The organism is Brachybacterium sp. ACRRE, from assembly GCF_022346485.1.
GTDB classification, from domain to species: Bacteria; Actinomycetota; Actinomycetes; order Actinomycetales; family Dermabacteraceae; genus Brachybacterium; species Brachybacterium halotolerans.
In genome coordinates, this window is the sequence record NZ_JAKRMO010000030.1 from 1 (window position 1) to 47,963 (window position 47,963).

At 72.2% G+C, this 47,963-nt stretch carries 48 protein-coding genes; 19 read left to right on the plus strand and 29 right to left on the minus strand.

The window, feature by feature from the left end:
- Positions 1-84: 84 nt before the first annotated feature.
- Positions 85-831, minus strand: coding sequence for an SDR family oxidoreductase (locus MHY49_RS10160; protein WP_239203877.1), 747 nt, complete (start codon positions 829-831; stop codon positions 85-87).
- A 247-nt stretch (positions 832-1,078) separates the two neighbouring features.
- Between MHY49_RS10160 and sigJ the strand changes: the two genes are divergently transcribed.
- A complete protein-coding gene (sigJ, locus tag MHY49_RS10165; RefSeq protein WP_255719843.1) occupies positions 1,079-2,101 on the plus strand; it encodes an RNA polymerase sigma factor SigJ in 1,023 nt (340 codons plus the stop codon).
- A 134-nt stretch (positions 2,102-2,235) separates the two neighbouring features.
- Here sigJ and MHY49_RS10170 read toward each other — a convergent pair whose 3' ends face one another.
- Entirely contained in the window at positions 2,236-3,096 is an 861-nt protein-coding gene (locus MHY49_RS10170; protein ID WP_239203878.1) for an NAD(P)H-binding protein, read from the minus strand.
- A 156-nt stretch (positions 3,097-3,252) separates the two neighbouring features.
- Between MHY49_RS10170 and MHY49_RS10175 the strand changes: the two genes are divergently transcribed.
- The gene (locus MHY49_RS10175) at positions 3,253-3,912 is read left to right on the plus strand and encodes a TetR/AcrR family transcriptional regulator (protein WP_239203879.1); all 660 of its coding nucleotides are present in this window, start codon (positions 3,253-3,255) and stop codon (positions 3,910-3,912) included.
- A gap of 37 nt (positions 3,913-3,949) precedes the next feature.
- On the opposite strand, the gene MHY49_RS10180 is transcribed toward MHY49_RS10175, so the two are convergent.
- Positions 3,950-4,882, minus strand: a complete 933-nt coding sequence (locus tag MHY49_RS10180; protein ID WP_239203880.1) for an NAD-dependent epimerase/dehydratase family protein — start codon at positions 4,880-4,882, stop codon at positions 3,950-3,952.
- A 126-nt stretch (positions 4,883-5,008) separates the two neighbouring features.
- Here MHY49_RS10180 and MHY49_RS10185 point away from each other — a divergent pair, with 126 nt between their 5' ends.
- Together MHY49_RS10185 and MHY49_RS10190 are read left to right on the plus strand one after the other, a co-directional pair.
- Complete coding sequence (locus tag MHY49_RS10185) at positions 5,009-5,791, plus strand: TetR/AcrR family transcriptional regulator (protein WP_239203881.1); 783 nt, start codon at positions 5,009-5,011, stop codon at positions 5,789-5,791.
- Positions 5,792-5,828: 37 nt separating this feature from the next.
- A complete protein-coding gene (locus tag MHY49_RS10190; protein ID WP_239203882.1) occupies positions 5,829-7,037 on the plus strand; it encodes an alpha/beta fold hydrolase in 1,209 nt (402 codons plus the stop codon).
- Here MHY49_RS10190 and MHY49_RS10195 read toward each other — a convergent pair.
- Positions 7,034-7,477: a hypothetical protein gene (locus MHY49_RS10195; RefSeq protein ID WP_239203883.1), complete on the minus strand. Its 444-nt coding sequence runs from the start codon at positions 7,475-7,477 to the stop codon at positions 7,034-7,036. The genes MHY49_RS10190 and MHY49_RS10195 overlap by 4 nt on opposite strands.
- A gap of 70 nt (positions 7,478-7,547) precedes the next feature.
- Positions 7,548-7,790 (minus strand): PspC domain-containing protein, encoded by a 243-nt coding sequence (locus MHY49_RS10200; RefSeq protein WP_239203884.1) that lies wholly within the window; start codon positions 7,788-7,790, stop codon positions 7,548-7,550.
- A gap of 153 nt (positions 7,791-7,943) precedes the next feature.
- Between MHY49_RS10200 and MHY49_RS10205 the strand changes: the two genes are divergently transcribed.
- Entirely contained in the window at positions 7,944-8,588 is a 645-nt protein-coding gene (locus MHY49_RS10205) for a dihydrofolate reductase family protein (protein WP_239203885.1), read from the plus strand.
- Here MHY49_RS10205 and MHY49_RS10210 read toward each other — a convergent pair.
- The 3 genes from MHY49_RS10210 to MHY49_RS10220 form a co-directional block, all read right to left on the minus strand.
- Positions 8,585-9,223, minus strand: coding sequence for a cyclopropane-fatty-acyl-phospholipid synthase family protein (locus MHY49_RS10210; RefSeq protein WP_239203886.1), 639 nt, complete (start codon positions 9,221-9,223; stop codon positions 8,585-8,587). The genes MHY49_RS10205 and MHY49_RS10210 overlap by 4 nt on opposite strands.
- An 80-nt stretch (positions 9,224-9,303) precedes the next feature.
- Positions 9,304-9,744 (minus strand): alternative ribosome rescue aminoacyl-tRNA hydrolase ArfB, encoded by a 441-nt coding sequence (gene arfB, locus MHY49_RS10215; RefSeq protein ID WP_239203887.1) that lies wholly within the window; start codon positions 9,742-9,744, stop codon positions 9,304-9,306.
- Positions 9,737-10,333 carry a 1-acyl-sn-glycerol-3-phosphate acyltransferase gene (locus MHY49_RS10220; RefSeq protein WP_239203888.1) on the minus strand — a complete coding sequence of 199 codons (597 nt, stop codon included), beginning with the start codon at positions 10,331-10,333 and terminating at the stop codon, positions 9,737-9,739. Before MHY49_RS10220 ends, arfB begins: the two co-directional genes overlap by 8 nt.
- A gap of 103 nt (positions 10,334-10,436) precedes the next feature.
- Here MHY49_RS10220 and MHY49_RS10225 point away from each other — a divergent pair, with 103 nt between their 5' ends.
- From MHY49_RS10225 to MHY49_RS10235, 3 genes are all read left to right on the plus strand, one after another.
- Positions 10,437-11,228 carry a phosphatase PAP2 family protein gene (locus MHY49_RS10225; protein WP_239203889.1) on the plus strand — a complete coding sequence of 264 codons (792 nt, stop codon included), beginning with the start codon at positions 10,437-10,439 and terminating at the stop codon, positions 11,226-11,228.
- Between the two features lie 116 nt (positions 11,229-11,344).
- Complete coding sequence (locus tag MHY49_RS10230) at positions 11,345-11,977, plus strand: dihydrofolate reductase family protein (protein WP_239203890.1); 633 nt, start codon at positions 11,345-11,347, stop codon at positions 11,975-11,977.
- A gap of 206 nt (positions 11,978-12,183) precedes the next feature.
- Complete coding sequence (locus MHY49_RS10235) at positions 12,184-12,969, plus strand: DUF899 family protein (RefSeq protein ID WP_239203891.1); 786 nt, start codon at positions 12,184-12,186, stop codon at positions 12,967-12,969.
- 13 nt (positions 12,970-12,982) lie between these two features.
- On the opposite strand, the gene MHY49_RS10240 is transcribed toward MHY49_RS10235, so the two are convergent.
- Positions 12,983-13,303 (minus strand): putative quinol monooxygenase, encoded by a 321-nt coding sequence (locus MHY49_RS10240; protein ID WP_152351887.1) that lies wholly within the window; start codon positions 13,301-13,303, stop codon positions 12,983-12,985.
- Between the two features lie 201 nt (positions 13,304-13,504).
- On the opposite strand from MHY49_RS10240, the gene MHY49_RS10245 reads away from it, so the two are divergent.
- From MHY49_RS10245 to MHY49_RS10255, 3 genes are all read left to right on the plus strand, one after another.
- A complete protein-coding gene (locus MHY49_RS10245; RefSeq protein ID WP_239203892.1) occupies positions 13,505-14,371 on the plus strand; it encodes an IclR family transcriptional regulator in 867 nt (288 codons plus the stop codon).
- A gap of 169 nt (positions 14,372-14,540) precedes the next feature.
- Positions 14,541-15,128 (plus strand): hypothetical protein, encoded by a 588-nt coding sequence (locus MHY49_RS10250; RefSeq protein ID WP_152351889.1) that lies wholly within the window; start codon positions 14,541-14,543, stop codon positions 15,126-15,128.
- Positions 15,128-16,693, plus strand: coding sequence for a GMC family oxidoreductase (locus MHY49_RS10255; protein WP_239203893.1), 1,566 nt, complete (start codon positions 15,128-15,130; stop codon positions 16,691-16,693). The genes MHY49_RS10250 and MHY49_RS10255 overlap by 1 nt, the downstream gene beginning before the upstream one ends.
- A 190-nt stretch (positions 16,694-16,883) precedes the next feature.
- On the opposite strand, the gene MHY49_RS10260 is transcribed toward MHY49_RS10255, so the two are convergent.
- From MHY49_RS10260 to MHY49_RS10270, 3 genes are all read right to left on the minus strand, one after another.
- The gene (locus MHY49_RS10260) at positions 16,884-17,513 is read right to left on the minus strand and encodes a stage II sporulation protein M (RefSeq protein WP_239203894.1); all 630 of its coding nucleotides are present in this window, start codon (positions 17,511-17,513) and stop codon (positions 16,884-16,886) included.
- A 110-nt stretch (positions 17,514-17,623) separates the two neighbouring features.
- Complete coding sequence (locus MHY49_RS10265; protein WP_239203895.1) at positions 17,624-18,463, minus strand: SDR family oxidoreductase; 840 nt, start codon at positions 18,461-18,463, stop codon at positions 17,624-17,626.
- 339 nt (positions 18,464-18,802) lie between these two features.
- A complete protein-coding gene (locus MHY49_RS10270; RefSeq protein WP_239203896.1) occupies positions 18,803-19,753 on the minus strand; it encodes a LysR family transcriptional regulator in 951 nt (316 codons plus the stop codon).
- 87 nt (positions 19,754-19,840) lie between these two features.
- Between MHY49_RS10270 and MHY49_RS10275 the strand changes: the two genes are divergently transcribed.
- Entirely contained in the window at positions 19,841-21,631 is a 1,791-nt protein-coding gene (locus tag MHY49_RS10275; RefSeq protein WP_239203897.1) for an L-aspartate oxidase, read from the plus strand.
- A gap of 43 nt (positions 21,632-21,674) precedes the next feature.
- On the opposite strand, the gene MHY49_RS10280 is transcribed toward MHY49_RS10275, so the two are convergent.
- Positions 21,675-22,337 (minus strand): TetR/AcrR family transcriptional regulator, encoded by a 663-nt coding sequence (locus tag MHY49_RS10280; RefSeq protein ID WP_239203898.1) that lies wholly within the window; start codon positions 22,335-22,337, stop codon positions 21,675-21,677.
- A 55-nt stretch (positions 22,338-22,392) separates the two neighbouring features.
- Between MHY49_RS10280 and MHY49_RS10285 the strand changes: the two genes are divergently transcribed.
- Entirely contained in the window at positions 22,393-22,833 is a 441-nt protein-coding gene (locus MHY49_RS10285; RefSeq protein ID WP_239203899.1) for an anthrone oxygenase family protein, read from the plus strand.
- Between the two features lie 30 nt (positions 22,834-22,863).
- Here MHY49_RS10285 and MHY49_RS10290 read toward each other — a convergent pair whose 3' ends face one another.
- The gene (locus tag MHY49_RS10290) at positions 22,864-24,441 is read right to left on the minus strand and encodes an AMP-binding protein (protein WP_239203900.1); all 1,578 of its coding nucleotides are present in this window, start codon (positions 24,439-24,441) and stop codon (positions 22,864-22,866) included.
- A gap of 93 nt (positions 24,442-24,534) precedes the next feature.
- Positions 24,535-25,944 carry a xylulokinase gene (xylB, locus tag MHY49_RS10295; RefSeq protein ID WP_239203901.1) on the minus strand — a complete coding sequence of 470 codons (1,410 nt, stop codon included), beginning with the start codon at positions 25,942-25,944 and terminating at the stop codon, positions 24,535-24,537.
- A gap of 219 nt (positions 25,945-26,163) precedes the next feature.
- Between xylB and htpX the strand changes: the two genes are divergently transcribed.
- Positions 26,164-27,030 (plus strand): zinc metalloprotease HtpX, encoded by an 867-nt coding sequence (htpX, locus tag MHY49_RS10300; RefSeq protein WP_370646098.1) that lies wholly within the window; start codon positions 26,164-26,166, stop codon positions 27,028-27,030.
- Between the two features lie 32 nt (positions 27,031-27,062).
- Here htpX and MHY49_RS10305 read toward each other — a convergent pair whose 3' ends face one another.
- A complete protein-coding gene (locus tag MHY49_RS10305; protein WP_239203902.1) occupies positions 27,063-27,860 on the minus strand; it encodes a VOC family protein in 798 nt (265 codons plus the stop codon).
- A gap of 145 nt (positions 27,861-28,005) precedes the next feature.
- Here MHY49_RS10305 and MHY49_RS10310 point away from each other — a divergent pair, with 145 nt between their 5' ends.
- Positions 28,006-28,689, plus strand: a complete 684-nt coding sequence (locus MHY49_RS10310) for a tetratricopeptide repeat protein (RefSeq protein ID WP_239203903.1) — start codon at positions 28,006-28,008, stop codon at positions 28,687-28,689.
- Positions 28,690-28,701: 12 nt separating this feature from the next.
- Here the strand turns inward: MHY49_RS10310 and MHY49_RS10315 are convergent, their stop codons facing one another.
- The 6 genes from MHY49_RS10315 to MHY49_RS19195 all read right to left on the minus strand — a co-directional run bounded on the left by MHY49_RS10315 (position 28,702) and on the right by MHY49_RS19195 (position 35,748).
- Entirely contained in the window at positions 28,702-29,526 is an 825-nt protein-coding gene (locus MHY49_RS10315) for a helix-turn-helix transcriptional regulator (protein ID WP_239203904.1), read from the minus strand.
- Between the two features lie 72 nt (positions 29,527-29,598).
- Positions 29,599-30,447: a sugar phosphate isomerase/epimerase gene (locus MHY49_RS10320; RefSeq protein ID WP_239203905.1), complete on the minus strand. Its 849-nt coding sequence runs from the start codon at positions 30,445-30,447 to the stop codon at positions 29,599-29,601.
- A 107-nt stretch (positions 30,448-30,554) separates the two neighbouring features.
- A complete protein-coding gene (locus MHY49_RS10325; RefSeq protein ID WP_239203906.1) occupies positions 30,555-31,727 on the minus strand; it encodes a Gfo/Idh/MocA family protein in 1,173 nt (390 codons plus the stop codon).
- A 143-nt stretch (positions 31,728-31,870) separates the two neighbouring features.
- Positions 31,871-33,310, minus strand: coding sequence for an MFS transporter (locus MHY49_RS10330; protein ID WP_239203907.1), 1,440 nt, complete (start codon positions 33,308-33,310; stop codon positions 31,871-31,873).
- A gap of 319 nt (positions 33,311-33,629) precedes the next feature.
- Positions 33,630-34,475, minus strand: a complete 846-nt coding sequence (locus MHY49_RS10335; RefSeq protein ID WP_239203908.1) for a SurA N-terminal domain-containing protein — start codon at positions 34,473-34,475, stop codon at positions 33,630-33,632.
- Between the two features lie 274 nt (positions 34,476-34,749).
- Positions 34,750-35,748 carry a transglycosylase family protein gene (locus MHY49_RS19195; protein WP_304502674.1) on the minus strand — a complete coding sequence of 333 codons (999 nt, stop codon included), beginning with the start codon at positions 35,746-35,748 and terminating at the stop codon, positions 34,750-34,752.
- 553 nt (positions 35,749-36,301) lie between these two features.
- Between MHY49_RS19195 and MHY49_RS10345 the strand changes: the two genes are divergently transcribed.
- The 4 genes from MHY49_RS10345 to MHY49_RS10360 all read left to right on the plus strand — a co-directional run bounded on the left by MHY49_RS10345 (position 36,302) and on the right by MHY49_RS10360 (position 40,543).
- On the plus strand, positions 36,302-37,345 hold the full coding sequence (locus MHY49_RS10345) for a tripartite tricarboxylate transporter substrate binding protein (protein ID WP_239203909.1): 1,044 nt from the start codon (positions 36,302-36,304) through the stop codon (positions 37,343-37,345).
- Entirely contained in the window at positions 37,342-37,944 is a 603-nt protein-coding gene (locus MHY49_RS10350; protein ID WP_239203910.1) for a tripartite tricarboxylate transporter TctB family protein, read from the plus strand. Before MHY49_RS10345 ends, MHY49_RS10350 begins: the two co-directional genes overlap by 4 nt.
- Before the next feature lies 1 nt (position 37,945).
- Positions 37,946-39,484, plus strand: a complete 1,539-nt coding sequence (locus MHY49_RS10355; RefSeq protein WP_239203911.1) for a tripartite tricarboxylate transporter permease — start codon at positions 37,946-37,948, stop codon at positions 39,482-39,484.
- Between the two features lie 108 nt (positions 39,485-39,592).
- Positions 39,593-40,543 (plus strand): helix-turn-helix transcriptional regulator, encoded by a 951-nt coding sequence (locus MHY49_RS10360; RefSeq protein ID WP_239203912.1) that lies wholly within the window; start codon positions 39,593-39,595, stop codon positions 40,541-40,543.
- 61 nt (positions 40,544-40,604) lie between these two features.
- Here the strand turns inward: MHY49_RS10360 and MHY49_RS10365 are convergent, their stop codons facing one another.
- From MHY49_RS10365 to MHY49_RS10395, 7 genes are all read right to left on the minus strand, one after another.
- Positions 40,605-40,922: a hypothetical protein gene (locus tag MHY49_RS10365; RefSeq protein ID WP_239203913.1), complete on the minus strand. Its 318-nt coding sequence runs from the start codon at positions 40,920-40,922 to the stop codon at positions 40,605-40,607.
- A gap of 46 nt (positions 40,923-40,968) precedes the next feature.
- Entirely contained in the window at positions 40,969-41,649 is a 681-nt protein-coding gene (locus tag MHY49_RS10370) for an N-acetylmannosamine-6-phosphate 2-epimerase (RefSeq protein WP_239203914.1), read from the minus strand.
- Positions 41,650-41,794: 145 nt separating this feature from the next.
- Positions 41,795-42,877, minus strand: coding sequence for an ROK family protein (locus MHY49_RS10375; protein WP_239203915.1), 1,083 nt, complete (start codon positions 42,875-42,877; stop codon positions 41,795-41,797).
- On the minus strand, positions 42,864-43,823 hold the full coding sequence (locus MHY49_RS10380; RefSeq protein WP_239203916.1) for a dihydrodipicolinate synthase family protein: 960 nt from the start codon (positions 43,821-43,823) through the stop codon (positions 42,864-42,866). The genes MHY49_RS10375 and MHY49_RS10380 overlap by 14 nt, the downstream gene beginning before the upstream one ends.
- Before the next feature lie 47 nt (positions 43,824-43,870).
- Positions 43,871-44,704, minus strand: a complete 834-nt coding sequence (locus tag MHY49_RS10385; RefSeq protein WP_239203917.1) for an ABC transporter ATP-binding protein — start codon at positions 44,702-44,704, stop codon at positions 43,871-43,873.
- Positions 44,701-46,938 (minus strand): dipeptide/oligopeptide/nickel ABC transporter permease/ATP-binding protein, encoded by a 2,238-nt coding sequence (locus tag MHY49_RS10390; protein WP_255719845.1) that lies wholly within the window; start codon positions 46,936-46,938, stop codon positions 44,701-44,703. Before MHY49_RS10390 ends, MHY49_RS10385 begins: the two co-directional genes overlap by 4 nt.
- A 1-nt stretch (position 46,939) precedes the next feature.
- Positions 46,940-47,905, minus strand: coding sequence for an ABC transporter permease (locus MHY49_RS10395; RefSeq protein ID WP_239203918.1), 966 nt, complete (start codon positions 47,903-47,905; stop codon positions 46,940-46,942).
- Between the last annotated feature and the right edge of the window lie 58 nt (positions 47,906-47,963).

Below are 47,963 nucleotides of genomic sequence, written 5' to 3' on the forward strand. Positions count from 1 at the left end.
CGCCCCGCCCGGCCTGGCCCCGCCCGGCCTGGCCCGGACCGGCCCGCGCCGGAGCTCACCGGATGTCATGCGGGGCGGAGGCGATCAGGTCCGCCGACGGGCGAGCCATTGCGCGAAGGTCATCTCGCCGCGCCGGGTCCCCGGGGCGGGGAGCAGCGACCCGTCGCGCATGCCGCGACCCCACGCGCCGGGCAGCGGGATCTGGATCACGGGGCGTCTGTGCCCCTCGGATGCGAGCAGCTGCCGCACCAGGTCGGCCATGTTCTCCTCCGCCGGCCCCGCGAGATCCGGCACGACTCCCTGCGGCGCCCCGGTCGCGATCCTCACCAGTTCGGCGGCGACCTCGCTCGTGGCGATCGGCTGCGAGCGCATTGTGGGGACCACCTGCAGGGGGCCCACCGCGCCGTGGCCGATCAGCTGCTGGGCGAAGTCGTGGAACTGGGTGGTGCGCAGCAGCGACCATCCGCCGTCGCGGCCCTGGAGCAGATCCTCCTGGGCCGCTTTGCCCGCGTAGTAGTTCGCGCGCACCCGCGCGGCTCCGATGATCGAGATCGCGACGTGGTGCGGCACGCCAGCGGTGCGCTCGGCCGTCAGCAGGTGGTCGGTGACCGTGGTGAAGAAGTCGACGGAGGCAGAGGTCGAGGTGCTGCTGGTGGCCGATGCGTCGATGACGGCCGAGGCGCCGTGCAGGGCCTCGACGAGGCCCTCGCCCGTGACGAGGTCGGTGCCCGTGCTGCGGCTCAGGGGAACGGGCTCGCAGCCCGCATCCCACACTGCGGCGACGACATGGCGACCCAGCGTGCCGGTCGCTCCGGCGACGACGATCTTCATCGGACGTCGGCCTTGGTGGTGCCGATGATCGTGCACGGGGTCCCGGTGAGCGGGGTGTCGTGGTCCTGTCGGCGGGATCGTGCCTGCGGTGTGCTGAGTAGTCTTCGCGTCATACCCCTGTGACCGGATGCGAGGCGGCGATGTGAGGCGGCGCCGTGCCGACGACGGCGGAGTGCGGTCCTCGATTCCTCGTTGCGGCTCACACCTCGACCCGCTGCCCGGTCCTGTGGGGTGAAGGGAGCACGCCATGACACCGCTCGAGGACGATCACCAGCCCACGCCGCCGGGACCGCACGGTCACGACCCCGATACCGCGGGCGCGGATGCCCCGGGCCCGGAATCCCGGGACCCGGATACCCAGGGCCCGGATGCCCAGGGCCCGGATGCCCAGGGCCCTGACGCCGAGGCGCTGGGGGAGAGGCGCCACCTCCTGTCCCTCGCCTTCCGCATGCTCGGCACGGTCGCCGAGGCCGAGGATGCCGTGCAGGAGACCTACATCCGCTGGTACCGGCTGTCCGAGGAGGAGCGCGCGGCCATCCGAGTGCCGAGGGCGTGGCTGACGCGCGCCGCCAGCCGGATCTGCCTGAACGTCCTGGGGTCCGCTCGCCGCCGCCACGAGAGCTACGTGGGTCCCTGGCTGCCCGAGCCCGTGCCCGCCCTCGCGTTCCCGACCGGGACGGTGACCGAGGACCCGGCGGACCGGGTGACCCTCGACGACTCGGTGAGCACCGCTCTGCTCGTGGTCCTGGAGTCGATGACGCCCGCCGAACGGGTCGCGTTCGTGCTGCACGACGTGTTCGCCGTCCCCTTCGCCGAGGTCGCGGAGACCGTGGGGCGCACCCCGGCCGCGTGCCGTCAGCTGGCCACCTCGGCCCGGCGAAGGGTCCAGGCGGACCGTGGTCGGCGCGCGGACCGCAGCGAGCACGACGACGTCGTCCGGGCATTCGCCGCTGCCGCGCGCAGCGGCGACCTCGCGGGGCTGGTCGCCGTTCTGGACCCCGACGTCGTGCTGCGCTCCGACGGCGGCGGCCGCGTGACGGCTGCGCGCAGACCCGTCCTCGGTCCGGACCGGGTCGCACGGTTCCTCTTCGGAGCACTCACCAAGAATCCGAGGGCGACCGTCCTCGAGCAGGACACGCCCGACGGCCTCGGCTTCGCGCTCTGGGACGAGGCGCGGATCTTCGGCGTGGTCACGCTGGAGGTCGTCGACGGCGCCGTGAGCGAGGTCCGACTGATGATGAACCCCGAGAAGCTCACGCTCTGGAACTGAGCACCCCGGGAGCGCAGCCGGTCAGGGTGCCGCCGCGCCCCACCCGACGTAGGCGAAGCCCCGAGCGGACCCGGCCCCGAGCGGATCCGGGTCTGGCGGTCCCGGCCCAGAGTGGACCCGGGCCCCGGTCGCGCTCACGCGGCGAGGTGGTCCGCCATCATGTCGGCGGGAGTGCGCGCCTCCCTGCCCAGCAGGCGGGTGAGCGTGGGGTCCGAGCCCGAGAAGTGCCCCTCCCGGGTGGCCCGGAACATCGACAGGCTGAAACGTGCTGCCGCTTCCGGCACGCCGGCATCGACCTCACCGGCGACCCACTCCTCGTCATCGACGACGACGCGCTCGACGGGCTCGCCCGTGACATCGGATGCCGCCGCCGCGAAGTCCGCGAGCGTCACGGGACGGCCCGGGACGAGGTCCACGACGCCGTCGAAGTCGCCGTCGCCGTCGCCGACGAGGATCGCCGCAGCCGCCTCCGCGGCGTCGCGGCGGTCCACCCAGGCGAACGGCCCGTCGGCCGGCCTGGCGATGGTGCGAGTGGTGCGCCACGGGCCGAGCAGCTGGCCGAGATCGCCGTAGAAGCCGTTGCGCAGCGAGGTCCAGGCGACGCCGGATTCCGCGAGGTGCTGCTCCGTGGCGGCGTGGAGAGCCAGCGGCGGGTAGGGGGTGTCGAAGCCGGCGCCGAAGGCGCTCGTGTAGAGGATCCGCCGGGCACCCGCGTCGACGGCCGCGTCGATGGCGCGGCGGTGCTGGGCGAGGACGTCGGCCGTCAGGTCGCTCGAGGAGACCAGGAGCACCTGGTCCGCCCCCTCGAACGAGTGCCGCAGGGCGTCGGGATCGTCGTACGTCCCCCGGCGCACGCGCACCCCGCGGCGCTCGAGGTGGGCCGCGCGCTCGGGGTCCCGCACGCTCACGCCGATCTGCTCGGCAGGAAGCTTCTCAAGGAGCCGTTCGACAGTGGCGCCGTTGAGGGTGCCTGTTGCTCCGGTCGCGATGATCACGTCGGTCGTCCTTCCGTCGGCGGTGCGCCCCTCCCGGTCGGAGGAGACAAGTTGACTCGGGTGGTCAACTTCCTGTGCGGTACGATCCTCGACGAAGTTGACCACGTAGGTCAAGTTCTTCCGACATCAGGAGTGACGAAGGACGGAGGAGCCTGGATGGAGTCCCTGGATCCCGGTGCTCTGCGGGCCGATGCGCGCCGCAACCACGACCGCATCCGCGCCGCGGCGGTGGAGGTCTTCCGCGATCGCGGCCTGTCGGCTCCCCTCGAGGACATCGCCGCCGCGGCCCACGTGAGCAAGGCGACCGTGTTCAACAGGTTCGGCGGTCGGGCGGGCCTGATCGACGCCGTCATCGACGAGGTCGGCGCGCAGGAGCTGCTCGACGTCATCGAGAGGGCGCGGGCGGTCGACGACACCGAAGAGCGGATCCGCTGGTACGTCGCGGCGCTGCGCGATCTGCAGTACCGGCTGCCGGCCGTGAACGGCGTGATCCTGCGGCAGGTGCCCGGCTCCCGCGGGCTCATGGAGCTGTGCAGCCAGGGGGAGCGCTTCCACGAGGAGCTCGTCGCCCAGGGTGTCGCGACCGGGGTTCTCGCCGAGACGTTCGAGCCGGAGGACTTCCAAGCCCTCGCGATCGAGACGGCGCTCGTGCTCGAGGAGCGCGGCAGGCCGCCGCGTCCCGGCTACGACCGACGCACGACGTTCCTGCTCGACGGGATCGCCCGGTCCGTCCGGCCCGGTCGGCCCGCCCGGCCCGCCCGACATCCGTCCCATGACGGATCGGGCGAGAGGACTGATCCAGGCGACGAGGCCTGATGGCGGCGGGCAGTCGACGTCCGCCCGTCGCCGCGGGTCAGCGCTGCAGCGACGAGAGGATGATCCGGTCCAGATCGGTCGGCTGCAGACCGAAGTCCCTGGTCAGCGTGCCCGGGTGGATCACTGCGCGGCGGCGCCACAGGTACTGCTGGTGCGTGAGCTCGCGGAACGTGGGCGAGAAGAGGCCGATCGCGCGCAGCAGCGGCGAGGGGATGCCCGTGGCCCCGTGCGAGCGCTCGCCGACCAGCGCCGCCGTGCGCTCCGCCAACTCGCGCTGGCTCAGCGGCTCCGGCGAGGGCGTCATGAGGATCGCGTCGCCGTGCGGTGCGAGCTCGTCGGCGTGCTGGGCGGCGAAGGCCATCGCTGCCGTCATGTCCGGGATGGACGTGAGGGTGCGCGGCACGGACGGGTCCCCGAGCACCCACGCGCGCTTGCCCGCGGCCGCGGGCTGGAGCACGAGCTGCAGGAAGACCGAGGTCTCGGGCACTGCCGTCGGCCCGAGAAGATCGGCCGCGACGACGGACAGCGTCGTCGCCGGGTGGGCGGCCCGGGTGCGCAGCAGCTCCGCGCGGACCTCGCCGAGCGGCGAGGCGGGAGCCAGGGGTGCGCCCTCGTGGAGATCCGCGGCCCCCTCGCCGAAGGCGTAGACGGACTCCGGGAAGACGATGGGGATGCCCGCTTCGGCCGCCGCGTCCATGACCGCGCGCTCGCGCTGGGGCAGGTCCCGGCGCCACGCGGAGGCGTCGTAGCTCGAGTGGATGCAGTGGAGGATCGCGTCGGCGGTGGCGCCGTCCGCATCCGTCAGGGCGGAGCGGAGAGTGGCCGGATCGCCCGCGTCGCCGCGCACCAGGCGGGCGCCGGGCTCCACGTCGGTGCCGCGCCGCAGCACCGTGACGTCGTGGCCGCCGGCGAGGAGGTCGCGTGCCAGCTGGGTGCCGATCTGGCCGGCTCCGGTGATGAGGTACCGCATGGGGAACTCCTTCTGTGAGCACTGCTCGCTATATGACGAGGACGACGCTAGACCGGTGCGCCCAAAAAAACAAGAGCAGTGCTCGCAGAATTGCTCCGACGGGCACGCGGTGCCAGACTGACCGGCATGGAGAAGCCGACGAGTGCGCCGAGCGCGAAGAGCGCGACGAGTGCGCGACCACGCCGCAGCCACGCCCAGGCGCGCGCCGAGATGCGCGAGGGCATCCTCCGCGTGGGCGGGGAGCTGCTGGAGAAGGACGGGCCCGCTGGGCTCTCCGTCCGCGAGATCGCGCGCGGGCTCGATGTCGCCTCGTCGGCCATCTACCGCCACGTCTCCAGCCGTGACGACCTGCTCACGCTCCTGCTGGAGGACGCCTTCACGGACCTCGCGGACCGGGTGGACGCGGCCCTCGCGGATGTCCCGACGGAAGGTGGCGCCGGGAAGGCGGCTCTCGCGGCGCTCGCCGGGGCGATGCGAGGCTGGGCGATCGAACAGCCCCAGCGGTGGGCGCTCGTCTACGGGTCGCCCGTTCCCGGGTACGCTGCGCCGGCGGAGCGGACCACGGGTCCGGGCACGCGCGTGATGGCCAGGTTCATGGAGATCCTGGCGGGAGGAGAGAGCGCCTCCGGCCCGTCGGCACAGGAGGAGGCGCCATCACGCGGCCGCGGCTCCGTCCTGGCGAGCGCACCGGGAGAGGCCTACTCGGCGGTGCTCTCGGCAGGAGCGGGGGAGCTCGGGGTGGACGCGTCGCCCGCACTCGCCGCGGCGAGCGTCCTGGCGTGGACGGGGCTGGTCGGGCTGATCTCCGCGCAGCTCTTCGGGCAGCTCGGGGCGGACTTCGCACCGCACGGCGACGAGATGCTCGCGCAGTGGGTCGACGCCACGGCAGGGGAGTTCGGACTGCTGTGATCCCCACCGTGACCGGGCCGTTCGCTACCCTCGCACCGTGACTGCCCAGCCCCACCTCGTCCGACGCGGCTCCGGAACGCCCGTGCTGTTCGTCCACGGCAACGGCCTCGACCATCGGCTCCTGCTCGACCTCGACGACGTCTTCGCCGCTGACGGCGCCTGGGAGCGCTTCTACCCCGACCTCCCGGGATTCGGCGGCACCCCGCCGCTCGAGGGCCGCGGAGGGCTGCCGGACCTCGCCGATCGGGTCGACGAGATCGTCGGCGAGCTGCTCGGCACGCGGCGGTTCGCGGTCGTCGCGAACTCCCTGGGCGGACTCCTCGCCCGCGACCTCGTCGCGCGCCGCAGCGGCCAGTGCCTCGGCATGGCGCTGCTCGCCCCCGTCGTCGACCCCGTGCGCGAGCACCGCACGCTGCCCGCGCGGACCGTGCTCGCGGAGGAGCCGGGACTGCTCGCCTCGCTCGATCCGGCCGACGCGGAGACCTACGCCGAGATGGCCGTGGTCCTCAGCAGGGAGAACTGGGAGCGCTTCCGCGAGACGGCGCTTCCCGGCATCCGCGGGGCCGACGTCGAGGCGATGCACCGACTGGGAGATCTCTACGAGCTGGACTCCCTGCCCGACGCGGCGCTCGCGGCGGATCCTTCGACCCGCGACCTTCCGGTCCTCGTCGTCGCCGGCAGGCAGGACGACGTGGTCGGCTTCGAGGACCAGGACGCGCTCGCGCGCCGCTTCCCCCGCGCGACCTTCGCCGCGCTCGACGGCGCGGGGCACAACGTCCATCTCGACCAGCCCGATGCGGTGCGCGCGCTCCTGCGCGCGTGGCTCACCGCGGTGCGGCGCGGGGCCGAGAAGCGCAGTGCAGCCACGGAGTGCAGTGCAGCCGAGGAGCGCAGCGGCGCGGAGACGCGGAGCACGCCGGCTCCGGGCCGTGTCGAGCTGCGCGGGAGCCTCGTGTGCGCCGACGACCGGGAGGCGGATCTGGTCCGCCGCCACCTCGCGCAGCACGTCGAGCTCACGCGTGCCGAGCCCGGCTGCCTCGCTTTCCATGTGGAACCGACGGAGGATCCGCTGGTCTGGACCGTCGCCGAGACCTTCGTCGACCGTGAGTCCTTCGCCGCGCACCAGGCGCGGGTGGCGGCGAGCGCGTGGGGCCGGGCGACAGAGCGCATCCGACGCGACTTTAGGGTGAGCGGGGCGAGCGAGGACCCGCCGCTGTCGCCCGCGGGCGGACCGACCTCTCCCTAGTCCCGAGGGGCCCGGTCCCGGGCGTCGAGCATCCCCCGCAGCCATCCGACCCTCCGCACCTCGCCGCCGGCCGCCTCGATCCGTGCGCGCAGCTCGCGATCGTTGGTGACCGCGAGGACCGTGGAGCCGTCCGCGATCCGACGCTGGACCTCGGCGACGATCTCGTCGTCCCCGGATCCGGGCGCGCGCACCACGCGCACTGTGCCGATCTCGGGGATGTCCCGCGCCTTGCCCTCGACGACGAGCGCGACGAGCGGGCGGATCGTCCCGGCCGGATCGGCGGGGATCTCGAGCCCTTCGACGGGGATCTCGAGCCCTTCGAGGCGGTCGCGCAGGCGGACGGCGGCTCCGGCGCGATCGCGCCACCAGCCGTCGGGCACCGAGCCGACGACGTTCGCCCCGTCGACCACGAGCACGATCTCCTCCGCAGCGTCCGTCATCCCACCACCGTCGCACAGCAGGGACGGTCTGACCGCGTCATGCGCGCAGCAGACTGCTCCGGAGCCCGGATCACCCGCGCGTGAGCAGGCGCTCGAGCGGGATCGAGTCGTCCTGCCAGGGCAGCAGCAGCCAGGCGACGACGTACGCCGCGAAGCCGACGAACGGCAGCAGGAACGCGATGAGCAGCAGCAGACGCACCAGCCACACGTTCAGACCGGTCCTCGCGGCGATGCCGCCCGCGATGCCTGCGAGCAGGCGGCGGGGACCGCGACGGAAGCCGAGGGAGCGCACGGTGTCGAAGAGGGGTCTCATGCCCGGAACGCTACGCACCGCGTCTCCGCGGGTCACGGGGGATAGCCCCCGCGCGTAGAATCCGTGCACCCTCGGCCGCACGCGCCGAGGGGCGATCGAGGACGATCCGCATCGCGGGCGGCGCCGACGGCGCACCGTGGAGAGGCGCTCATCATGGGGACACTCACCTTTACCGCCACGATGTCGCTCGACGGCTATGCGGCCGACGCCGACGGGGACTTCCAGTGGTCAGCGCCCGGCGACGACGTGTTCGCCGTCCACGTCGAGCGCCTGGCCGAGGTGAGCACCGAGGTCATGGGCCGGCGCACCTTCGAACTCATGGAGTACTGGGAGGCGGATCCGGAGACCGGGCCCGACGGCGAGGAGTGGGACGAGGCCGAGCGCGAGTTCGCCCGCCGCTGGCAGCGCATCGAGCGCATCGTCGCGTCCTCGACGCTCGACGAGAGCCGCGTCGATCCGGCGCGCGCCCGACTGCTCCGGCACCTGGACCTCGCCGGTCTGCAGCGGATCGTCGACGAGGCTCCCGGGCAGGTCGAGATCTTCGGGCCGACGACGGCGGCCGACGCGATCCGCGCCGGAATGGTCACGGACTTCCACCTGTTCGTGGTCCCGATGATCGTGGGCGGGGGACTGCGAGCCCTGCCCGACGGGATACGTCTCGATCTCGAGCGCGTCCACGAGCGGGCGTTCACCAGCGGTGCGGTGCACCTGCACTATCGCGCCCGCGGCGCGGGTGGTGCCCACGAGATGGGTGCGCCGGGCAGGCAGGCGGTCGCGGAACCGCCGGAAGGCGCCTAGAGACCCCGCCGGAGCACGATGACGTTGTCGGTGACCTCGGCGGTGCTCGCGCCGTCGGGAGCGGTCGCGGTGCGTCGGCGGGGCTCGACGATCAGGCGGTCCCAGCCCCCGGTGAGCGCGAACGCCTCGAGCGTCTGCTCGGGCGAGGGGAACTCCATGTCCTGGTCCCAGGACCAGGGTGCGACCGAGGCGTGGTCGATGACGAGCAGCAGTCCGTCCGGAGCGACCTGTCGGGAGGCCCGGGCGATGATCGCGTCCCGGTCGATCTCGACCGGCGACTGGAAGTGGCAGGCGAAGACCAGGTCGAACGATCCCTCGGGGATGTCCCGCGCGAGATCCGCCTGAACGGCGCTCACGCGATCCGTCAGGCCCTCCGCGCGGGCGGTCTCCTCGATCCGTCGTGCCGCCGTGGTCGAGGCGTCGGCGGCGGTGACGGTCCATCCGCCTCGGGCGAGCCAGAGGGCGTCCCCGCCCTGACCGGCCCCGAGCTCGAGCGCCGCGCCGGGCTGCCGCGCGAACTCGCCGATCAGGTCGACCAGCATGGGGCTCGGGGATGGGGCGTTCGTGGGAGCGCCGCGCTCGGCGTAGTGCGCCTCCCAGAATCGCTCGCTCTCGGTGGAGTGGTCCGCGTCCATGCGGACATCATGGGCGAGCAGGGCGCGGCGGGCCAAACGGGGTCACGGGGCCCGGGCCTGACCGGAACGGCCCGGGCGGGCTACTCCCGCTCCGGCCGGCGGCGCGTCGCCTTGGTCTGCGACCGCTGCCTCTTCGCCTCGAGCCGTCGACGCTGGGAGCCGCGGGTGCGGCGCGTCGGCCGACGGGGGACGGGAGGGGCGACGGCCTCGCGCAGCAGCTGGGAGAGGCGCTCCCGGGCGGCGACGCGATTGCGACGCTGCGCACGGTGCTCCGCGGCGACGACCGTGAGCACCGTGCCGGCGAGCCGGGAGGCGAGATGGTCCAGTGCGCGCTCGCGCTGCGCCCCGTCGAGCGCGGAGGTCGTGGCGAGGTCGATGCTCAACTGCACACGGGAGTCGGCGGTGTTCACGCCCTGCCCGCCCGGACCGGAGGCATGGGAGAACAGCTCGACCAGATCGGAGGCGGGCACCACGAGCCCTCGCGGGGCGCCGGGCCCCGGCGGGACCCGCAGATCATCCACGGGGCGCGTCCCCGTCGAGTCCCTCGCTCTCCTCCGCGAGCCGCGGCTCGACGCGGCGCTCGGGCCGGACTCCCGACTTGTCGGCGTAGAACGCCCTGATCACGTCCATGTCCGCGGCGACATCGCCCGTGAGGTCGATCGTCGGCCCGAGCCCCGCCGTCATCGTCGTGCGATCCACGAAGCCGAGCGTGACCGGCATCCCGGTGCGCCGGGCGATCCGGTAGAAGCCCGACTTCCAGTGCGTGTTCCCTCCGCGGGTGCCGTCGGGCGTGATGACCAGGCCGAACACGGAGCCGCCGTGGACCCGCTCGACGACCTCGGCGACCACGCTCCGAGGGTCCGAGCGGTCCACGGGGATCCCGCCGAGCGCGCGCATGAGCGGTCCCCGCCAGGAGCGGAACAGCGTGTGCTTGCCCAGCCAGTGCACCTCGATGCCCAGGCGCCAGGCGATCGCGAGCATGAGCAGGAAGTCCCAGTTGGAAGTGTGCGGGGCGCCGAGCAGCACCGTCGGTCGCGTCGGCGCCGGCCGGGCCACGAGGTGCCAGCGGCTGATCGCCCAGAAGGCGCGGGCGAGGAGTCGGCGGATCATGCGCACACCGTAGAGGATCCGCATCCGCGTTCCTGTGCCTCCCGCGACACCGAGGCGCCGGGGGAGTGCGCTCGGGTCGACGAGACCCCTACTCTGAGCGGCAATGGTCTCCGACGCACGCCCCACTCCCGAGGACCCTCTGGCATCACGCCTCGGGACGTCCGGGACGGTGCGCGCGACGACCCCCCGCACGGGTCGCGGGCTGCGGCTGTGGCGCCGCCTGACCTCGGTGCCCGTGCTCGCACTCGCCCTCCTCGCGACGACGATCGCCGCGGCCGGCCCGATCCAGGGGCTCGACGGCATGCTCGACCGGCACTGGCTCTACCACCTCGCGCCCCAGCTGCTGCCGTTCGTCCAGGGCGTGCTGGACCGGATCGCGGGGCAGGCCGTGTGCCTCCCCGTCCTCGCCGCGGTCGCGATCGTCCTCGCGGTGCGAGGCCGCACCTGGCGGCCGCTGCTGGTCGCCCTCGCTGCCGAGCTCGCCTTCCTCGTGGGCATCGGCGGCCTCAAGCTGCTCATCGCCCGCCCCTCGCCGACCCTCGACGACGCGGACCTGCTGGCCGGCGGCATCCAGGAGTTCGGCGAGAAGGGCATCAGCTTCCCCTCGGGGCACGCCTCCGAGGCCGTGCTCATCTACGGCGTCGTCGCGTACCTCATCGCCCGCTACGCGCACGTCGCGCCGCGCACGCTGCGCCTCGTGCGCATCGGCGTCGTCCTCATCGTGCTGAACTCCGTGGTCACCTCGCTGCTGCTGGGCTGGCACTGGGCGAGCGACCTGCTGGGCGGCGTGCTCGCCGGGGCGCTGTGCCTGCGGCTCGTGATCCTCGGTGATCAGCGCTGGGGACGACGGGACGACGCCGACGCGCCGGATGCGCCGCAGGGCGCGCAGGAGTAGGTTCCCAGCACACGCGCGCCCCACGCCGGCGGCCTGAAGTCGGCAGCCTGACGCCGGCAGCCTGACGCCGGCAGCCCCATGTCGGCACCCTCGCGCGCCGAATCGAGGAGCCCGCGATGAACGGTCCCGACACGCAGCCCACCCGCACCGAGCAGTCCCTCACCGTGGACCTGATCCTCTCCCTCGACGGCTGCGCCGCGGGGAAGGGCTGGCCCGGATGGTGGGGGCTCGAGAGCCCCGAGTACCTCGACTGGCTCGCCCAGCAGCCCGACTCCCTCACCCTCATGGGCGCGAACACGTACCGGGTGATGGAGGAGATGTCCGAGCAGGCCCAGCAGATCGACGTCTCCGAGGACGAGAAGGCGAGCTTCGCCCAGCTCGCCGACGCCGACCAGATCGTCTTCTCCGCGACCCTCAGCGCGCCCCTCGCCTGGCCGGGTACGCGACTGATCAGCACCGACGCCGTCGAAGCGGTGCGGGAGCTCAAGCGCACGTCCGTCAAGCCCCTGGTCACCATGGGCAGCATCGACCTGGGCTGCTCCCTGCTGCGCGCCGGAGTCGTGGACCGCTTCCGGGTGGTCCTGTTCCCAGTCATCACCGGACGCACGGGGCTCGAGCGGATCTGGGAGCGGTACCAGGACGTGGCGCTCGACCTCGTCGAGGCGCGCACCTTCGAGGGCGGTCTGCAGCTCCTCGAGTACGTGCCCACGCCGCTCGACGCGCCGCCCGGCACCGCCTGGGAGCGCTGAGCCGGTCTCCGTCCCCGGGCCGCGCGGAACATCACCGCCGGCCGTGCCGCGATGACCGCCGCAGGATCGGACATTCCCCCGCGCAGGCGTCGGCGTAAGGTCTGGCGCATGTCCGGCCCCGCGAGGAGGGGCCGGAGACCTCACGGGCGGTCGGCGACCGGCACACGGCGCCCCGGTCCGCGACGTCCTGCGAAGGAGGCTCGAGGATGAGCAGCACAGCGGAGAGCAGCAGCACGGCGACGGGGCGCGCACTGCCGCCGGTCGTCGACATGGACACCTGGCAGGCCCGGCGCGACGAACTTCTGGTGCGGGAGAAGGCGCACACCCACGAGGGCGACGCGATCGCCGCGGCGCGTCGGCGCCTGCCGATGGTCGAGGTCGACGGGACCACGCCCGTGATCGGGGCCGACGGTCCGGTGCCCTTCCTCGACCTCTTCGAGGGCCGCGACCGGCTCGTCGTGTACCAGCACATGTGGCACGACGGCGCCCCGCACCAGGGACAGTGCGAGGGCTGCACGGTCTCCGCCTGGCACCTGCAGGACGCGACCTACCTGCACCAGAACGGCGTCTCCCTCGCCATCCTCACCGTGGGCGCGTGGGACGAGGTCGCCCCGTTCACCGAGTTCATGGGCTACGACACCGTGCCCTGGTACTCGGTGCGCGAGGCGCCCGCGCCGATCGGCGGCGACATGGGGTACGTCGCGAGCTTCGTGCGCGAGGGCGACCGCGTGTTCCTCACCTATCGGACGACGGGTCGCGGCGTCGAACGCGCGAACCCCACCATGGGGCTGCTCGACATGACGGTCTGGGGACGGCGCGAGGACTGGGAGGACAGCCCCGAGGGATGGCCCGGGCAGAACCCCGCGTGCTGGAGCTGGCGCAGCGACGAGAACGGCACCCCCACCTGGGGAGAGGACAGCCGTCCCACGCCGCAGTGGACCCGCCCCGGCGCCGGGCCGGTCACGACCCTCGGACGCCGCGGCGGGCACTGAGCACAGGGCTCGATCAGTCGACCTGCAGCTCGCCCATCGGGCCCCAGTCCTCCACGTCGACCTGCTGGGAGACGATCTGCGGGGTCGCGCTGAGGTACTGCGGGAAATCGCCCTGCATCTTCTTGAAGTGCGGGGAGTTCACGTGCGGTCCCGCGCCCTCATCGGTGAAGGCCTCGATGAGCACGTAGGTGTTCGGATCCTTCACGCTGCGGGACCACTCGAACCACTTGTTGCCCTCTTCGGCGAGGGTGGCCTCGGTGAACTCGCTCGCGATCTCGGGCCACTGATCGGCGAACTCGGGCTTCACCGGGAACTTGACGTTGATGAGGATCATGACGGTCCTTCCGCTCGATCGGGTGCGGGCCGGGGACGGTCCGCTCGCGTCCCAGCATGATGCCCGATCGGCCGACGCGGAACCGCGCTTCTTGCAGGGCGAGAAGCGCGGGTCCAGTCGGCGGCGTCGGGCGGTGACTCCCGGCCGGTCATCGTGCGCTCCCGGTATGACAGTGGCGAGCGGACCTGAGAGGATGGGCACGTGACGACGGTGTTCAACCAGAAGCGGGGCGATGAGGCCCCGGAAGGTCGGAGCGAAGCTCCGGAGCGACTGGGCGAGGACGCCTCGCTGGACCCCCACGAGGACGCTCCCGCAGGTCAGATCCCCCGCGCGTTCGCCGTGCTCGAGGCCGTGGCGGCCGGCGGCAGCAGCACGGCACGCGCGATCGCAGATGCCACGGGCATCCCCCTGCCCACCGTGTACCGCCTCGCCCAGGAGCTCATCCGCGCCGGCTACCTGGTGCACCTGAAGGACGAGAAGCGCTTCGCGCTCGGCTACCAGCTGCACCGCCTCGCCGTCGGCCTCCACGAGGACCTCGGGATCCCGCGCGCCGTGCGCAACGAGGTCTGCGCGATGCACCGCGACCTCGGCATGGCCTCGTACCTCGCCATCCACCGCGGCACCGACTTCGTGGTGGTGTTCGTGGCCGATTCCCCGCAGGCCCCGCGCCTGAGCCCCATGGGCTTCGGATTCCACGAGAGCCCCCACGCGACGGCCTTCGGCAAGGTGGGGCTCGCGGCCCTCAGCATCGAGGAGCGCGACGACTACCTCGCCGGCCGCACCCTCCTCGCGCACACGGACCGCACCCTCACCGATCCCGTGGTCCTGCGCCGACAGCTCGACGAGATCTCCGAACGCGGCGTGGCCTGGGAGCACCAGGAGTTCCAGAGCGGCACCGACTGCCTGGCCGCGTCCTTCAAGGCCGACGACGGCATGCTCATCGGCACCGTCGCCGTCTCCGCGCCGGTCCGCGCCTACGAGGGCCGCACGCGCCACATCGAGGACCGCGTGCGCGCCTGCGCCTCGCGTGCGGGCCGCGCCTACCGCCTGGGTGGTCACCAGGGCTGAGGGCGGGCCCCCGCCGTCCGCACCCGAGGATCAGGGCCCGATGCACTCGCCCGTCGGCCCCCGTTCTCGCCCGACGAGAACGCCCGTGGCCCGGGGTCCCGCCGCCTTCCTAGTGTGTGTCTCGGATCACCGACGATCACCGGCGACGACGCCGGAGGAAGGACACGTCATGAGCACATCGGACTGCGGCGAAGCGGTCAACGACGTCGAGGGGACCGCGGAGGCCCATCGCACGCTCGTGGCCCTCATCAAGGCCGCCTTCCCCCACCAGAAGACGGTGCCCGACTCAGCGTACGAACGAGTCGCCGACACGGTCCTCTCCCAGGCCGAGGAGAGCGCCTGGCTGCGGGCGAAGGTCGCCCAGGGCCTGGACTCCCTGCAGGGCCTCGCCGACGGGCGCTTCCACGAGCTGCCCCAGGAGCAGGCCTACCTGATCCTGCTGCGCATCCAGCACACGACGTTCTTCGGCTTCATCCGCCAGACGGTCGTGGTGAACCTCTACGAGGACGAGGAGCTCTGGGAGGCCGTCGGCTACGAGGGGCCCTCGTTCGAGAAGGGCGGGTACATCGACCGCGGCTTCGACGACCTCGACTGGCTGCCCGACCCGCGCATCGAGGAGTACGACGGCGAGCCCCTGCAGGAGGTCGTCTCCGACCTGCCGACGGCGGCGTCCACCCGCAGCACGCGCGGTGCGGCCGTCCCCGCAGGACAGAGCAAGGCGCGCTCGACGCGCGTGGGATCCGGGAGGAAGAACTGATGACCAGCATCGACCACGACGCGAAGCCCGTCGTCATCGTCGGCTCCGGCGCCGGCGGCGGAACCCTCGCCTACGAGCTCACCAAGCAGGGCATCGAGTGCGTGCTCCTGGAGGCCGGACCCTACCTGCGCAACGAGGACTACATGAACCTCGAGTGGGAGGCCTTCAACCAGATGGCCTGGACCGACACCCGGACCACCTCGGGCTCCTGGCGGGTGGCGACGGACTTCCCGAACCTCCCCGCCTGGATCGTCAAGGCCGTCGGCGGCACCACCACCCACTGGTCGGGCGCGACCCCTCGCTTCAAGGCGCACGAGTTCTCGCCCCGCAGCACCTACGGCCGCATCGACGGCGCGAACCTGCTGGACTGGCCGATCACCCTCGAGGAGCTCGAGCCGTACTACACACGGGCCGAGGACGCGATCGGCTCCACCCACCGCGGCGGACGCAAGGCCCTGCCCGCGAACAACAACTACAAAGTGCTCGCGGCCGGAGCCGAGAAGCTCGGCATGAAGCACTACGCCACCGGCCCCTACGGCACCAACGCCGAGCCCTACGACGGCCGTCCCGCCTCCATCCAGGACGGCTTCAACTTCCAGGGCGACAAGAACCGCTCGAAGTGGTCGACGATGGTGCGGGAGATCCCGCGGGCCCTGGAGACCGGGAAGCTCGACCTGCGGCCCGACTCGCACGTCGCGCAGATCCTCCACGACCGCAGCGGACGCGTGGACGCGGTGCTCTACCTCGACTCCGAGGGCAAGCTGCACCGCCAGTGCGCCTCCGTGGTGTGCGTGGCGGGCAACTCGATCGAGACCCCGCGCCTGCTGCACATGAGCTCGTCCTCGATGTTCCCCGACGGACTCGCGAACTCCTCCGGGCAGGTGGGCCGCAACTACATGCGCCACCTCACCGGCAGCGTGTACGCGCAGTTCGACAAGCCCGTGCACATGTACCGCGGGGAGACCATGGCCGGGCTCGTCGCCGATCAGTCGGTGCACAACCCGGCCCGCGGCTTCGCGGGCGGCTACTACATCGAGACCATCTCCCTGGGGCCCGCCTTCATGGCGAGCTTCGTGGAGCCGGGCGCCTGGGGCCCGGAGTTCACCTCTCTGCTGGACGGGTACGAGAACACCGCCGGCTGCTGGATCGTGGGGGAGGACATGCCCCAGGAGTCCAACGCGATCACGCTGAACTCGACGGTCACCGATCAGCACGGCCTGCCGGTCGCGGACGTCCACTACGACGACCACGCCAACGACCTGGCCATGCGCGAGCACGCGTACTCCACGTCGCAGAAGCTCTACGACGCAGTGGGCGCGGTCTCCAGCCACCGCACCCCGCCCTATCCCTCGACGCACAACCTGGGCACCTGCCGCATGAGCGAGCGCCCCGAGGACGGCGTCGTGGACAAGTGGGGCAGGGCGCACGACGTGCCGAACCTGTTCATCTCCGACGGCTCGCAGTTCACGAGCGGCGCGGCGGCGAACCCGACGCTCACGATCGTCGCGCTCGCGATCCGCCAGGCCGAGTACCTCGCCGACGCCCTGAAGAAGGGCGAGGTCTGAGGGTGAGGCCACGTGAGCACGTGGCCACCTGGCCGCGTGGGCACGTGGCCACCGGGCCGCGTGGCCGATGAGAACGGTCGACGTGAGCCTCTGACCAGAGCGAGCGACGGGCCCGCGCCCCGGGAGGAATCCCGGGGCGCGGGCCCGTCGCTCGCTCTCCGTTCCCCGTGGCCGCTCGTCCGCGCCGAGATCACCGGCCCAGCATCAGCGGGACCAGGTAGGCGAGCGAGAACGCCTCGTAGAGGGCGCCGATCACGAGCAGGACGAGCGCCGGGAGCAGGAGCGTGCCGAGGGTGCGCAGCCCGCGCAGGTAGCCGTCGCGCCGGCGCTCGGCCCCGACGCTCGCAGGGCGCAGCCATGCCCTGCCCAGCACGAAGGCCCCCAGCATGACCAGCACGTAGGCCTGCACCTCGAGGAGCAGTGTCAGCGAGTGCGGGACGAGAGTCGTGCGCACGGTGGGGTCGACGGGGGCGAGGGAGGTGCCGATGGTCAGCGCGCGCACGGCGAAGATCGCGATGCCCGCGAAGGGCACGATGAGGGAGGGCACGGAGATCGAGGCGACGCCCACCGTCCCCACGTTGATCGCGAAGATGACCAGGGCGAACAGCAGGGGAGTGGCCATCAGCGAGCTCGCGAGGGCCGTCGATCCGTTGGAGTCCATGTCGGCCAGGCTCGCGGCGTTCAGCCCGGGGAAGAGCGCGCCGGCCGCCATGCCTGCGAGCACGAGGCCGTAGGCCAGGAGATTCAGCAGCAGGTAGGCGCGCCGGTGCTCCCGGATGATGTCGAGGACGGGGACGAAGGGGCTGTGCAGGGACCGCATGGTGCTTCCTCCTGGGGTGAGGGGGCCGGTTTCCGGCTCGGTCCCCTCACCCCAGACCATGTGGTCACCACAGGGTCAAGGAGGGGCCTGCGCCCCAGGAGAAGGCGTGCTCAGCTGAACTGGATGCCGCCGTCGACCAGGATCGTCTGGCCGGTGACGTAGTCCGAGTCCTCGCCGGAGAGGTAGGAGACCAGGCGCGCGATGTCGTCGGGCTCCGAGACGCGACCCAGATGGATGGTCTTCGCGTTCTCCGCGAGCGCCTCGCCGCGCTGCTGTCCGTTCTTCGCCGCGAGCTTCTCGTCGATGAGGTCCCACATGGCGGTGCCCACGATGCCGGGGCCGTAGGCGTTCACGGTGATGCCGTGCTCGGCCCACTCCATGGCCGCCGCCTGGGTGAGGCCGCGCACGGCCCACTTGGTCAGCGAGTAGGGGCCGAGGAAGGCGAACGGGCGGAAGGCCACGATCGAGGCGGCGCCGATGATCTTGCCGCCGTGGCCCTGGGCGACCATCTGCTTCGCGGCCTGGCGGTAGGAGTTGAAGACGCCCGTGATGTTCACGTCGAGGATCTTCTGGAAGTCCGCGGCGTCGTAGTCCAGGAGCTCCTTGACCTGCGCGATGCCGGCGTTGGCGACGAACACGTCGAGGTGTCCGCCGGCGGAGACCGCAGTCTGCACGAGCGCGGCCACCGAGTCCCCGTCGGAGACGTCCACGGTGGTGCCGGTCGCGGTGCCGCCGGCCTCGGTGATCGCGGCGACGGTCGCGTCGATGCCCTCCTGCATGCTCGGCAGGTCGGCGACGACGACGTGCAGGCCGTCGCGACCGAGGCGCTTCGCGATGCCTTCGCCGATGCCGCGGGCCGAGCCGGTCACGACGGCCACCTTCTGCCCGTCCGGTGCCTTCGCACGGGCCTTCTCCACGGTCGAGAGTTCCTGGGATCCGGTGCTGCTCATGGCGTCTCCTCATCGAGTCGTTCTCGGGGTCGGAGTCCGGAGGTCGGGCTCGGCGTGATCGGCCGGTCGACGGGCGGGCTCCTCGTGGCCTGCGACTCAGGTCACGCTCTCAGCAGACCAAGCGCGCGGACCGACCGGCAACGCGGGTTCTCGCGCCGCGAGAAGCGGACCAGAAGCGTGCGAGAAGCGTGCGAGAAGCGGGTGAGAAGCGAGCGAGAAGCGGGCGAGAAGCGGGCGCGAGGCGGGGAGAGAGGCGGTCGAGAAGCAGGCGAGACGCCGACTCCGACGGGCCGAGGGCCGACGGCCTACGTGCTGACGGCCTACGGGCCGGCGGGACTGTCAGGAGAGCAGCGGCACGACCCCGGGCCCCGCCATCGCGGGAACGCTCGCGAGCACCATCTCGTGCATCGCCGCGGCCGCCGCGCTCGCCTGCGCGTCACGGCGGAGTGCGAGGTTGACCGTCCGCTCGAGCGCCGGGCGGACCAGCCGGGCCGAGCGCAGGCCCGCCCGCCCGCGCACGACCATCGCGGGCACGACGGCGACGCCGATCCCGCGCTCGACGAAGCGCAGCACGGCGTCCATCTCCGCCCCCTCGACGGCGATCCGCGGGGTCAGGCCGTGGGCGGCGAAGGCCGCGTCGGTCGAGGCCCGCAGCTCGTAGGAGCGGTTGAAGGCGACCTGGGGGAGCGCGGCGAGCTCGGCGAGGGTGACCTCGTCCGGCAGCGTCGTCCCGTCGTGCAGGCGCTGCGCGCTCGCGACCACCACGAGCTCCTCGCGCAGCAGCGGGACCAGCCGCGCCTCGTCGGCCACGAGCCGGGCCCCGTCGGCCCCCGGGCGATCCTCGCGGGTCACGGTGAGGGCGAGATCGAGGTCGCCCGCCTCGAGGGCCTCGGCGAGGGTGTGGGCGCCGGCCTCGAGCACGTGCAGCTCGATCTCGGGATGGCGCGCGTGGAAGGCGGCGAGCACATCCGCCACGAGCGAGACGCACAGCGTGGGCGGGGCGCCGATGCGCACCAGCCCGCGGCGCAGGCCGGCGAGCTCGTCGAGGGTCCGACGGGCGGAGCGCTCATCGGCCAGGATCCGGCGGGCGATCGGCAGCAGCGCCTCGCCCGCCGCCGTGAGCGCGGCCCCGCCGCGGCCGCGGTCGAAGAGCGCCGCCCCGAGCTCCGCCTCGAGCCCCGCGATCTTCCGGGAGAACGAGGGCTGGGTGAGGAAGAGCTCCTCGGCAGCGCGCGTGAAGGTGCCCTGTCTCGCGGCGGCATCGAAGGCCTGCAGGTGATCGATCCTCATGGTGCCCACGGTATATGCGACTCACGTATCGAAGGCAGGTCAGAGTTGCATTAGCGCTATGGGAGCGGCGTCCGTAGCGTCGGCCGCATGAGCGATGACGCGACCACCCCCGAAGACCAGGCGCAGAGCGCGAACCCCACGGCACCTCCCACCCGACTGCTCTCGACCTCGGTCCTCGTGATCGGCACCGGCGGAGCCGGCCTGCGCGCCTCCATCGAGCTCGCCGAGCGCGGAGTCGAGGTCCTCGCCGTCGGCAAGCGGCGCACCCACGACGCGCACACGACGCTCGCCGCCGGCGGCATCAACGCGGCGCTGGGCACCATGGACCCCGAGGACTCCTGGCGCCAGCACGCCGCCGACACCCTGCGTGAGTCCTACTTCCTCGCCGACCCCGAGATCGTCGAGACCGTCACCCGCAGCGCCGCCCGCGGCATCGAGGACCTCGAGCGCTGGGGCATGCCCTTCGCCCGCGAGGCCGACGGCCGGCTCTCCCAGCGCTTCTTCGGCGCCCACACCTATCGCCGCACCTGCTACGCCGGCGACTACACGGGCCTCGAGATCCAGCGCACCCTCATGCGCCGCGCACGCGAGCTCGACGTGCCGATCATCGACACCGTCTACATCACCCGCCTGCTGGTCGCGGACGGCGCCGTGTTCGGCGCCTACGGCTTCGACATCGTCACCGGCCAGGAGGTGCAGATCGACGCCGACGCCGTGATCCTTGCGGCCGGCGGCCACACCCGCATCTGGCGGTACACCTCCTCGCGCCGCGACGAGAACACGGGCGACTCCTTCCGCCTCGCCGCGCTCGCCGGCGCCCGCATCCGCGACGCCGAGCTGGTCCAGTTCCATCCCTCCGGGCTGCTGTCCCCCGAGGACGCGGCGGGCACCCTCGTCTCCGAGGCGGCGCGCGGCGAGGGCGGCGTGCTGCGCAACGCGCGCGGCGAGCGCTTCATGGAGCGCTACGACCCGACGCGGAAGGAGCTCTCCACCCGCGACCGGGTAGCGCTCGCGAACTTCACCGAGATCGCCGAGGGCCGGGGCACGGAGAACGGCGGCGTGCTCCTGGACGTCTCGCACCTGCCGCGCGAGCAGATCCTCGAGCGGCTCCCGCGCGTCTACCGGACCCTCATCGACCTGCAGATGCTCGACATCACCACCACCCCCATCGAGGTCGCGCCCACCGCCCACTACTCGATGGGCGGGGTCTGGGTGCGCCCCGAGGACCACGGCACCGGGGTCGACGGGCTGTACGCGATCGGGGAGGCCTCCTCGGGACTGCACGGCGCGAATCGCCTGGGCGGGAACTCCCTCATCGAGCTGCTCGTCTACGGGAGGATCACCGGCGCCGAGGCCGCCCGGTACGCCCGGGCGCGCACGCGCATCGAGCGCGATCCGCGGGCCGTCGAGATCGCCCACGAGGAGATCCGCGCCTTCCTCACCGGCGACGGCATCGAGGTTCCGCGGCGCCTGCAGCGCGAGGTGCGCGACGTGATGAGCGCCCACGCGGGCGTGGTGCGCACCGAGGACGGGCTGCGCGAGGGCCTCGAGCGGATCCAGGAGCTCGAGACGCGGGCCCTCGAGGTCACCGCCCACCCCGACATCGCGGGCTTCGACGACCTCGCCCACGCCTTCGACCTGCTCGGCTCCCTGCTCGCCGCCCGTGCGACGCTCGAGTCCGCGATCGAGAGGCGCGAGACCCGCGGCTGCCACAACCGTGCGGACTTCCCGGAGCAGGATCCGCAGCTGCGCGGGAACATGGTGTGGAGCCCCGACAGCGGGGTGGTGTTCGAGCCGCTGCCCGAGGTGCCCGAGGATCTGCGCGATCTGGTCGAGGCTCCGGCCGACGACTCCTCGGAGGGCAAGCTCGTCGAGTGAGTCGAGATCCTCGCCGCCGCGGTCCGAGTCGCAGAGGGGCCCGTCACGGAACCATGCCGACGGCCCGTTCCACGGTGGAATCGATCAGGTGATCCTGGCGGGCAGGGGGGAGTCCGCGCAGGGCGCCGGAGGTCAGCAGCACGGAGAGTCCGTGGACGCTGGACCACAGGGCGACCGCGAGGTCGTCGACGGGTGCGCTCCCCGGTTCTCCGGCCGGCTGCTTCGCTTCCGCCTGCTCCTCGGCCGCCTGCGCCTCTGCCGGCTCGCCGGAGGCCTCGCGCACCAGGTCTCGCAGGAGGAGGAACGGGTCCGGCACCGGGTCCGTCCGGCGTGCGGCGGCACCGGCGTCCCGGGTCATCGAGGAGAGCATGCGGAAGCGGGAGGACTCGCGCAGCGCGAAGCGCACATAGGCGCGGCCGGCCGCGCGCAGGCGGTCGCGCGGGGGCGCGTCGCCCGCCAGCTCGTCGACCGCCCCCACGAGCGCGTGCTGGAGCGCTCCCAGCACCTCGTCCCCGACGGCCTCCATGAGCGCGTCCCTGCTCGCGAAGTGCCGGTACGCGGCGGACGGGGTGACCCCGGCGCGCCGCGCGGCCTCACGCAGGGTCACGGCGTCCGGGCCCTTCTCCCGCAGGAGCGCGAGCGACTCCTCCACGAGGGCGTCGTGGAGGCGGCCGTGGTGGTACGGGCGAGTGTTGACGTTGTTCACATCGGAAGTGTAGCGTCCGCGATGTGAACAACGTAGACATCATGGGGGTGCGGTGGTGGCAGTGCTGAGCGAGGCGACCGTCCTGGTGACGGGATTCGTGGGCTGCGCGGAGTTCTCCTCCGTGGCCTTCGTGCACCCGGTCGCACGGCGTCTGCCGCTCGAGAGCCGCGTGATCCTCGAGAAGGGACTGCTGCGCACGTTCGGGAGGGTGATGCCCGTGGGCATGACCCTTGCGCCGATCCTCGCCGGGCTGCTCGCGGCGCGCGAGGGCGGCGCCCTGCTCGTCGTCGCGAGCGCGGTGCTGGCCCTCGCCCTCCTCGTCACGATCCTGGGCAACGTGCCGGTCAACGTGCGCACGGGCAGGATCACGACGAGCACAGCCCCCGATGGCTTCGAGGCCATGCGCAGTCGCTGGGAGGTCCTGCAGGCGGTCCGCGGGAGCCTGCAGATCCTGGGATTCGTCCTCGTCGTGCTCGGGGTCGTCGGCCCGGCCTGACCCGCAGCCGCTGCGGTCCTCCGGCCGCGCTCAGGCGCCCCGCAGGTTCCGGCGCAGGATCTTGCCGCTCGAGGACTTCGGGATCGCGTCGATCATCACGACCTGCCGGACCTTCTTGTAGGGCGCGACGCGGCCCGCGACGAAGTCCATGACGTCCTGCTCCGTGAGCTCGGCGCCCTCCTGGAGGACGACGAAGGCCTTGGGGATCTCCTCGCCGGCCTCGTCCCGGCCGCCGACGACGGCGGCGTCGGCGATCTGCGGGTGGGCGAGCAGGGTCGCCTCGAGCTCGGCCGGCGCGACCTGGTAGCCCTTGTACTTGATGAGCTCCTTGAGGCGGTCGATGAGGGAGACCACGCCCTCCGCGCTCACGGTCGCGATGTCGCCGGTGTGCAGCCAGCCGTCCTCGTCGATCGTCAGCGACGTGGCCTGCTCGTTGTTGAGGTAGCCGACCATGACGTTGGGCCCCTTGCAGCACAGCTCCCCGGGCTCGCTCACGCCCGTGGCGGGCACCGGGATCTCCTCGCGCGTGGCCGGGTCCTGCAGCATGCACTCCATGTTCGGGACGGTGATCCCGACGCTGCTGAGCGGCAGGTCGTCCCTCCCGGCGGGGATCAGCTGCGAGACGGGGCTCATCTCGGTCATCCCGTAGCCCTGGCGCACCGAGCAGCCCAGGCGGCGGGCGACGGCGCCGCCGACCTCCCCGTCCAGCGGCGCGGCGCCGGAGAACACCGTGGTGACGGCCGAGAGGTCGAACTCGTCGACCAGCGGATGCTTGGCCAGGGCCACCGCGATCGGCGGGGCGATGAACACGAACGTGCAGCGCTGGTCCTGCACGATCCGCAGGAACTCCGGCAGGTCGAACCGCGGCATCGTCACCAGGGTCGCGCGCTGCAGGAGGGCGAGGTCCAGGAGCACCGTCATCCCGTAGATGTGGAAGAAGGGCAGCACGGCCAGGACGCGGTCCTCGGGCCCGACCCCCACGAGATCGGCCGACTGCGCGACGTTGGCGACGAGGTTGCGGTGGGTGAGCATCACGCCCTTGGGACGTCCCGTCGTGCCCGAGGAATAGGGGAGCACCGCGAGATGCGTCGACGGGTCCACGGACACCTCGGGAGCGGGGGCGCCCGAGGCGAGAAGGTCGGCGAGCGCCTCATGGCCCTCGGCGCCGTCGAGCACGATCACCCGCTCGGAGGCGATGCCCGCCGCTGCGGCGCCCTCCGTCGCGGCGGACAGCAGCGGGGAGACGGTCAGCAGCGTCCTCGCCCCCGAGTCCTCGAGCTGGGCGGCGACCTCATGGCCCGTGGCCAGGGCGTTCACCGTGGTCGCCGTGGCGCCGGCGCGCAGGATCCCGTGGAAGACGGCGACGAAGGCGGGCGAGTTCGGCGAGTGCAGGGCCACCACGTCCCCGACGCCGACGCCGCGCGCCGCGAGCGCGCCGGCGATCGCATCGACCTGGTCCCGCAGGGCGGCGTAGGTGGTCTCGGCCCCCGAGGCGCCGTCGACGACGGCGACCTTCTCGAGGTCCTCCGGGGAGAGAGAGGTGAACAGCAGGTCGTACAGCGTCAGATCGGGGATCTCGACGTCGGGGCGGGGGCTGCGGAACGGCATGGTGTCTCCTTCGACGACTCATCGCACGGACGGTGCGAGGAGTCTATGGGCGCACCCCTGCGCCCGGTGGGAGATCCCGGGGACGAGCCGCCGTCACGACCACTCGGAGGTGTGCTCCTTGAGCTGCCGGTAGGCGTCCATGACCTGGGGAGTGGGCTCCGCCGTGAGAGTGCGGCCGCCGGCGATCTCCCAGGCCGGCGGCTCCTGGTCGCCCGTGAGCGCCCACGCCGCCTGCCGGGCCGCGCCCAGCGCCACGTACTCGCCCTCCGGGGCGATCGTCACCTCGCGGCCGAAGACCGCCGGCGCGAGGCGGCGCACCGCCTCGTTCTGCGCGGCGCCGCCGATCAGCACGATCCGGCGCGCCCGGCCGCCCGGCAGCGAATCGCCCAGGAGGTCCTCGAGCGCCGAGATCCCGTCGGCCAGGGAGCACAGCAGACCCTCGACCGCGGCGCGGGCGATGTCCGCGCGCGTGGTCGCGGTCGACATGCCCTGGAGGGTGGCGCGGGCCGTCGGGCGGTTGGGCGTGCGCTCGCCGTCGAAGTACGGGAGCAGGGTGACGCCGCCTGCTCCGGGCTCCGAGGCCAGGGCCAGATCCGCGAGCCCCGCGAAGTCGACCTGCAACAGCTCGCGGGCGAAGTCGAGGATGCGGGCCGCATTGATCGTCGTGGCCATCGGCAGGAAGCGGCCCGTGGCGTCGGCGAATCCCGTGACGGTGCCCGAGGCGTCCGCGGGGCGAGCGTCGCTCACCATGGCGCACACCCCGGAGGTGCCGATCGAGACCGAGACGTCGCCGGGGCCGAGCGAGAGCCCGAGGGCGGCGGCCATGTTGTCGCCGGTGCCCGCGGCGATCGCCGCGCCGGAGGTGGTGCGGGCCATGACCTGCTGGGGCGCGGCCGGCAGCTCGGGGAGCGCGAGGTCGCGCCCGCCGGTCGCCAGGCGCAGGAGCTCATGGTCCCAGCCCTCCTCGCGGGTCGAGTAGTAGCCGGTCCCGGAGGCGTCCCCGCGGTCGGTGAAGAAGGCGTCGCCGCCCGCGGAGAGACGGCGGGAGACGAAGTCGTGCGGCAGGAGCACGCGCTCGGCCCGGTCCAGGGACGCGGGCTCGTTCTCGGCGACCCAGCGCAGCTTGGTCGCGGTGAGGGAGGCCACGGGCAGGGACCCGATGCGGTCGACGGTCGCGGCGGCGCCCCCGATGTCCTCGATCAGGGCGGCGGCCTGCGGGGCGGAGCGGGTGTCGTTCCACAGCAGCGCCGGGCGCACCACCTCGCCGGCCTCGTCGAGGAGCACCATGCCGTGCTGCTGGCCGCCCACGGAGACGGCGTCGGCCCTCTCGAGCAGCCCTTCGCAGGCCGTCTCGAGGGCGTCGATCCAGGCGCGGGGATCGACCTCCGTGCCTCCGGGATGGGGCGCGCGCTGCTCGGCGAGGACCTCGCCGCTCTCCGCGTCGACGAGGACGGCCTTGGTCGCCTGGGTCGAGGAATCGATGCCGAGCACGGCGGTGGGCATGGGGCCTCCAGGGAGCGCTGGTCGGGGAGCGGCACGCGGACGCGCCCCAGCTTACGGGGCGTGATGTCGCCCGCATCACGGCACGGACGGGGAACGCGTCGGCCGCGTGGAGCGTTCCTCCAGCAGACCCCCGCCGCGCCTCCAGGGGACGCCCATAGTGTGGCGGCGCGGGAACGCACCTCAGCCAGCACACCTCTCGAGGCCGACGAAGGAGAAGCCGTGGGACGCAGCGTCATGAACATCGTGAAGACAGCGCTGCTGTTCGGCGTGCTCTGGGGCGTCCTGCTCGCCGTCGGCTACATGCTGGGCGGGAACTTCATCTGGATCTTCGCGCTCATCGGCCTGGTCGGCACGTTCATCAGCTTCTGGAACTCCGACACCATCGCGATCCGCTCGATGCGCGCCCGCGAGGTGTCCGCGCAGGAGGCGCCCGGGCTCCACCGCATCGTGCGGGACCTCGCGGACCAGGCCGGGCAGCCCATGCCGCGCCTGTACATCTCACCCACCCAGCAGCCCAACGCCTTCGCGACCGGCCGCAGCCCGAAGCGCGCGGCCGTGTGCTGCACCGAGGGCATCCTGCAGCTGCTCGACGAGCGCGAGCTGCGCGGGGTGCTCGGCCACGAGCTCATGCACGTGTACAACCGCGACATCCTCACCAGCTCCGTCGCCGCGGGCGTCGCGGGTGTGATCACCTCGCTCGCGCAGATGGCGCTGTGGTTCGGCGGCGGGCGCGACCGCCAGGGCGGCGGCGGGATCATCGGCGCCCTGCTCGCGATGATCCTCGCGCCCCTCGCCGCGACCCTCATCCAGCTCGCGATCTCCCGCACGCGCGAGTACTCGGCGGACCACGACGGCGCCGAGCTCACCGGCGATCCGCTCGCCCTCGCCTCCGCGCTGCAGAAGATCTCCGGCGGCGTCGCCGCGCACCCGCTCCCGCAGGAGCAGGAGCTGCAGGACGCCGCGCACATGATGATCGCGAATCCCTTCCGCGGCGGGGGCATGGGCCAGCTGTTCTCGACCCACCCGCCCACGGAACAGCGCATCGCCCGCCTCCAGCGCCTCGCCCAGGAGATGGGCCGGGCCTGACGTGGAGTGCGGGCGTGCGGCACGCCCCGCTCTCACCCCTCGGGGACGGCCTCGCTCATCGCGCTGATCTGGAAGGTCGCGCCGGCCGGGTCGGCGACGGTCGCGATGCGGCCGAAGGGGGAGTCGACGGGACCGTCGAGCAGGCTCCCACCGAGCTCCTGCACCCGGGCGACGGCGGCGTCGGCCGCTTCGACGCCGAGGTAGATCCGCCAGCCGGTCGCCTCCTTCGGCATCACGCCCGTGGCGTCGCAGATGCCCCAGCCGTTCTTCCCCTCCGGGCCGTTGGTGACGTACCGGAAGGCATCGTCGTCCATCGACTCGCTCATCGGGACGAGGTCCGCGTCGACCACGCTGCGATAGAACGCGCAGGCGCCGTCGAAGTCGTGCGTCATCAGCTCGGACCAGACGGGCGAGCCCGGCGAGCCGGTGAAGTCGAAGCCCTCGAGCGTGCCCGCCTGCCAGAGGCCGACGCCCGCCTCCGTCGAGTCGAGGACCACGGCCATGCTGCCCTGGTCGCCCACGGGGTGGGGGCCGGAGACGATGATCCCGCCGTTCTCGGTGACGCGGCGGGCGCGGGCGTCGATGTCGTCGACGAGGAGGTACACGCTCCATGCCGCGGGCAGCGGGTCGCCCGCCGGGCAGGTCATACCCGTGACGTCCATGAGCCCGCCGACGAGAGCGCCGTCGTTGCGGATCAGGTGGTAGTGGTTGAAGTCCTCGCCCATGTCCTCGAACTCCCAGCCGAACAGGCCGGAGTAGAACGCGATGGCGGCCGGGACGTCGTGGACGCTGACGTCGAGCCAGGTGGTGCTTCCGATGCTGCGGGTCATGGTCTGCTCCTTCGTCCGAGTGGCAGGGGACGGGGCCGTTCCCTGCGCGAGCGCCCTGCCGGGGCGATCGGTGCGCTCACCACGCTAGATGCCCGCGAGCGGCGCGGTATGTCCGTTCCTGCGCGGTGCCGGTATCGTCCGGGCCATGGCCGACTGGTTCCGCAGCACCACATGGACGCCCGAGGATGCCGAGCAGTTCGAGCTGCGACTGGGCAGGGCCAGGCCCCACAACCGCGCCCAGTACCTGCGGATCCAGGGGGTGCATCTCGAGCGGGAGGGCCTGCGGACGCCTGCTCGCGAGCTCTGGCGGCGGGCCCTCGCACAGGGCGAGCCGGGCTCGCAGCGATCGGCGGCGATGGAGCACCTCGCAGGCTCCCTGCACGAGGACGATCCCGAGGAGGCCGAGCGCCTGCTGCGCGCGCTCCTCGAGGAGAATCCGCCTCTGCAGGGCACCAGCCAGCTCGCGCACGTGGAGCTCGCGGACCTGCTCGCCCAGCGCGGCACGCGCGCGGCGCTGCGTGAGGCGCGCTCCCTTCTGCGCGCCTCCGAGAGCCTGGGGTCCAGCGTGCCGATCCAGGACTTCCGGCGCGAGCTCGTGCGCGCCCGGGTCCATCACGCCGGGGGTCAGCGGCATCGCGCCGCGCAGGCGGCTCGCAGCGCGCTCGCGGCCGCCGGGCGGGAGACTCCTGCGGCGTCCGCGCCGGGCCTGGCGGTCCAGGACCTCGCTCCGGAGCTCGAGGCGTGGCTGCGGTCGGTCGCGGAGACCGGCTGCTCCGCCGGGCGGGAGGCCGACGAGCGAGCGCGCCGCGTCCCGTGGCGCCGGGGCTGACCGGCCGCGCGCTCACGAGCGGCGCAGCGAGGGCAGTGCGGAGAGCAGCGGGACCGGGCTCGACCCGTCCTGCGGGCCGAACCGCAGCGTGACGGCGCCCGCCGCCAGGAGCGGCGCCGGGTGCACGGCGACGACGGGGGCTGCGGGCACCAGCTGCTCCTCGACGCTCGCGTGCGCCGGCACCGCGAAGCCGAGCAGGAACGGTGCGCCCGCGCAGAGGGGCAGGCGCGCAGCGAGTCGTCCGCGCAGCAGCATCCCGGCGCGCGGGAGCCCGATCGGCGCGGGATGCGGATACCAGCCCACCCACACCGAGGGATCCCCGCGCGGGCTGAAGCCCACCGGCAGGTCGAGCCCGACATCGATCGCGCCCGCGCCGTCGCCCGTGATCGCGAAGGGACGCACCGGACGGCCGGCGACCTGGTCCGCGAGGCGCCGCAGCGATGCGGGCGGCAGGCCGACGCCCGCCCGGAAGCGCCGGGAGAAGCTCGAGAGGGAGTCGAAGCCGACCTCCGTGGCGACGTCGACCACGGGGAGCGCCTCGTCGGCCAGGAGCATGCGCTTGGCCGCGTCGATCCGCAGCGCGGTGAGGTAGCGGCCGGGGGAGACGCGGTAGCGCGTCGTGAACAGCCGCGAGAAGTGGAAGGGGCTGTAGCCGGCCTGCTCGGCGAGATCCTCGACGCCGAGCTCCGCCGAGCGGCCGCGCGCCAGCTCGAGCACGGAGGCCCAGCGGGCCGCCGTGCGCGCATCGTCGGCCGGAGCCGGAGCCGGAGCCGAAGTCTGGGCAGAGGCCGCCGGAGCCGGGGCGGAGCCGGCACTCGGGGGCGTGATCGCGGTCACGCCGGAGAGTATACGAAGGGGCCCCGACATCGACCCGTGGGTCGATACCGGGGCCCCGACGGGAGCGCCGCGTCAGTAGCCGATCGAGCGCAGGTACTCGCGGGAGTCGCGGATCGCGTCGATCGGGTCGCGGCCGTAGGTGTCGTCCTGCTCGATGAGGAAGTACTCGGCACCGGCCTTCTCGGCGGCGGGCAGGAGATCGGGCCAGTTCATGTTGCCCTGGCCCACCTCCGCGAACTGAGCGAGGTTCAGGAAGTGCTCCTGGAACTCCTTCATCGAGATCTTGTCCGTGGAGAACTGCTCGTACAGCTCCTTGCTCAGCGGCGCGATGCGGAAGTCCTTGACGTGGATCAGCTTGCAGGCGCCGGAGTAGGCCTCGAGCATGTCCAGCGGGGCCATGCCGCCGCGCTGGACCCAGTGCAGATCCACCTCGAACAGCAGGGACGGCGCGACCCGGCGCACGATGTCGAAGATGCGCTCGCCGTCGAACTGGATGAGGTCCACGTGGTGGTTGTGGTAGCACAGCGTGACGCCCTGCTCCGCGAGGCGGGCCGCGTAGGGCTCGACCTCGGCCGCCCACGCCTCGCAGGCCTCCTTCGAGACCATCGCGGAGAACGGCATCATGCCGATGCGCAGGAAGCGCGAGCCCGTGCGCCTGCACGCCTCCACGGCGCGGTCGAACTCGGTCTCCAGGGCGAAGCCGTTGCCGCCGGGGGCGATCGAGGCGCTCATGGCGGCGGTCTCGACGCCGAAGTCCTCCTTGCCGCGCACGAGGTCGTCGATGAGCTGGTCGGTCATCTCGACCTGGGACACCTCGACGGCGTCGATGTCGAGGTCGCGCACGCTGCGCAGCACCTCGTACATCCCCTTCTCGTTGATCTGGTCCTTGAGCATCATCAGCTGCAGTCCGAGGACGGGCATGGTGGTCTTCTCCTTCGAAATCCGGTGGTGGTGGGCGCGGGACGCCGGAGGCTCCGCGGGGGAGGGACCCGGACACCGCGACCAGCGCGGGCGCCCGGGTCCGGGGCTCAGGAGCGCGTGGGGAACTGGCCCTCGGCCTCGATGCGCTTGTTGATCTCGGTGAGGTACTCGTCGGCCGGGTACTCCACGAGGTCGATCTCGCGGCCGGTCCAGGCCGAGAGCTGCATGCCGGAGGCGAGGCGGACGCCGTTGATGCCCTCGGCCCCGTCGGCGATCAGGGGGGTGCCGTCGTTGATGTGGGCCGCGAAGTTGGTCAGGACGCTGATGTGCTGCTGGCCCCAGGCCGATTCGTACTCCTTGACCTCGGTCTCGTAGAGGTCGGCGGTGTCGATCTTGCCCATGAACAGCTTGCCCACGTCCTCGGCGGACATGCCGTCGGACAGCGAGCGCTCGTCCTGCTTCAGGCGGGTGATCGTCACCTTCTTGGAGGCGTCCACGACGATCTTCCCCTTGTCGAACAGCATCTCGAGGCGGTCGGTGCCGATGATGTCGTTCGTCGAGGTGATGAAGCTGCCGGTGGCCCCGTCGCCGAAGTCGACGACGGCGTTGACCTCGTCCTCGGTGGCGATGTCGCGCTGGAAGCCGAAGGCGAGCTTCGCGAACACCTTCTGCGGGACGCCGCAGAGCCACTGCCAGAGGTCCAGCTGGTGGGGGGCCTGGTTCACGAGGACGCCGCCGCCCTCGCCGCCCCAGGTGGCGCGCCATGCGGACTGGTCGTAGTAGGCCTGGGGGCGCCACCAGGTGGTGATGATCCACGAGGTGTGGCGCAGCCGCCCGAGCTCCCCGGAGCCGATGAGGTCCTTGAGGTCGGTGTACACGGGGTTGGTGCGCTGGTTGAACATGATCGCGAAGGTGGTCTCGGGGTGAGCGGCGGCGAAGGCGTTCATCTCCTCGACCTGCTTCGTGTACACGCCGGCCGGCTTCTCCGTGAGCGTGTGGATGCCCTTGCCGATCGCGGTAATCGTCATCTCGGGGTGCAGGTAGTGGGGGACCGTGGTGACCACCGCGTCGACATCGCCCGAGTCGAGCATCGCGACGTAGTCGTCGTAGAACGGCACTCCCGCGTGCTTCTGCGCGGCGAGGTCCTTCTTGGCCGGGTCCGTGTCGGCGATCGCGCCGAGGGTCATGCCCTCAATCCTCCCGTCGGCCAGGAGCCCGGCGTACATGCCGCCCTGGGCCCCGAGTCCGATGATGCCGAGCCGTACGTTCTTCTCCGACATGGTGTCTCCTGTCTGCGATGGGTGACTGTCTGCGGTGGGTGACGGGTGGCCCGCGATGCGGGCCGGATGGGGCGGGCCGGCTCCTCGAGCTCCCCGCGTCGATGGAGTCGGCGGCCCCTCGCGAGGAGCCGCCGACGGTCGGATCAGGCCTGCGTCCCCTCGGCCTCGTGCTTGGCCTCCAGGGCGGCCACGTTCTCGTGCACACGCTTCTTCGACAGCGGGTACCAGAAGGCGAAGACGAGGGCGGTGGCCGCGAAGAGCAGGCCTGGCAGGAGGGTGGTCAGGCTGTAGACGCCGCCCAGCACGCCCTCGGTCTGCTGGACGCCTCCCTCCTTGTAGCCGATCCAGGCCAGGGCCCAGCCGGCGAGTCCTCCGGCGAAGGCCTGGCCGAGCTTACGGGCCCACGAGTAGATCGAGTACACGGTCGCGTCGTTCCGCTCGCCGGTGCGGATCTCCTGGAAGTCGATCACGTCGGTGATGAACGCCCAGATCAGCAGGTTGATGCAGCCGATGCCGAGCATCATCAGCATGTAGCCGATCATGAAGACGATCGGGCTGTCGGTGCGGATCACGCACAGGATCAGAGCGGCGACGAAGGCGAGTCCCATGCCGAAGATGCCGAACTCCTTCTTGCCGAACCGCTTGCCCAGCGCGGTCGCGAAGGGGACGAGCAGCAGGGTCGGGAGCAGGCCCACGAGGTTCACGAGCGAGAGCAGCGAGCCGTGGTTGTAGACGTCGTTGTAGACGTACGGCAGCAGCGCCATCAGGGACATCTGGCCGATGAGCATCAGCAGCGCGCCCACGACGATGCCGGTCAGCGCGCGGTTCGTGAGGAGCGTGCCCATCACGGCCCCGAAGCCCATGCGCTCGGCCTTGGGCCTCGGCGGGGTCTCGATGCGCTCCTCGACGTTGACGTAGCAGAGCACGTAGCAGACGACCGCGAGGATCGCGCAGGCCAGCGCCGCGAGCATCATGCGGGTGCCGGAGAGCTCGGAGCGGCCGTCGATCTGCACGTAGACGACCAGGGGGAGCACCACGGAGACCGCGAGGTTCGCGAGGGTGCCGCCGAGCGAGCGGAACACTGACAGCGACGAGCGCTCTCCCACCTTGTTCGAGATGACCGAGGCCATCGAGCCGTAGGGGATGTTGATCAGCGTGTAGAAGACCGAGCCCCACAGCATGTAGGTGACGATCATCCAGGCGAGGCGCGCCCCGTAGGCGCCGTCCTGCAGGAACGGGCTGAACATCAGCACGGCCATCACAGCCACGGGGATCATGATCCGCAGGAGCCAGGGCTTGAAGCGGCCCGACCGGCCGGGCCTCAGCACGTCGATCAGGCGTCCCGCGCCCACGTCGGTGAAGGCGTCGACGATGCGGGCGGCGAACAGCAGGGTGCCCACGTGGGCCGGGTTGATGCCCATGACGTTCGTGTAGAAGATCAGGAAGAACGAGGACTGCAGCAGGAACGTGAAGTCGTTCCCGAAGTCGCCGAACATGTACCCGAACTTGTCGCGCCATCCGAAGGGGCGAACCCGGTGGGGTGTCGGGGCCGACGCGATGTCGGGAGCCTGGATCGTGCTCATGTGCATCTCCGTGTCTCATCCTTGAGAGGCAGAAGGGGGAGGGAGCACGCGTGACGTCGATGCTCACTGCTTCGCCGTGGTGATCGGCGGGGACCGGGGTCCGCTGCGCCTGCCCTCCGATTGTGGACGGCTCGGCACGCGCGGCAACCTTGTTGCCGCGCTTTGCTCCGATACCCGGGAGGCTCGGCGGCCGGGAGACACGGCGGCCGGGAGACGTGACAGCCGAGAGACGTGAAGCCCGGGAGACGCGGAGCGCCGGCGGAGGATGCCCTGGAGCATCCGCCGCCGGCGCGTCGGAGAGGTGTCGGGGGACCCGACGTCAGAGGTTGATGGTCACGTCCGCGTCCTTGCGCAGGTCCTGGGCGATCTTCGTGGCCGCTTCGCCCTCCTGTTGGGTCTTCGCCTGCTGGGCGAGCTGGTCCTTGACGTCCTTGTAGGCGGGCACCTGCGTGGAGCCCCCGCCGTCGCTCGCGCCGGAGGAGCCGCCGGACTGGCTCTGGGCCTGGCCGGCCTGCTCGTACTGCTTCTTCAGCTGCGCGTACTGCTGCTTGAGCTCCTTCTCGCTGGGATCGGAGATCTTCGCCTTCTTGTCGATGTACGCGGTCAGCTCGAACTGGGAGGCGGCGTCCTGGCGGACCTGCTTCTCGCTCGAGCCCTGCTGCTCGAGAGCCTTGACGACCTCGTCGCCGGACTTCATGCCGTTCTGCTGGGCGATGGTGTCCAGGGTCTTGTCGATGTCGTCGTCCCCGGCCTTGATGCCGGCCTTGTCGGCGGCCTGGGTGAGCAGCTGGTTGTCCACCAGCTGGTCCGCGACCTGCTTCTTGAGCGAGTCCTCGTCGGGCGCCTGCCCGCCGGACTGCTGCGACATGGTGGCCTGCTGGTACTGGGACTCGTAGGCCTGGCTGAACTCGTCCTTGCTGATCTTCGTGCCGTTGACCTCGGCGACGGGATCGGGGACGCCGGAGAGGTCGGGCTTGCCCTGCTCTCCCTGCTGGGACTGCAGACCCTGCTGGCCTCCGTCGCTCGCGGACTGCTGGGAGCCCTGCTGCTGACCGGAGCCGGACTGGTCGGCCCCCTGCCCGCCGCCGCATGCGGCGAGGGCGAGGACGGCGGTGAGGGAGACGGCGCCGAGCGCGCGTCGGGCGGTGGTCCTGATGGTGGTCATGGATCCTCCTGGGGTGGACGGCTCGGGCGACGGTACAGGTCGAACCCTGGTGCCGTGTTCGTGGAGTGTTCAGTGCCCGCCCAGCCCCGGATGGGAGGGGCCGACGGCGGGTCGACGCCGAACGGGAGTCGGGCTGGGGTCGGGAGCGCGGGGCGCCCGGACTGCGGGGCGCCGGGACTGCGGGGAACGCAGAAGACCGCGGCGGCGAGGCACGAGTGCTTCGCCGCCGCGGTCTTCGGATCCGCGGAGTGCGGGAGGGACTCCCGAGTCCGGATCAGTACAGGTTCAGGAACGCCTGCAGGGTCTTGACGCTGCCCGAGTCCAGCTGGTCGCCGCCGTTCTGGGTGGCGCCGACCTGGTGCTCGATGCCCTTGACGGTCGCCGAGCCGAGCTCGCCGTCCTGGGTGTTGCCGGTCCAGGCCTGGACGGCCTTGACGGTCTGCGCGTCCATCTTGCCGGTCTGGTCGATGTTCAGCCAGTCCTGAAGAGCCGAGACGGTCTTCGGGCCCATCTTGCCGTCGACGTCCAGGGTGCCCGCCACGGAGATGCCGGGGGCCGAGGAGTTCGAGGAGGACTGCGAGGTGCTCTTCTTCGCGGTCTCCTTGGTGAAGCCGTTCTCGGTGCAGTTGTTCGCGATGCCGTCGCCGTCGCAGCTCCAGTCGCCCTGCTTCTCGCTGGACTTCTTGGTGCCGGAGGTGGACTGCGAGGTGCTCTGCTTCTTCTCGGTCTTCTTGGTGAAGCCGTTCTCGGTGCAGTTGTTGGCGATGCCGTCGCCGTCGCAGCTCCAGTCGCCCTGGGGCTTGCTGGACTGCTTCGAGCTGGTGCTCTTGGAGGAGCTCGAGGACGAGGAGTTCGAGGAGGAGCTCTTGTGGCTCGAGCTCGAGGAGCCGCCGCTGGGGATGGAGGCGTTGGAGTCGCCCGAGCCGGAGAGGCCCTTGCCGCAGACGGGCCATGCGCCCTTGCCCTGGCCGGCGAGCACGCGCTCGGCGACGGCCTTCTGCTGCGCCTTGGAGGCGTTCTGCGGGCTGCCGGTGCCGCCGTACGCCTTCCAGGTGGAGTCGGTGAACTGCAGTCCGCCCTTGAAGCCGTTGCCGGTGTTGGTGGACCAGTTGCCGCCGGACTCGCACTGAGCGACGGTGTCCCACTGGTCGGCGTGGGCGTCGGTGCTGGTGGTCGCCATCATGCCGGTGGCGACGAGGGCGCCGCCGGCGATCGCGATGGCGCCGCGGCGGAGGTATGCGTTGAGCGTCGAGGTGCTCTCATGGGTCGACATGGGAGATGGCTCCTTCGAGAGTCGTCGATAAGGGGGAAGTCCTGGAGCAGTTGCCGTACCGCCGGGGGTGCAAGCGAACCGGGGTGCATCTGCGTCGGCCACCGTACGGGCGGGGCGGGGGCGCGCCTCAAGGCTGGTGAAGAAGAGTTGGCAGAGCTTTGACCTTGAATGCTCGGTGGCTCACACGACACGCCGTTACCTGCGCGTGACCTGAATGTTGGAGGAACGAAGTCTGGTCGTCGCGCCAAGGATCCGGGGGCCAGCAGGTGACGTGGCCCGCTCCTCGTGGTGTCGACGCAGGTCATGCCCGTAAAGAATCGCCGCTTCAGGTAAAAGTGCATGGTGCGGCCGCGTGGGGGCCATGGTGCGGCCGCGCGCGAGTCCGGGCGAGCTCCCGCCACGCGGGCAGGACGCGCGGAGCACGGCCGTGCCGCGCTAGGGTGTCGGCTCCTCCCTCTCCGGCGCGGATCCTGTGCGGTCCGGACCGGGCCCGCTCGGCATCGCCGCCGCGCACCTCCTCACGGTGGCGCGATGCCCCCGTCCCAGGAGTCCCATGCCCCCCGAAGAACCACCGAACGACCATCCGCCGGCATCGCCACCGGCACCGGATCCGGCCCCGCCGCGCCGGACGGCCCTGAAGGCGCTGGGCGGCATCGTCGCCGCGGGCGCCATCGGCACCGCCACGTACGGGTCGATCGCCTCCGCCTCCGGCGGCGAGGACCTGCGCTCCTCCCTCACGATCATCGCCCCCGCCGCCGCCGGCGGCGGGTGGGACACTGCGGCGCGCTCGATGCAGCAGGCGCAGCGCGCCGGGGGCATCGTGAACAACACGCAGGTCGTGAACATCCCCGGCGCGGGCGGCACGATCGCACTGTCCAGCCTCGCCAGCCAGCGCGGTCACGCCGAGACCCTCATGATCGGCGGCACCGGCCTGCTCGCGGCGACCATCCAGTACGGGTCCTCGACCACCCTCGAGGACGTCACGAACCTCGGCGTGGTCGTCGAGGAGAACGACGTGATCGTGGTGCCCGGCGATTCCGAGTTCGAGAGCCTCGACGACCTCGTCGAGGCATGGACGAACGACGTGGGCGGCATCCCGTGGACGGGCGGCGGCTCCTTCGACCAGCTCGTGGTCACCCAGCTCGCCGTCGCCGCCGGCGTCACGGGCTCCGACGTCAACTACATCTCCTCCGACGGCGGGGGAGAGGCCACCCAGGCCCTGCTGAACGGCACCGCGAAGGCCGCCTCGAGCGGCTACCCCGACTCCGTGGACATGATCGAGTCCGGGAGGCTGAAGGCCCTCGCCATCGTCGCCGAGAAGCCGATCGACGGCATCGACCTGCCCACCACCGTGGACCTCGGCTACGACGTCACCCTCACCAACTGGCGCTCCATGCACGCCCCGGCGGGGATCAGCGAGGACGAGATCTCCCAGCTGCTGGCGATCATCGAGGAGACGATCGCGACGCCGGACTGGAAGGAATCGGTCCGCCACTACCACTGGGCGGAGAACATCGTGGACCGCGACGAGGTCCAGCACTACCTGGACGAGCAGGCCAAGCTGATCCGCTCGCTGTACGAGGAGCTCGGCGTATGACCACCGCACCGCAGACCCCTGACACCCCGTCGGCCGACGGGTCGGCCCTCGACCCCGACGCCTCGTCGGCCGAGCCGGAGACCGGTCTCCTCGCCGAGCTGTCCGTCCCCATCGTCATGGCCGCCTTCGCGATCTACCTGTTCGTGGGCCTCGTGACCATGAAGCTCCCCGAGGGGACCTCGTTCCCCGGTCCGCGCTTCGTCCCCGAGATCCTCGCCGCGGGCATCGCGGCGCTCGTGATCGTGCAGGTCATCAGCGTCGTGCGCCGCCACAGCCCGCTCGCGCCCGATCGCACCCGCCCCGCCGGGCGCGACGAGACCGAGGGCATCGCGGGCACCGTCACGCGTCGCCTCGGCATCGCGTGGGGCCCCTTCGCCTGGGCGGTGGGCGGATTCGCCGTGTTCGCGGTGACCCTTCCCTACCTCGGCTGGATCCTCGGCGGCGGACTGCTGTTCTGGTGCGTCTCGCGGTCCTTCGGGTCCCGCCGCCCGCTCATGGACGTGGTGGTCGCGCTCGCGGTCTCCTCCGTCGCCTACATCTGCTTCGACATGGCGCTCGGGCTCGCGCTGCCCTCGGGCCTGCTGGGAGGGGGATTCTGAGATGGATTCGATCAGCATGCTGCTGGGAGGGCTCGGCGACGCGCTCACCCTGACGAACCTGCTGTGGGTGCTCATCGGGTGCCTGCTGGGCACCGCGGTGGGCGTCATGCCCGGACTGGGGTCCTCGATGGCGGTCGCGCTGCTGCTGCCCGTCACCTTCGCCCTGGATCCGACGGCGGCGTTCATCATGTTCTCCGGCATCTACTTCGGCGGTCTCTTCGGGGACTCGACGATGGCGATCCTCATGAACACCCCGGGCCAGGCGTCCGCGATCGCCTCGACCTTCGAGGGCCACGCGATGGCCCGCGCGGGACGTGCGCCGCAGGCCCTCGCGACCGCCGCGATCGGTGCCTTCGTGGGCGGCATGGCGGCATCGGTGCTCGTGGTGTTCTTCGCGCCATGGCTCGCGGCCTTCTCCACGAGCTTCGGACCCGCGGAGTTCTTCGCGCTCGCCGTGTTCGCCTTCTTCGCGACCAGCTCGGTGCTCGCCGACTCCGCGGTCAAGGGCCTGCTGGCCCTGCTGCTGGGCATCGGCATCTCGGTGATCGGCATCGACGGCGTCAGCGGCGCTCCGCGCTTCACCGCGGGCTCGCCGCTGCTGTTCGACGGGATCTCCCTGGTCACCGTCACGGTGGGGATGCTCGCGCTCGCCGAGGTCATCTACGTGGCCTGCCGCGAGCGCTTCGACCCCACGCGCGCACCGATGAAGGCCTCCGGCCGTCCGTGGCTCAACCGTGCAGAGCTCAAGGAGGCGGCCCCCGCCTGGGCGCGCGGCACCATCATCGGTCTGCCCTTCGGCGTGGTCCCCGCCGGCGGGTCCGAGCTGCCCACCTTCCTCGCCTTCGGCCTCGAGCGCCGCCTGGACGCGCGGCGCAGGAACCCGCGCTTCGGCAAGGGCGCGATCCGGGGCCTGGCCGCACCGGAGGCCGCGGGCAACGCGACCACCGGCATGGCGATGGGCGCTCTGCTGGCCCTCGGTCTGCCGGTCTCCGCGACCGCCGCGATGATGCTCGCCGCCTTCCGCCAGTACGGGCTGCAGCCCGGTCCGCTGCTGTTCGACCGCTCCGCGGATCTGGTCTGGACGCTGCTGGCGAGCTTCTTCCTCGCGATGATCGTGCTACTGGTGATCAACATGCCCTTCGCCCAGCTCTGGGCGAAGCTGCTGCTGATCCCCAAGCCGTACCTGTACGCGGGCATCGCGATGTTCTGCGGGCTGGGCATCTACGCGACCAGCCCGTCGGTCGCCGATCTGCTGATCCTGCTGGTGATCGGGCTCATCGGCTTCCTGATGCGGCTGGCCGACTACCCGCTGGCCCCGCTGATCATCGGCATGGTGCTCGGACCGCTCGCGGAGACCAATCTGCGCGATGCGCTCATGAGCTCGGATGGGAACGCCCTCGCGCTCCTGGACGGGCCCATCGTCTGGCTCATCTACGCGCTGCTGCTGGGGGCGATCGTGCTGACGGTCATCTCCGCGGTGCGGCGCAGCGCGGCGGCCAGGCGGGCCGCGCGGGGCGCGCCGACGGACGTCATCGTCTGAGCGGTGGACGGCTGCGCTCCCTCGGCCGAGCGGCGCGGACGGAGCGCGAGGACGTGAGGGGCACTGGCAGGGTCTGGCACCCTGCCGGTGCCCCCGTAGTCTTCGAGCATGGATCCGATCACCGAGCTGCGGGAGTTCCTCGCCTCGCGCCGTGCCCGCGTGCGCCCCGAGGACGCGGGCCTGCCCGCCTTCGGCAGCCACCGCCGGGTCGAGGGGCTGCGCCGCGAGGAGGTCGCCCTGCTCGCGGGGATCAGCGTCGAGTACTACACCCGCATGGAGCGCGGGCGCGTCGGGTCCGTCTCCGAAGAGGTCCTGCGCGGCATCGCCCGCGCCCTGCTGCTCGACGACATCGAGTCCGAGCACCTGGGGCGGCTGGTGCGGGCCGCGGGTGCGCGCCGCGGGCCCGCGGCCCGCTCCCCGAGACCGGTCGGCGCTGCCCCTTCGGGGGTCTCGGACACCGTCCACCGGATGCTCGACATGCTTCCTGCGCCCGCCTTCGTGCGCAACGGCCGCTTCGACGTGCTCGCCGCGAACGCGATGGGCAGGGCGCTGTACAGCCCGGTGATCGAGTCGATGAGCGAGCCGAACACGGCGCGCTTCGCCTTCCTGGTGCCCTCCGCCCAGCAGTTCTTCGTCGACTTCCCCGGCGCACAGCGCGACGTGGTCGCCTTCCTGCACGCGGAGGCCGGTCGCGACCCCTTCAGCAAGGACCTCCAGGATCTCGTCGGCGAGCTCTCCACGCGCTCCGACCGCTTCCGCGAGCTGTGGGCCGAGCAGGACGTGAAGCTCCACCGCGCAGGCACGAAGCATCTGCGCCACCTGCTCGTGGGGGAGATGGTGCTGGACTACGAGGCCTTCGAGATCTCCGCCAGCCCGGGCCTGCGGCTGAACGTGTACACGGCCGCACCCGGCTCGAGCGCGGCCGACGCGCTCGCCGTGCTCGGCAGCTGGGCGGCGAGCACTGCGGACGGGGCCGACGGGGCCGACGGACGGGACGCGGCCTCGGACGAGGATCCGAGCGCAGACGCCTCGCCCCGGAGCCTCCGCCGCGAGTCCTGACGGCTGGGTCCTGACGGCCGGGTCCTGACGGCCAGGTCCCGACCGATGGTGGGTCGCGACCTCAGACCGGCTCGGTGAAGGCGACGGGCGTGCCCGTCGCCCGCGCATGCGCGATCTCCCGGCGCGTGGACTCGCCGAGGTACCCGTCGGGGTTCACCACGAGGACACGATCGGCGAGGTCGATCTTGCGCAGATGCAGGACACCGAGGGCGGCCTTCTGCTCAGCGCCGATCTCCCGCTCCTCGTCTGGCGCGAACACCACCGGGGCCAGCACGATCGCTCCCGCGAGGGCGAGGTCGCGGGTGACCTCCTGCATCTCGCGGGCGAACCGGGTCGATCCGCAGATGCAGACGATCTCGGGGCGATCGGACCGTGCCATGGTGTCCGCGAGCGCGTCTCGGACCATATGCTCCCGCCGGTCCATCTCAGGACTCGACCGCGTCGCGGAACCAGGTGGTGAGGGTCGTGGGGTGCGTGATCGCGGTGCCCACGACCACGGCGAACGCCCCGGCATCCGCACAGGCCGCGGCCTGCGCGGGCGTGTGCACACGGCCCTCGGCCACGAGCACGGAGGTCGCGGGCAGGGCACCCGCGAGCTCGCCCAGGAGCTCGAGGTCGGGGCCCTCGGTGCGGGGACGCGCATCGGTGTAGCCGGCCAGCGTGGTGCCGACGACATCGGCTCCCGCCTCTGCCGCGGCGAGTGCCGACTCCACGCTGTCGCAGTCGGCCATGATCGGACCGGAGAAGCGCTCGCGGACGGCGGCGACGGTCTCGGGGAAGGTGCGGCCGTCGGGGCGGGGGCGCGTGGTGCCGTCGAGCGCCAGGACGTCCGCGCCGGCATCGAGGACGGCGAGGCAGTGATCGAGGGTGGGCGTGATGAAGACGCCCTCCGTGCCGTCCTTCCAGATCCCGATCACGGGGACGTCCACGGCCTCCTTCACCTGGCGGATGTCCTCGAGGCCCTGGGCGCGGACCGCGGCCGCACCGCCGCGCTCGACGGAGGCCGCGACCTGCGCCATGGTGCCGGGGTCGCGCATCGGCTCTCCGGGATAGGCCTGGCAGGACACGATGAGACGGCCCTCGAGGGCGGAGACCAGGGGATGCATGGCGGGATCCTTCCGGGAGCGGGACTTGAGGCTGCGCGTCGGGGACTGGAGGACAGACGGACGAGTGGAGCGGCGGACCGACGGATGCGGGTGGACGGACAGAGGCGGGCAGACGGAACGGGCGCCGGGTGAGCAGGGTCCCGGGTCAGGAGATCGCCCAGGCCGCCGCCCCCAGCAGTGCCGCGCGCGAACCGGCCCGCGCGCGGACCACGGGGGTGGCCGCGACGACGTCCATCGCCTCGCGCGCGACGCCCTGCCTGAGGGCATCGTCCCAGACCTCGCTCGCGCCGACCACGCCGCCCGCGAGGGCCACGGTCTCGGCGTCCAGCACGTTCAGGAGCGAGCCGATGACGCGGCCCGTGGCGAGACCGGCCAGGCGGTAGGCATCGCGGGCCGGGCCGTCTGCGGCGCGCGCGGCGGCGGCCAGGGCGGGGCCGTCGGCGCACTGCGCCGCGCCCGCGCCGAGGCGTCGGGCGAGGTCGAGGATCCCGGGCCCGGAGGCGAGTCCCTCGAGGTGCCCGACGCGACCGCACGTGCAGGGGACGGACGCGGCCTCGGGGACGGTCACGTGGCCCACGTGGCCCGCGGCGCCGCGCACGCCCACGACGGGCGTGCCGTCGACCACCTGGGCGCCGCCGATGCCCGTGCCCACGGCCACGAGCAGCAGGGAGGACGCGTCCCGTCCGGTGCCGAACAGGGCCTCGCCGAGTCCGTGCGCGTGGACGTCGTTGAGCGCTCGCGCGGGGAGCGCGAAGCGTTCCGTGAAGGCGGCGGCCACGCGCGTGCCCGGCCACCCCGGCAGCGAGGAGGTTGCGTGGGTGATCTCCCCGCGCGCGATGTCGACGACGCCGGCGGTCGAGATGCCGACGGCGCAGACCCGGTCATCCGCTTCACCGGCCCTGCTCGCACCGCCGGTCCTGCTCCCACTGCCGCTCGTGTCGCCTGTCACGTGCGATGCGGCATGGAGGGCCGCCTCGAGCACGGCCCGGGCCCCTTCGCGCGCGGGGGTCGGGACGGTCGTCTCCTCGAGCACCTCGGCGCGGGAGCGGTTCGGGGCGATCCTCACCCGTGCGGCCGTGATCTTGGTGCCGCCGATGTCGAGCGCGAGCACCGTGAGCGGAGTGCTGCCGGTCGCGGCGGCCTCCGAGCCATGGTCAGTCGCCGTGGGCTCCGTGGGCTCCGTGGGCTCCGTGGGCTCCGTGCGCTCCGCGTGCTCAGCGGGCGGCATCCAGCAGTCCCGCCTGGTCGAGGATGGCGCGGATGCGGCCGACCGCCTCGCCCTCGATGGAGGTCATGGGCAGCGACATCGCGTTGGTCGAGATGACGCCCAGCTCGCGCAGCGCGGTCTTGAAGGCGCCCACGCCGGCGGCCGGCCCCACCTTGTCGGTGGGCTGGAAGACGATCTCGAACAGGGCCGCGAGGCGATCCTGCTCCGCCCGCACGGTGTCCCAGTCGCCCGCGCGGGCCGCGCGGTCCATGCGCACGTACCCGGCGGGATCGACGTTGCCGAGCCCCGGCACCGAGCCGTCGGCCCCCGAGAGGTAGGCGCCGTCGACGACGACCTCGTGGCCCGTCAGCAGCGTCAGCGGGGACCCTGCCGCGCGGTTCAGGGCGGCGAGGCGGCGGAAGGCCACGTCGTCGCCACTGGAGTCCTTGACCCCGGCGATCGCGCCGTCGGCCGCCAGCTCCATGAGCTGGGCGGGGGCGAGCTTGACGTGCACGCAGACGGGGATGTCGTAGGCCCACACGGGCACGGAGGAGGCCGCGCCGATCGCCCGGAAGTGGGCGCCGATCTCGTCGGGACCGGTGATCGCGTAGAACGGCGCGGTCGCGACGACACCGGCGACGCCGTGCTTCTCGGCGGCCCGCACGTGGGAGATCACCCGGTGGGCCTGCATGTCGATGACGCCCGCGAGCACCGGCACCTGACCGGCGACCTCGCCCACGACGGCGTCGAGCACGCGGTCGCGCATGGCGTCGTCGTGGTAGGCGACCTCGCCGCTCGAGCCGAGCGCGAAGATGCCGTCGACCCCGGCCTCGAGGAGTCGGCCGACGAGCCGGCTCAGGCTCGCCCGGTCGAGGTCGCCCTCGGCGGTCAGCGGGGTCAGCAGCGGCGGGACGACGCCCCGCAGCGCGGTCGATCCGTCGGTGGTCCCGGGTGCGGTGGTGGTCATGGTGTCTCCTCCGAGAAGTTCGTGTGCAGTTTCGATGATCCCTGTGCTCACAGCAGCGTGGGCGCCGCGGCGAGCAGGGAGCGGGTGTAGGGGTCCTCGGCGTCGGCGAAGACCTGTGCGGCGGGGCCGTGCTCGACGGCGCGTCCGCGATTCATCACCAGGATCTCGTCGGAGACGAAGCGGACCGTCGAGATGTCGTGGGAGATGAAGACGAGACCCAGGCCGAGCTCGGCCTTGAGGTCCATGAGCAGGTTGAGCACCTGGGCGCGGACCGAGACGTCCAGGGCGCTCGTGGGCTCGTCGGCCACGATCACGTCCGGTTCCAGGGTGAGGGCCCGCGCGATCGCGACGCGCTGGCGCTGGCCGCCGGAGATCTGGCGGGGGAGAACGTCGAGCGCGGAGACGGGCAGGCCGACCTGGTGGACGAGCTCGGTGACTCGATCGAGCCGCTCCTTCTCGGTGCCGATGCCATGGACCCGCAAGGGGTCCATGAGCGCCTCGCGGACGACGAGTCGCGGATTGAGGGCCGTCGCCGGGTCCTGGAAGACGACCGAGATGGTGCGGCCGAGGTCCCTGCGGGCGGCGCGGGAGCGCCCAAGCGCCGAGCCGTGGAAGAGGACCTCGCCGCTGGTGACCTTCTGCAGTCCGGTCATCACGCGCGCCAGGGTCGATTTGCCCGAGCCGGATTCGCCGACGATGCCGAGCACCTGTCCGCGGTCCACGCTCAGGCTGATGCCGTCGACCGCGCGGATCGTGTCGGGGTGCAGGAGCGAGCCGGTGCGCAGGCGGTGCACCACGTGCACGTCGCGCAGCTCGATCACCGGGCCGTCGCCCCGGTCGTCGCGGGCCTCGCCGCGGGGGCGGGCATCCTGGGCGCTCATGAGCGGACTCCTCGGTCGTCGGTCTGCGATGCGGGGCGAGGGGACCCGCCGGTGGTCGGGGCCGTGCGCTGCGCGGACGGATCCGGGGCGCCGTCGAAGGACAGCGCGGCGGGGACCCGGTCGATCGTCGCCACCAGGTGCTCGCCGGCCCGGGGCCCGGCGGAGGCCCCTGCGAGCTCGCGCTCCTCGATCGCGACGAGCCGCGGGCGCACGTCGGGGCGGGCCGACGGATCCTGCGAGCGCGGGGCGAAGCGGTCCCCGGTCGCGAACTCCCGCGGCGAGGGCACGGTCCCGGGCACCTGCAGCAGGCGCTCGGCACGGGCCTCGATCGAGAGCACGGAGCCCAGCAGGCCCCGCGTGTACTCGTGGCGGGGATCGGTGAGGATCTGGGCGGTGCGGCCCTGCTCCACGACCTGGCCCGCGTACATCACGGTGATCCGGTGGGCGAGCTGGGAGACCAGGGCGAGGTCGTGGCTCACGAAGACCATCGCGAACCCCAGCTCCTCGCGCAGCCGCTCGAGCAGCTCCACGACCTGCCTCTGCACGGTCACGTCGAGTGCCGTCGTGGGCTCGTCGGCGATCACCAGGCGGGGGTCGCGGGTCAGCGCCATCGCGATCAGCACGCGCTGGCGCTGCCCGCCGGAGAGCTCGTGCGGGTAGGAGGCGAGCGTGCGCGCGGGCTCGAGGCCCACGAGCTCGAGCAGCTCCTCGGCGCTGCGGGTCCCGCCGCGAGAGGTCAGCTGCTTCATCTGCGAGCGGATCAGCATCGAGGGGTTCAGCGAGCTGAGCGCGTCCTGGTAGATCATCGCGACGTCGTGGCCGCGCAGCGCGTTGAGCTGCTTCGATCCCAGGTCCAGGACGTTCCTCCCGTCCAGGAGCACCTCACCGCTCACCCGGGCCGTGCGGGGGAGCAGTCCCATGATCGCGAGGCTCGTGACGGACTTGCCGGACCCCGACTCGCCCACCAGTCCCATGGTCTCGCCGGGGCGCACCGAGAACGAGACGTCGTCGACGATGTCGACGTCGCCGTGCGCCTCGGGGAAGGCGACCCGCAGGTTGCGCACCTCGAGGATCGGAGCGCCGGTCGCGGGCTCGGGACGCTCGCCCCGCGCCTGCTCGGCCTCGCGGAGCCTGCGCAGCGAGTCGTGCAGGACCTGTCGGGCGGTGTCGGCGTCGGTCGCGCCGAGCACGTCCTCCGCAGGCTCTGCGCCCTCGTCGACCGACGGTTCGGCCTCGGAACGATCCGACCCGGGTTGCTCGTCCGCGGCGGGGCGCGCGACGGCTCGGGCGTCCTCGACCACGGGGCTCTGCTCGGCCTCCGCCAGGACCTTCTCCTGCGCGCGCTCATCGGCGTCGACGTCGACCGACGCCTTGATGCGGGGGCTCGCGAGGGTGTCGGTGAGGCCCTCGGAGAGGATGTTCAGGGCGAGGACGGTGAGCAGGATGGCGACGCCCGGGAAGAACGTCGGCCACCAGTAGCCCGCCAGGAGCACGGCCTTGCCCTCGCTCATGATGTTGCCCCAGGAGGGCGAGGGCGGCTGCACGCCCGCGTTGATGAACGAGAGCGAGGCCTCGAAGACGATCGCGTCGGCCACGAGCACGGTCGCGAAGACCATGATCGGCGCAAGGCAGTTGCGCGCCACGTGCTTGAACAGGATCCAGGCCGTCGAGGCGCCCATGACCTGTGATGCCGCGACGTAGTCCTCGCCGAACTGGGCGAGCACGTTCGCGCGGACCACGCGCGCCAGCTGCGGCACGTACAGGAAGGCGATCGCGAAGATGATCACCGGCAGCGAGGTGCCGAAGACGGCCACGAAGACGGCCGCGAGCGCGATGCCGGGGAACGCCATGATCACGTCGAGGATGCGCATGACGACCTCGGAGGGCAGCTTCGCCGCGGTCGCGGCAAAGGATCCCAGGACGGCGGCGACCACGAGCGCTGCGGCCGTGGCGCACAGGCCGATCAGAAGCGAGGAGCGGGCGCCGTGCAGCAGTCGCGAGAACACGTCGCGGCCCACGCTGTCGGTGCCCATCCAGTGCTCCGCGCTCGGGGGCTGCACGGGGGAGCCGGTCGCGAGCGGGTCGAAGGGGCTGATGACGGACGCGAGTGCGGCGGCCAGGATCAGCACGGCGAGGAAGCCCAGGGCGATCTTCGAGGGCAGGGGGAGGGAGCGCAGCGCGCCCGGGCGCGCGCCGCTGACGGAGGCGAGGCGGGTGCCGAGTCGTCGTCGCATGTCAGATGCTCCTGATCCGGGGGTTGACGAGCACGTAGAGCAGGTCCACGAGGATGTTCACGACGATGAAGGCGATCGCCACGGTGAGCGTCACGCCCTGGACGAGGAACACGTCGTTGCGCTTCACGCCGTCGAGGATGAGCTGGCCCATCGCCTGGATGTTGAAGATGATCTCGATGATCACCGCGCCGCCCATCAGATAGCCCACGCGCAGGCCGAGCACCGTGATCGGGGTGATGAGCGCGTTGCGCAGCACGTTGCGCGCGACCACGACCGGGTAGGGAACGCCCGCGCCGACCGCCGTGCGCACGTAGTCGCGGTCCAGCTCCTCGACCATCGCCGTGCGCACCACGCGGGTGAGGGAGCCCGCGACCGGTACGCCGAGGGCGATGGCGGGGAGCGCCACGTTGTGGGACCAGGCGGCCGGGTCCGTGAGCGGACCGCCCCACTGGCTGACCAGGGCGGGGAAGGCGCCCCAGCCGCCCGGGACCTCGCCGAGCCACTGGATCAGCAGGATCGCGAGCCAGAACGACGGCGTCGCGAGGGCGGCGACGGACAGCACGCGGATGAGCTGGTCGGGCCAGCGGTCGCGGAACAGGGCGGCGAGGACGCCCAGGATCGCGGCCAGGACGATCGCGAAGGCGAGGCCCAGGAAGGTCAGCTGCAGCGTGATGGGGAAGGCCTTGGCGACCACGTCAGTGACGGGAGTGTTGCCGCTGGTGGTGCCGAGGTCTCCGTGGAGCATGCCGCCGAGGAACCGCAGGTAGCGGATGACCAGCGGGTCGTTCAGCCCGTTCGCCTCGCGGTACTGGGCGAGGGCGGCGGGCGAGGCGGACTCGCCGAGCGCGAGGCGCGCCGGGTCCGACGGCGAGAACGACATCACGACGAACACCAGCAGGGTGACGCCGAGGATCATGAGCGGCAGCGAGACGAGTCGCCTGCCGATCAGACGGACGAGTGGGGACACGGATCCCTCCAGGCGGGCCGGGGGCGGACGGGCGGTGCGGGGCGGCGGGGGCCGGGCC

Excerpts from the sequence above, each read along its gene's own strand:
- MHY49_RS10380 (WP_239203916.1), bottom strand. The coding sequence starts at position 43,823 with ATGACCACCACCGCACCCGGGACCACCGACGGATCGACCGCGCTGCGG.
- MHY49_RS10305 (WP_239203902.1), bottom strand. The coding sequence starts at position 27,860 with ATGACCCGCAGCATCGGAAGCACCACCTGGCTCGACGTCAGCGTCCAC.
- xylB (WP_239203901.1), bottom strand. The coding sequence starts at position 25,944 with ATGCCCACCGCCGTGCTCGGCATCGATTCCTCGACCCAGGCGACCAAG.
- MHY49_RS10275 (WP_239203897.1), top strand. The coding sequence starts at position 19,841 with ATGAGCGATGACGCGACCACCCCCGAAGACCAGGCGCAGAGCGCGAAC.
- MHY49_RS10335 (WP_239203908.1), bottom strand. The coding sequence starts at position 34,475 with ATGACCACCATCAGGACCACCGCCCGACGCGCGCTCGGCGCCGTCTCC.
- MHY49_RS10255 (WP_239203893.1), top strand. The coding sequence starts at position 15,128 with ATGACCAGCATCGACCACGACGCGAAGCCCGTCGTCATCGTCGGCTCC.
- MHY49_RS10180 (WP_239203880.1), bottom strand. The coding sequence starts at position 4,882 with ATGCGGTACCTCATCACCGGAGCCGGCCAGATCGGCACCCAGCTGGCA.
- MHY49_RS10370 (WP_239203914.1), bottom strand. The coding sequence starts at position 41,649 with ATGCATCCCCTGGTCTCCGCCCTCGAGGGCCGTCTCATCGTGTCCTGC.
- MHY49_RS10355 (WP_239203911.1), top strand. The coding sequence starts at position 37,946 with ATGGATTCGATCAGCATGCTGCTGGGAGGGCTCGGCGACGCGCTCACC.
- MHY49_RS10210 (WP_239203886.1), bottom strand. The coding sequence starts at position 9,223 with ATGGACGCGGACCACTCCACCGAGAGCGAGCGATTCTGGGAGGCGCAC.
- MHY49_RS19195 (WP_304502674.1), bottom strand. The coding sequence starts at position 35,748 with ATGTCGACCCATGAGAGCACCTCGACGCTCAACGCATACCTCCGCCGC.
- MHY49_RS10175 (WP_239203879.1), top strand. The coding sequence starts at position 3,253 with ATGGAGTCCCTGGATCCCGGTGCTCTGCGGGCCGATGCGCGCCGCAAC.
- MHY49_RS10195 (WP_239203883.1), bottom strand. The coding sequence starts at position 7,477 with ATGACGGACGCTGCGGAGGAGATCGTGCTCGTGGTCGACGGGGCGAAC.
- MHY49_RS10250 (WP_152351889.1), top strand. The coding sequence starts at position 14,541 with ATGAGCACATCGGACTGCGGCGAAGCGGTCAACGACGTCGAGGGGACC.
- MHY49_RS10220 (WP_239203888.1), bottom strand. The coding sequence starts at position 10,333 with ATGATCCGCCGACTCCTCGCCCGCGCCTTCTGGGCGATCAGCCGCTGG.
- MHY49_RS10350 (WP_239203910.1), top strand. The coding sequence starts at position 37,342 with ATGACCACCGCACCGCAGACCCCTGACACCCCGTCGGCCGACGGGTCG.
- MHY49_RS10365 (WP_239203913.1), bottom strand. The coding sequence starts at position 40,922 with ATGGCACGGTCCGATCGCCCCGAGATCGTCTGCATCTGCGGATCGACC.
- MHY49_RS10185 (WP_239203881.1), top strand. The coding sequence starts at position 5,009 with ATGGAGAAGCCGACGAGTGCGCCGAGCGCGAAGAGCGCGACGAGTGCG.
- MHY49_RS10200 (WP_239203884.1), bottom strand. The coding sequence starts at position 7,790 with ATGAGACCCCTCTTCGACACCGTGCGCTCCCTCGGCTTCCGTCGCGGT.
- MHY49_RS10330 (WP_239203907.1), bottom strand. The coding sequence starts at position 33,310 with ATGAGCACGATCCAGGCTCCCGACATCGCGTCGGCCCCGACACCCCAC.
- MHY49_RS10260 (WP_239203894.1), bottom strand. The coding sequence starts at position 17,513 with ATGCGGTCCCTGCACAGCCCCTTCGTCCCCGTCCTCGACATCATCCGG.
- MHY49_RS10265 (WP_239203895.1), bottom strand. The coding sequence starts at position 18,463 with ATGAGCAGCACCGGATCCCAGGAACTCTCGACCGTGGAGAAGGCCCGT.
- sigJ (WP_255719843.1), top strand. The coding sequence starts at position 1,079 with ATGACACCGCTCGAGGACGATCACCAGCCCACGCCGCCGGGACCGCAC.
- MHY49_RS10235 (WP_239203891.1), top strand. The coding sequence starts at position 12,184 with ATGAGCAGCACAGCGGAGAGCAGCAGCACGGCGACGGGGCGCGCACTG.
- MHY49_RS10225 (WP_239203889.1), top strand. The coding sequence starts at position 10,437 with ATGGTCTCCGACGCACGCCCCACTCCCGAGGACCCTCTGGCATCACGC.
- MHY49_RS10205 (WP_239203885.1), top strand. The coding sequence starts at position 7,944 with ATGGGGACACTCACCTTTACCGCCACGATGTCGCTCGACGGCTATGCG.
- MHY49_RS10240 (WP_152351887.1), bottom strand. The coding sequence starts at position 13,303 with ATGATCCTCATCAACGTCAAGTTCCCGGTGAAGCCCGAGTTCGCCGAT.
- MHY49_RS10385 (WP_239203917.1), bottom strand. The coding sequence starts at position 44,704 with ATGAGCGCCCAGGATGCCCGCCCCCGCGGCGAGGCCCGCGACGACCGG.
- MHY49_RS10290 (WP_239203900.1), bottom strand. The coding sequence starts at position 24,441 with ATGCCGTTCCGCAGCCCCCGCCCCGACGTCGAGATCCCCGATCTGACG.
- MHY49_RS10230 (WP_239203890.1), top strand. The coding sequence starts at position 11,345 with ATGAACGGTCCCGACACGCAGCCCACCCGCACCGAGCAGTCCCTCACC.
- MHY49_RS10160 (WP_239203877.1), bottom strand. The coding sequence starts at position 831 with ATGAAGATCGTCGTCGCCGGAGCGACCGGCACGCTGGGTCGCCATGTC.
- MHY49_RS10325 (WP_239203906.1), bottom strand. The coding sequence starts at position 31,727 with ATGTCGGAGAAGAACGTACGGCTCGGCATCATCGGACTCGGGGCCCAG.
- MHY49_RS10375 (WP_239203915.1), bottom strand. The coding sequence starts at position 42,877 with ATGCCGCCCGCTGAGCACGCGGAGCGCACGGAGCCCACGGAGCCCACG.
- MHY49_RS10310 (WP_239203903.1), top strand. The coding sequence starts at position 28,006 with ATGGCCGACTGGTTCCGCAGCACCACATGGACGCCCGAGGATGCCGAG.
- MHY49_RS10320 (WP_239203905.1), bottom strand. The coding sequence starts at position 30,447 with ATGCCCGTCCTCGGACTGCAGCTGATGATGCTCAAGGACCAGATCAAC.
- MHY49_RS10390 (WP_255719845.1), bottom strand. The coding sequence starts at position 46,938 with ATGCGACGACGACTCGGCACCCGCCTCGCCTCCGTCAGCGGCGCGCGC.
- MHY49_RS10360 (WP_239203912.1), top strand. The coding sequence starts at position 39,593 with ATGGATCCGATCACCGAGCTGCGGGAGTTCCTCGCCTCGCGCCGTGCC.
- MHY49_RS10270 (WP_239203896.1), bottom strand. The coding sequence starts at position 19,753 with ATGAGGATCGATCACCTGCAGGCCTTCGATGCCGCCGCGAGACAGGGC.
- MHY49_RS10345 (WP_239203909.1), top strand. The coding sequence starts at position 36,302 with ATGCCCCCCGAAGAACCACCGAACGACCATCCGCCGGCATCGCCACCG.